Raw genomic sequence first — 56,479 nt, forward strand, 5'->3', positions numbered from 1 at the left:
TCGACGCCGACCACTTCGGTTTCGGGAGCCGCCTCGTCGGCGAGGACGCGCGTGAGTTCGCCGGTGCCGGAGCCGACGTCGACGACGCGCTCCCTGTTCGCGAGGTCGAGGTCGGCGAGAGCTTCGCGGGAGTCCGCCCACATCCCCTCGCGGGTGCGTTCGAGGTAGTCCGCCGAGAAGCGTCGCACTACTCGGTGATTGGAGTGGTCGGCGTGAAAACGGCTTCGGGTGCAGTACGGTTCGGGCTTGACGAGGGTTCGTCTCGAGTCCGAATCCGTCGCCGCGGCCGACCCCTCTACAGCTCCGGGAACCCGCGCGCGTACTGCACCGGCGGCTCGACGGCGTCCTCGCGGCCGAGCTTCTTCGCCGCGTTCAGCGTGAAGTAGGGGTCGCGCAGGTGTTTTCGGCCGAGGATGGCGAGGTCGGCCCGACCGTTTCGAACGAGTGCGTCGGCCTGCTCGGCGGTCTCGATGCCGCCGACTGCCCCGACCTTCATCTCCACGTCGGCCTCGCGGGTGATGGTCTCGGCGAGGGGCACCTGGTAGCCCGGGCCGGCCTGCTCGGGGGCGCTGTCGGGACGGATGCCGCCGGCGCTCACGTCCAGTAGGTCGACGCCGAGGTCGTCCAGTTCCTCGGCGAGGCGGACCGACTGTTCCACGTCCCACGATTCCTCGTCGTCGAGCCAGTCGGTCGCCGAGATACGGACGAAGACGGGGTCGCCGTCGGGCCACACCTCGCGCACGTCCGAGACGATTTCTCGGACGAGTCGAGTTCGGTTCTCGAAGCTCCCGCCGTACTCGTCGTCGCGGTCGTTCGTGACCGGCGAGAGGAACTCGTGGAGCAGGTAGCCGTGAGCGGCGTGCACCTCCGCGACCCGGAACCCGGCGTCGCGGGCGCGCTCGGCGGCGGCGACGAACGACTGGCGTACGTCCGCCACGTCGTCGTTGTCCATCCGCCGGGTGGCCGGCGCCTCGCCGTCGTCCTCGTCGTACGGCCACGGCTCGGCGCTCGGGGCGACGGTCTCCCAGCCGCCGTCCTCGCGAGCGACGGGGACCGAGCCGTCCCACGGGCGGGTCTTCGAGGCCTTCCGGCCCGCGTGGGCCAACTGGATGGCGGGGACGCCCCCCTGCTCCGAGACGAACTCGGCGACCGGCGCCAACGCCTCGCCGTGCTCGTCCGACCAGATGCCGAGGTCCTCCGGGGTGATGCGTCCTCGAGCCTCGACGGCCGTCGCCTCGGTCATCACGATTCCGGCGCCGCCGACGGCCCGGGAGCCGAGGTGGACGCGGTGCCACTCGGTCGCCATCCCGTCGCGGTCCTCACAGGAGTACTGACACATCGGCGACAGCATCACGCGGTTCGGCACCTCGAGGTCTCGAAGCTGGAGTGTGGAGAACAGGTCGTCGGTCATCACTCGCCGGTTCGAGACGAGGCCAAAAGCGACTGCCGGAGTCGGCGCGGGTTGCCGGTCGGTTCGGACGGCGGCAAGGCGGGCCGGCGCCGGCGCTGGATTCAGACGTCCGCCCGAACCCCGACCCGCCGGGCCACGTTCGCCGGGGGCGCCTCGAAGTGCTCCGGATGCAACACCCCGGCGAGGTGCTCCAGCGTGTCGACGAGCCGCGGCCCCGGTCGGTTGACGTAGGCGTTCCCGTCCATGGCGTGCATGCGACCCTCACGAACGGCGGTCAGGTCGTCCCAGCCGTCGCGCTCCGCCAACCTCGACGCCGACTCGACCGCCCGGTCGAGTTCGTACCCGCAGGGGGCGACGACCAGCGCCTCGGGGTCGAACTCGCACACGTCGTCCCAATCGTGGCGGCGGGTCGGGTCGCCTCCGGGAGTGAGGCCGTACTCGCCCCCTGCGGTCTCGACCATCCCGGGCACCCAGTGGCCGCCGACCATGGTCGGGTCGGTCCAGTCGAAGACGAGCGCACGGGGTCGCCCCTCGTCGGCGGCGGCGTCGGCGGCCCGGCGCTCCACCGTCTCGACGCGCTCGCGGAGGTCGGCGACGAGGTCGGTCGCCCGGTCCTCACGGTCGAGCGCGCGGCCCACGCGCTCGATATCGTCGAGCACGTCGCCGAGGGTGTGCGGGTCGGTCGTCAGCACCTCACAGTCGAGGCCGGTCGCCTCGACGGCCTCGGTGACGAGCGCGGAGTCGACGGCACACACGTCACAGACGCCCTGCGAGACGACGAGGTCCGGGTCGGCGGCGCGGAGTGCCTCGCGGTCGAGGTCGTAGACGCCGTCGCCGGCGGCGGCCGCGCCGACCTGTTCGTTCAGGTCCGCGGGGTCGGCGTCGGGGTCCACGTTCGAGTGAACGACCGTCGACAACTCCGTCGCGGCCGGCGGGTAGTCACACTCGTGTGAGACGGCGACGGGTTCGACGCCGAGGGCGTACAGCGTCTCGGTTGCCGAGGGGAGGAGGGAGACGACGCGCATGGTCCGCGTAGGGACGCCGGAGAGAAAAGTGGAGTCCATCCGGCGAGCAGCGGGGCTTCGAGGGTCGAGGAGTGAACGTTGGCGAGGGACTCGACGCTCGGCTGTCGCGGGCCGACTCCGTCCGAGGGCGCTCAGTCGTCACCGCGCCGCCGGAGTGCCGCCGCGAGCGCCGTTCCGAGGGCCACGAGGGCCGCCGTCACGCCGAAGCCGGGGACCGAGACCGTCGTGTCGCGGCCGTCGTTCGTGGCCCCGCCGTCGGTCCCGGTCGTCGCCGAGCCGGCGGTCGGCGTGGACGTCGAGGCGTCCGTCGCGGACTCTGTCGGCGTGTTCGTCGGCGCGGCGGTCGTCGTGGACTCGGCCTCGACCCGCAGCGTCGCGACGACGCCGGCGTGGTCGGAGGGCCACACCGTCCCGTCGGGGGTGTCGACGCGGTCCGACCCGTCCTCCCCCGTCAGCGTCACCGCGGTCGGCACCAGCGGCCCGCGGACGAACACGTGGTCGAGGCGGGTGGAGAGCCGCGACCGTCGGTTCCGGAGGTTCGCGTTCTGACAGCATGTCGGCCCCGGGTCGCCGGCGACGGCCGCGGCGTCCTCGAACGTCCGAGCCAACTGCTGGTATGCGCCGGCGGCGTCGTCCGGACCGTCGTTCACGTCGCCGGCGACGACGACCGACTCGCGGTCTTCGAACGCCCCTACGAGCTCTCGAGCCTGCGCCCGCCGGACCGCGGCGTCGGCCGCCTCCAGATGGGTCGTCACGAACGTCGTCTCCCGGCCGGCGGCCGTCGCGTCCACCGCCGCCCACCCGCGCGGGACCGTCACGGTTCGTCCGTCACGCTTCACTTCGAGCGCCGCGTCGAACCGGCCGGACCGGGCGTTCTCGGTCGCCACGTCCCCCCGGACGAGCACGGCGTCGCGGTCGACGACCGTGAGCACGGAGAGCAGGCCGTCGACCGCCGCGGGGAGCGTCACGTCGGCGTTGGTCGCGCGTGCGACCACCTCGTAGTCAAGCCCGCGCTCGCGGAGCGCCCGTCGGAGGACGTTCAGGTAGTCGAAGCGAACCTCGCTGTCGACTTCGACGCGCACCGCTTCCTGGAGGCCGACGAGCGCCGGCCCGGTCGCCTCGATTTCGGCGGCGATGGCCGCCGCCCGGTGGTCGAACCGGCTCTCCTCCGCGGTGGCCACGAGGTCGCCCGCGACCCGGTCGAGTTCGTCGTCCTCGGCGTCGTACAGCCGGGTGAGGTCGGCGCCGAGCGCGAGGTTGCGCGTCATCACGCGCGTCTCGGCGGTGGCGGCAGTCGCAGCAGTCGTGTCGGTCGCGGCTGCGGGAGCACCACTCGTCCCGACGGCCCTCGCGTCGTCGCCCGCCGCGGCGGCGCGTCGCGACCCCGTCCGCGCCCCGAGAGCGCCGGCGCCAGCGAGTCCGACGGCGCCGGCCCCGAGGTCACGGAGGAGGCGACGCCGGGAAGGGTGTCGGGACGATGTCACGAGTTCCCGTGAGCGACGGACGGTGAAAAACTCGTCGGGGTCGTCGGCGTCGCTCCCCGGCGACCACGACCCGGCTCAGACCGTCGCCTGCTCCTCGCGGAACTCCTTCACGCGCTCGACGTTCCACGCGAAGCTCTTGCCGTCCTCCGTCGGCGTCTCCAGTACGAACGGCACGTCTTCGAGGTCGGGGTGGGTGACGAGGGCGCGCATTCCCTCCTCGCCGATGTGGCCCTCGCCGACGTGGGCGTGTTCGTCCTTGTTGGTGCCACACTCGTGTTTCGAGTCGTTGAGGTGGATGCACTGCAGGTGCTCGAGCCCCACCACGTCGTCGAACTCGCGGAGCGTGTTCTCGACGCCGACCGTCGAGGAGAGGTCGTACCCCGCCGCGAAGGCGTGGGCCGTATCGATGCAGACGTCGAGGTCCTGCTCGCTCATGTCGAGCACGCGTGCGAGATGCTCGAAGTCGCCACCGAGTTTCGTCCCGGCGCCGGCGTCCGATTCGAGGAGCACCGTGACGCCCTCGGGAATCTCGAGTTCGTCCAGCGCGCTCGCCGCGTTCTCCAGTCCGCCGTCGACGCCCGCGCCGGTGTGGGCGCCGAGGTGGACGTTCACGTACTCGACGCCGAGTTTCTCGGCGGCGTCGACCTCCTTCTGCATCGAGTCGACCGACTTCTCGCGCAGGTCGTCCTTCGGGGTGCAGAGGTTCACGAGATAGGAGGAGTGGATGACCCACGGGCCGTCGAGGTTCTCCTCGGTCTCCCGCCGGAACAGTTCGGCCTCCTCGTCGTCGAAGCTCGGGTCCTGCCACACCTGCGGGGAGTGGGTGAAGATTTGGCCGCAGTTGCCGTCGATTTCGACCTGTCGATGGACGGCGTTTCGGATGTCGTCGTACGGCGGGGACGACGAATCGCTCCCGGTCTTCGAACGAGAGATGGAGACGTGCGCACCGATTCTGAGCATGTCGGAGGGCAAGGAATCGGGGAGTATAGGGGTGTCGATGGGAGGCCGTTGGGAGAATCGAGCAGGGCCTCTGGCGCGCGCTGGCGGCTCTCTGTGAGCCGCCCCAGTCGTGCGAGGGACGAGCGAACGAGGGAGCGGAGTCGTTCGAGAGGCGCTTCGCGCCTTTCGTGATGGCGAGAGACACCAGAGGTGTCTCTCGAACCACGACCGTGTGAGCGAATCGGCTGGGGAGGGTGTGGCGATGCGGTCAGGTAGGGCTCCGAAAGAGGCCGCGTCACCGAAAGCTTCGCTTCCGGTTGCTCGCGAGACCGAAGGTCTCGTGAGGCAGCACCGCCGAGCGTGCGGGGGTTTCGAGAGCGCTGTATTCCGACTTCATTCCAACCGCGTGACGCCTGACTCAGCTTCTAGAGACGTGCCGCGTGTCCTGACAAAGTTCGACCAAAGTCGATCAATCTGTAGATGGTGCGAGACCGCCTCTGGCCCTCCAACCTCGTGCAACGTATGCAGAGGGGACGACACAGAGGCGTGCACCGACCGTGAACTCAGGATAGGCCCACAGTAAGTGTGCCTGCACCCGAGGATTGACATTCCAGTTACCCATGGATTACCCACGGGCAAGTACTCTGTGTGTTACATAAATATAGCTATGCGTGGGTGAAATGATAGCATAGCTATTGGGAAGGAGAAGGCCTGCGGTTGTGTCCGAATGAGGAAGACACGCTCTATCTCTAGGAGCTGAGTCAGACGACACCACCGTGAAACAAAGAAGGTCGCCACCGAGTTTATCCCCCCGGACGACCAACCCCGACCCATGACAGAGGACGAAATCGACCCCGACGACCCCGGCGACTCGTACGACCCGGAGGGTGAGCCCATCGACGTGACCGTCGTCGACAGCGGCGACGACGACCTCGACGCCGAGTTCGAGGACCTCGATTTCGACCTCCCGGAGACGGTCGACCGCGAGGCGGTCGAGCGGATGCGCACCGTCGCCCGCCTGATGGACAGCGCCGTCGACGTCCCCGGCACCAACACGAGCGTCGGGCTCGACCCGGTGCTCGGCGCGATTCCGGTCGTCGGCGACGTGGTGAGCGCGGGCTTCTCGCTGTACATCGTCCTCGAATCGGCCCGCCTCGGCGTCGGCTTCTCGACGCTGCTGAAGATGCTCGCGAACGTCACCGTCGACGTGGCCGGCGGCTCGGTCCCATACGTCGGACCGCTGTTCGACGCCGTCTGGAAGGCCAACGAGTGGAACCTCGAGATGGCGCTGGAGGAGCTGGCCGAGGCCGACGCCGACGAGGACCTCGACCCGAAGCCCGAGGCCGTCACCATCGACATCGACGGTCCCGACGAGTAATCGTCTCTGCGGAGCCGCCCGCCGAGACGCCCGACGACGGGCCGACGGACGGAGCCGTCTCGACAGACCGAACGACCCCCGCGTCTCCCGCCGCCGTCGAAAACCCCTTGTCCCCGCTCTCCCTGGCCGTCTCGTATGAGCAAGGGCACGGGTGGGTCCGGGAGCGACAGAGAGGAGAACGAGCGAGGGGGGCACGGACTGGCGGTCGGTGACCGGGTACCGGACTTCACCGCACCGCTGGTCCGCCCGAGCGGGGGGACCGAGGACGTCGCGCTGTCGACGCTGCTCGAGGAGGGGCCGGTGCTTCTCTCCTTCTACACGATGGACTTTAGCCCCGACTGCGTCAGCGAGTGGTGTTCGTTCCGGGACTTCGATTGGTTCGCAAGCGGGGACGACGTGCAGGTGGTCGGCATCAGCAAGTCGGGCCCGCGGCTCCACCGGCAGTTCATCGACCGTCTCGGCCTCACCTTCCCCCTGTACACCGACCCGAACCTCGACGTCGGCGAGGCGTTCGACGTTGCCTACCGCGCGTTCGGGCTGTTCAGACGCCCTCGGCGGTCGTGTTTTCTCGTAGATACGGACCGCGAGGTCCGGTACAAGTGGGTCGGCGAACACTGGCTCGACCCGACGCGCGACACGCCGCCGATGGGCGAGTTGTACGACGCGATTCAGGCCGAGTTGGACGGGGACGAGAGCGGCGACGGCGGCGACGGCGGGTTCGGCTTCGGCGAGTTCTGAGTCCGACCGATTCGACCCGGCCGGCTACCTGTCGTCCGCCGTTCGTCGCACCCACTCCTCGCTCGCGTACTTCTCCGCGGCCAACTCCTCGGCCCGGTTCAGTTCGGCGTCCGTCCACGACCCCGCTTCGGCGTCTGCCCAGTCGCCCAGCGCGTCCTCGACGCTCCCGACGGTGTCCGCGCGGGAGGCGTCCGTGTGCTCCTCGATGCCGGTGACGCGCTCACGGAAGCGTTCGGGGGAGACACCCGGCTCCGAGAAGACGCCGAGGTGTGGCTCCGCCCGGACGGAGTAGGTGAGCGACCCGTGCTGGATGACGGCGCCTCTCGTCCGGTACTGGGCGTTGCCGGCGACCTTCCGGCCGCCCGCGACGAGGTCGTGGGCCGGGTGGAGCGCCCGGAGGTAGCAGGCCGGGTGGTAGACCGCCTCGCGCTCCTCGGGGACGAAGTCGGCGCCCACACCGAGCCTGTCGAAGGCGTCCAGCACGGGTTCGAGCAGGAGTCGGTAGCAGTCCATCAGTTTGCCCGGGAGCTCCGATTTGGGGGCGACTATCGAGTACGACACGTCGCCGAACGCGTCGTGGTAGATGCCGCCGCCGCCGGTCTGACGCCGAGTGACGTCGATTCCTTCGCGCTCGCAGAAGCGCCAGTCGACGGTGTCGGGGTCCTGTCGGTACCCCATCGACAGACAGGACGGCTCCCAGCGGTAGACGCGGAGGGTTCGGGGACCGCCGGCGGCGGCGGTCTCGGCGGCGACCTCGTCGAGGGCCATCTGCATCGGGCCGGGTCGGGACTCCTCTCGAATCAGGCGCCACTCGCGTCCCCGAAGCCCGTCCGGGGCGGTCGGGCCGTCCCGGGCCTCGGCTGACTCGGTGTCGCCGTCGCCGTCGTCGTCGGTGTCGCGCATAGGTCGGGCTACGGGAGACCCCCGCAAATCGGTTGCGACGCGGCGGTCGGCCGGAGTGCGGCGGCGCCTGCAGACGGCGTCTGCGGGGCCAGTACGGTTTTGTGCGCTCCGACCGGATTCACGGACGAAGAACCCGGGCGCCCGACGATGGGCGTCCGTCGTCGGCCGCTGTGTCTCCGTCCCGCGAACCCGCGAGCCAGCGAGCCGTGCAGCGACTCACCTACCATGTCAGAACACGACCACGAACTCGGCGTCATCGGTCTCGGACAGATGGGCGGCAACATCGCGAAGCAGGCCGACGAGAAGGGCATCCGCGTCGTCGGCAACGCCCCCTCGGAGCACGAGGAGATTCAGGAGCGGGGTATCCCCGTCTACGACCCCGACGAAATGGAGGAGATGGTCGCGGAGCTGTCGACCCCGCGCGCGTTCTACCTCTCGGTCCCCGCCGGCGAACTCGTCGACGAGACGGTCGAGAAGCTCGTCGAACACTGTGACGAGGGCGACGTCATCATGGACGGCGGCAACTCCTTCTGGCGCGACTCGATGCGCAGGGCGGAGTACGTCCACGACCACGGCATGTACTTCATGGACACCGGCTCCTCCGGTGGACTCCCCGGCGCTCGCGACGGCGGCTGCTTCATGGTCGGCGGCCCCGAGGAGGGGTTCGAAATCGTCGAGCCCATCCTCGACGCGCTCTCCGTCGAGGGCGGGCTGGTTCACACCGGCCGCTCCGGCTCGGGCCACTTCGTGAAGCTCGTCCACAACGGCATCGAGTTCGGGATGCTCCAGTCCATCGCGGAGGGGGTCGAGCTACTCGAGGCCGGCGAGTTCGACCTCGACCAGCAGGCCGTCTTCGAGAACTGGAACTCCGGCTCCGTCATCCGGAGCTGGCTCGTCGAGCTGATGGCGAAGGGGCTGGCCGGCGAGTTCGACGAGACCATCGACGAGCCGCCGGAGAGCCTCGACGACGTGCCGCCGCACATCGAGGACACCGGCGAGGTAAACTGGCTCGTCCAAGAGGCGTTCAAGGGCGAGACGCCCATCCCCGTCATCAGCCAGTCGGTCATCGAGCTGTTCAAATCGCGCGGCAACCAGGAGCACGCCCCGCGTGCCGTCTCGCTGATGCGCCGCGGCTTCGGCAACCACCCGATGGGCGAGGACGAGTACATCGCCGAGGAGCGCCTGACCGGCCGGCAGGAGAACGAAGCCCGGAGCACGCTCCACGAACAGGACGACGACCGCGAGGTCGTGAATCCGACTGACCGGGACGTGTTCGAGGACGACGAGGACTGAGCGCCACGACGCCGGGCAAGCTTGTCCGCCCGGCACTCGCCGACGCGGTGGTGTGACGAGAACCGAGCCCCAGGACGGCCGCGTGTTCGGGGCGTCGGATGACCACCCATCGCCCGAGGCGAGGCGGATTGGCCGCGGTGAACCTGTCGAATATAGCTCGTCTTTCACCACTGAACACCTTTTTACCTCTGTACGGCTTATCGGCGTAAGCCTAGCCGGAATGCCATCGGAACAGGAACCGGGTGGAGGGAGCGACGTGGTCGACGCGGTCGACGCCACCGAATCGACGGCGTCGGCGGAGTCACCAACCGGCCCGAGGGCGGAGGAGCCCTCGTTCGTGCAGGTCGGTCTCGACGCACTCCCCACCCAGACGGCGATACTGGACGACGACGGCACGATCGTCTACACCAACGAGGCGTGGAAGGAGTTCGCCCTCGACAACGGGTACGAGGACGAGCCGTCCATGCTCGGGGTCAACTACCTCTCGGTGTGTGACGGGGGCGCGGACGACGAACCCGACGGGGACTCGACGTTCGCCGCCACCGGCATCCGGTCGGTCATCGCGGGCGAACGCGGGGAGTTCTCCTTCGAGTACCCCTGTCACAGCCCGACCGAGCGACGGTGGTTCACGATGCGAGCCATCCGCTTCCGCCACGCCGACGAGCCCTACGTGCTCGTCATCCACCTGAACATCACCGACCGGAAGCTCTCGGAGCTTCGCGTCGAGGAGCGAAACGGTCAGCTCGACACCCTCAACCGTATCAGCGTCCTCGTCCGGGACATCGTCGGCTCGCTGTTCGACGTGGAGTCCCGCGACGAGCTCGAGTCGCTGGTCTGTCACCGGCTCGCTGACTCGGAGTTCTTCGAAGCCGCCTGGATGACCGACCTCGGCGAGCGCGACGACCACCTCCCGGTCCGCTACACGGCCGGCGCCGACGGCTGGCCGGCGGGCGCCATCGACGACGTGACGCCGGCATCGACGGCGGTCGCCCGCGCCCGGGAGACGGGCGAGACGGTAGCCGCCCACGCCGGCGACGCCAGCGCTGCCGACGACGTCGAGACGGACGGCCTGCTCGAAGCCGCCCGGGAGCGTGGCTTCGAGTCCTACCTCGCCGTCCCCGTCGTCTACCGGGGGGCGACCCACGGGGTCCTGGTCGTTCACGCCCCGGCGACCGAGGCGTTCAGCGACTGGGAGCGCGCCGCCTTCGAGGTGCTCGGAGAGACCGTCGGCTACGCCATCAGCGCCGTCGAGAACCGTAAACTGCTGTACGCGGACTACGTCACCGAGTTGGAGTTCGGCATCGACGGGGCGGCGACGGTGTTCGCCCCGCTGACCGCCGAGGCCGACTGCGAGGTGGAACTCACCGGGTTCGTCCCGCTGTCGGCCGGCGCCGTCATCGAGTACCTCACCGTCCACGGCGCGACCGCCGAGGAGGTCGAAACCGTCCTCGGCGACAGCGAGTTCGTCGAAGCGGTGACCGTCATCGGCGAGTTCGAGGACGGCTGCCGTATCGAGTGTAGCGTCGCCGAGGACTCGGTCGTGAACGTTCTCTCGGACCAGGGCGTGAAGGTCCGCTCCGCCCGCGCCGCCGACGGCGAGCTTCGGGTCGTCGCCGAGGCGCCCGCCGACGCCGACATCGGCACCGTCGTCGAGGCGGTCCGCCGGGTGTACCCCGAGGCGGACCTGCTCGCAAAGCGCGAGCGCGAGCGCGAGACCCGAACCATCGAGGAGTACTGGGAGGAACTCGAAGCGGACCTCACCGACCGACAGCTGTCGATGCTCCGGGCGGCGTACCACGCTGGCTTCTTCGAGTGGCCCCGAGAGTCCTCCGGGGAGGACGTCGCGGCGTCGTTCGACATCGCCCCCGCGACCTTCCACCAGCACATGCGCGTCGGCCTCGGGAAGCTCCTCTCGCGACTGTTCGAGTCGCGGGACTGACCCGGGTCGGGTCCGGGCCACCGATTCTCTCCTTGCTCCCGGTCCGCGAGCGACGGTGCACCCGCATCGACGGTCGGTCCCTCGCCGAGGCCGCCGCCGAATTCGTATCTCCGCATACGGTGTACGGTCGGAGCATCCGACACGCGCCCCTTTTACCCGCCGCGCCCGTCGCTTGGGGCATGGTTCGGAACGTCGCGGGCGTCATGGCCGAACTCGAGCCCGAGGACTTCTATCTCCTCTCGGGCGTCGAGCAGGGGATGCGCTTCAGCCGGTGGGTGAACCGGGAGAAGCTCCCCGACTACGCCAACCTGACTGCAGAGGAGGTCGACTACCGGCTGGACCGCTGTATGCAGCGCGACCTCGTGAAACGGAAGACCATCCAGTACGAGGGGTTCCAACTCGCCGTCGAGGGGTACGACGCGCTCGCCCTGCGTGCGTTCGCCGAGCGCGACACGATCCAGGGCGTCGGCGCCCCGCTCGGCGTCGGCAAGGAGAGCGACGTGTTGGAGGTGCAGTCGTACAAACCCCTCGCGATGAAGTTCCACCGCGAGGGGTACACGAACTTCCGCGAGGTACGACGCGAGCGCGACTACACGTCCGACCACCACCACGTCTCGTGGCTCTACACGGCGAGGAAGGCCGCCGAACGCGAGTACGAGGCGCTGGAGACGTTGTACCCCGACGTGTCGGTCCCCCGCCCGGTCGACCAGAACCGCCACGCCATCGTGATGGAGCAGTTCGACGGCGTCGAACTCTCGCGAGCGAAGCTCGAATCGGAGCAGGTCGTCGGCGTCCTCGGCCTCATCCTCCGTGAGGTCGCCCTGGCCTACCGCGTGGGGTTCGTCCACGCCGACATGAGCGCCCACAACGTCGCGGTCGGCGAGGGCGGCGTGACGATCTTCGACTGGCCGCAGGCCGTCCCGACCGACCACGAGAACAGCGAGGAGCTGCTCGAACGCGACGTGGAGAACCTCGTCGACTACTTTCACCGGAAGTATCCCCACGAGACGCCCGATTCCATCGATTCGGAGGCGGTCGCGGCCGACATCGTCGCCGGCGAGTTCGAGTCGATAAGCGCGTACGTCGAAGCGTAAACCCGAGGGCGCGATACGAAACGGCCTCTGCACCGACGCCACGCCCACTTCGACGTGCGGTCACGGGGCCGACTCGGTCGTCGTTCGAGCGCCGTCCCCGGGCCGAAGGAGTAGCCGGAAATCGATACCCACGACCGAAGAAAGGTTTATGTCCCGGTTCCCATAGGCAGATACATGACCCACAGCCCGATCGTAGGGCTCGTCGAGGAGGTGGTCGTCGGCGGCGAACGGGCGGCGACCACGGTCCTCGCGAAGTGTGATACGGGTGCCAAGCGCACCTCCATCGACCTCGCGCTCGCACGCGACCTCGGGCTGGGCGAGGGGGAGAAACAGGTGCGCGTCCGGTCGAGCAACGGTGTCGAGAAGCGTTCGGTGTACGCCTTCGAGGTCGACATTCAGGGAACGACCCACGAAGTGCTGGCCTCGGTGACCGACCGGAGTGCGATGCGCTACGACGCCATCGTCGGCCGGGACGTGCTCCAGTCGTACCTCGTCGACTCCTCGCTGAAAAAGGGGGAGTAGCGGGACGCGACGCCGGTCGGGGCTACCAGGTCAGCCCCTCGTAGACGATTCCCTCGCGGTTCTCGATGATTCGCCGCCCGTCGACGACGACGGGCGTCGCCATCGACTCGAACTCCTCATCGAGCGCGGCGAACTCCGGCCAGTCGGTGACGACGAGCGCGCCGACCGCACTCTCCAGGGCCGCGGCAGCGCTGTCGACGTACTCCACCTCGGGGAACTCCTCGCGCATGTTCGCGGCGGCCTGCGGGTCGTAGGCGACGGGGTGGGCGCCGCGCTCCGCGAGACCCCGCAGGACGGGCTTGGCGCGCGAACCCCGCACGTCGTCGGTGTCGGGTTTGAACGCCAACCCGAGGACGGCGACGCGCTCGTCTTCGACGTCGACGTGGCGGTCGAGCAGTTCGAGCAAGCGGAGCGGTTGGCGGTCGTTGACGCCGACGACGGCGTCCAGCAGTTCGGGCTCGTACCCCTTCTCGCGGGCGCCGGCCCGGAGGGCGTCGGTGTCCTTCGGGAAGCAGGAGCCGCCCCAGCCGACCCCCGAGCGCAGGAACTCCGAGCCGATGCGCTCGTCGAGCCCGATAGCGTCGGCCACCTCGTAGGAGTCGACGCCGTACTCCTTGCAGACGTTGCCGAGTTCGTTGATGAGCGAAATCTTCGAGGCGAGGAACACGTTGTTCGCGTACTTCACCATCGCGGCCTCGCGCCGCCCGGTCTCGACGACGGGCACGTCGCCGTCGGCGGCCTCGACGACGGGTGCGTACAACTCGTGGAGGCGGGCGAGCGCACGGTCCGCCGTGGGTTCGGCGTCGGCGTCCGGGTCAGGGACGGCGTCCGAGTTGGGGTCGGCGCTTCGGCTGGGGCCGGCGTCCGACTGGGCGTCGAAGCCGGCGGTGCCGAACACCAGTTTGTCGGGGTTCAGGAAGTCCGCCACGGCCGACCCCTGCGCCTGGAACTCGGGGTTGACGGCGACGTCGAAGTCGACGCCCTCGCGCTTGCCGGAGGCCTCCTCCAGAGCCGGGACGAGGCGCTCTTCGACCATCCCGGGGAGCACGGTGCTCTTGACGACGACGAGGTGGTAGTCGTCCTTGTCGGCGAGCACCTCGCCCACGTCACGGGTGGCGGCCTCGACGGCCGAGAGGTCGATGCTCCCGTCCTCGCGGGAGGGGGTCTGAATGGCGACGACGGTCACGTCCGTATCCCGAAGCTCCGCGTGGTCGGTGGTGGCGTGGAGACGACCGTCCGCGCCGACGGTCCGGTCGACCCGTTCCTGCAGACCCGGCTCGTGGATGGGTGCCTCGCCCGCGTTCAGCCGGTCGACGAGTTCGGGGTCGATGTCGACGGCGACGACCTCGTGGCCGAGGTCGGCGAGACAGGCGCCGACGACGGTGCCGACGTAGCCGCTCCCGATGACGCTAACGTGCATTACCAGCAACACGACGTGACGGACCTTGAAGCTTCAGGAGCCGTGAGCGGAGCCGTCACCGGGGGCAGACCGGCCGCTACCAGCCCGTCCCCTCGTCGTAGCCACCGAGGAGCGTCGACTGGACGCTGGCGCCGGCGCGCCGAGCGAGGGCGGCCGTCTGCAACCCCGTCGGGCCGGTGAGCGCGATGACGAAGCGAATCGCCGCGTTCGCGCTCGGCTGGTGGTGGAGCGCCTTGGCGGCGGAGCGGACGCCTTCCCGGTAGTTCCGGTCGTGTCGGAGTTCGATGCGGGACTTCGCGAGGTACCAACTCGCGAGGAAGGCGTGAGCGACGTCGGGGTACTCCACCATCTCCTCGCGGTACTTCTTCCACATGTAGCGACCCACGTCGAGCTGTTCGGGCTCGTCGGAGATGTTCGAACCGTGGAAGGTGCGCCGGACGAGCACCTCGGGCAGGTAGTCGAACTTACAGCGCTTCGCGAGTCGGACGGTCATCTCCCAGTCCACGCCGCGCGGGAAGTCGGGGTCGAAGCCGCCGACCGCGTCGTAGTCGCGGGCGCGAATCATGTGACTCGAGTGGGGGTGGAGGTGGAAGCCGCGGAAGATGTCGGGGTAGAGGTCGCCGCGCTGGTCCGGTCGATACCGCCGGGTCACCCGTCCCTCCTCGGTGGCGAGCACCCCGCCGGTGTAGACGACGCCGAAGTCGTCGGGGAGCGAGGCGAATTTCTCGAGTTGGCGCTCGACCTTCTCCGGGTGCCAGCGGTCGTCGTCGCCGAGGATACAGTAGAACTCGCCGTCCGCGACCGCCGCGGCACGGTTGAAGCTGTAGGAGATGCCGCGGTTCTCCTCGTTGACGCGGACGCGGACGCGGTCGTCGTCGGCGTACGCTGCCAACACCGACTCCGTGTCGTCGGTGGAGCCGTCGACGACGACGACGGCTTCGACGTCGTCGTGGGTCTGGTTCAGCACCGTCTCGACCGCCCCGCCGACGCGTTCGGCGCGGTTATACGTCGGGATGAGGGCGCTCACGAGGGGCATCGACGGCCCTTCTCCGCCGGGTATGAAGAAGCTGTCCCATCCTCGCGGCGGGAGTCGACGGGCCGGCACCCGCGCTCTCGGCGGTCGCGTGAGGTACGCTTATCCCCCGCCTGGGCGAACGCCGGACGACTCGAATGCACGTCTGTATGGTCCTCCCGGACCCCTACCCCCCTGACATCCGCGTGACGAAGGAGGCACGCGCCCTGCTCGACGCCGGCCACGAGGTGTCGCTGCTCTGTCGCGGCCAGCCGGAGGCGGCCGACCGCGAGACCGTCGACGGAATCGACGTGGTCCGGCTCGGGGAGTCGGCGCCACGCGACCGGGCGGCCCGACTCGGGAGCGCCGCCTGCAACCTCGCGACCGGCGCCCACCCGCGCTGGGCGCTCGCGATTCGACGCCTCGTCCGCGAACGCGACGCCGACGTGGTCCACGTCCACGACCTCCCGCTCGTCCGGACGGCGCTGTGGGCGCTCCGGGGCTCGGACCCGGCGCTCGACGTGCCAGTCGTCGCCGACCTCCACGAGAACTTCCCCGAGGCCGTCCGCCAGTGGCGCCGACCCCACTTCGAGGGCGAAGGAACCGGCGACCTCGGCGTCCGCGTCGACGCCCTCTTCAACCCCATCTCGCGCTGGAAGCGCATCGAACGCGCCGTCCTCCCGCAGGTCGACCGGGTGCTCACCGTCTGCGAGGAGGCGGCCCGTCACTACCACCGCGACTGCCGGGTGTTGCCCGCGCGGACGACGGTCGTCGGCAACACGGTCGACTTGAAGGGGTTCGACGCCGAGGCGGACCCGGCCGACGAGTATGCCGACGCCGACGAGTTCCTCGTCACCTACGTCGGCGGGTTCGGCCCACATCGCGGGCTAGAGACCGCCATCGAGGGAATCGCCGCGGCCGACGCGGAGGGCAAGAGCGAGGGCGGTCCCGAGCCGCACCTGCTGCTCGTCGGCGCCGGCGCCGACCGCCATCGCGAACAACTGGAGGCGCTGATTTCGGAGTTGGGCGTCGACGACCGCGTGACGTTTACCGGCTGGGTCGACTTCGAGGACGTGCCGAGGTACATGGCCGCCAGCGACGCCTGTCTGGTGCCCCACGCGAGCACCCCACACACCGACACGACTGTGCCGCACAAGCTGTTCCAGTACATGGCCGTCGGCGCGCCCGTAATCGTCAGCGACGTACCGCCCCTGAAGCGCATCGTCGAGGAGACGGAGTCGGGGCTGGTGGTGCCGGCGGACGACGGGGAGGCGATGGGTGAGGCGATTTCGACGCTGGCTTCCGATTCCGAGGAAGCGTCGCGGCTGGGCGAGAACGGCCGCGAGGCGGTTCGGACGAAGTATAATTGGGGGGCCGACGCCGAGCGGTTGGTGGCGACGTACGAGGACCTGGTCGGCGAGTGAGCGTTCTGCGGTGGGGTCGGGTTCCGCGGCTACGGTTCCGGCGACCACTCCGGCACGACCGGAAGGGACGGCTCCGACTCAGTTCGACCCGTCACCCAGCACGACCACCTCGAACCCCGCGGCCTCCCACCGACTGCGGTCGACGACCGCCCGCGCGTCGACGACGGTGGGCGAGCGCATCCGGGTCGCCAGCGACTCGGAGTCCAGGTTCGCGAACGCGGAGTGGTCGGTCACGACGACGAGACAGTCGCTTCCCGCCGTCGCCGTCTCGAGCGAGTCCAGTTCGACCGGCAGGTCCGCGTCCGACTCGACGTGGGGGTCGTACGCACGGACGTCGAAGCCGACGTTCCGCGCCAGCCGAGCGATGGGGCGGGCCGGCGTCTCGCGGGTGTCGCCCACGTCGCCCTTGTAGGCCACGCCGAGGAGCGTCACTCGGGGGTCGCGGTCGGGTACCTCTCCGACGGCACCCTGCACCAGCCCGAGGACGTGCTTCGCCATGGAGTCGTTGATGGCGCGGGCCTGCGAGATGAGCCGGTCGTGGGTCGAGCTCTGTGCGAGGAACTGCGGGTCGATGGTGATGCAGTGACCGCCGACGCCGGGGCCGGGACGGTGGACGTCCACCCGCGGATGCTCGTTCGCGAGGTCGACGCTCCGGTGGACGTCGACGCCGAGCTCCTCGGCTATCTTCGCGAACTCGTTGGCCAGCGCGATGTTGACGTCGCGGTAGGTGTTCTCCATCAGCTTCACGAACTCCGCGCCGCGCGGGGTGGTGCGGTGGAGGTCGCCCTCGACGAACGAGTAGAGGTCGGCCGCGCGCTCGGCCGAGCGGTCGTCGATGGCGCCGAGCAGGCGCGCGTTCCCGACCATCTCGTTGAGCGTGTCGCCGGGGATGGCCCGCTCCGGACAGTGCGCGAGCGAGAACGCGCCGCGTTCGAGCCCGGAGCGTTCGAGGATGCGCCCGACGAGGCGTTCGGTGGTGCCCGGCGGAACGGTGGACTCGACGACGACGAGGTCGTCGCGCGTGAGTACCGGTTCGACCGCTTCGGCGGCGGCGCGGACGGCCGCGAGGTCCGCCACTTCGGTGTCCGCGTCCAGCGGTGTCGGCGTCACGATGACGAAGGCGTCGGCCGGGACCACGTCGGTTCGGGCCTCGAAGCGGCCCTCCACCTCGTGGAACAGGTCGACGAGCGCGGGCTCCTCGAGCGGCGGCTCGCCGCGGTCGAGGGCGTCGACCTTCGACTCGTCGACGTCGACGCCGACGACCTCGTGGTTCCGGGCGGCGAGCAGGGCCGTCGGGAGTCCGACGTAGCCGAGGCCGATGACGCAAACCTTCATGTCTTCTTACCGGTCGGGCGAGGGCGGGAAGTAGTTTGTGTCGTGTGCTGGCCGGGTGTCTTCGGGTGAACTGTGGAGTACGTAATGACCGTGTCCCTCCTTGGAAGGGCGATGTGTAGTTGAGAGGGGTTGAGTCGGTAGAAGTGCTGTGTCGGTAGTTCACGGAAGCCCCCGCGCTCGCGACTCGGGCGGCTCGCTGCGCTCCTCGGCTCGCTCACTGCGTTCGCTCGCCTGCGGTGCTTACGTCGCCGGCCTTCGCCGCGAGCGCGGCCCCTTCCGAAGTCCCTCCCAACACCGACTGTTCGGCCGGTTGTTGCCCGTCTTTGCTCGGTGAGCCGCTCAACTGAACACGACCCTTGGAAGTCCACCCCGACGTGGCGGCTGTTCGGATTCGTCGTCGGTGGGGCTGACGGACGGGCGTAGGTCTCGGTCCGGAGAGAAACGGGGGACCGAACGTCGACGTGGGTGGTCAGCCGGCCGAAGCGGTCGTCAGTTCCGGAACGGCCCTTCCGGGTCCAGCAGGTGGGTGAGGGCCTCGACGTACGAGCCGACCTCGTAGGCGCCCTTGAAGTTCTGGTCCGGAACGGAGAGCCGGCCGCCGGTCGTCACGAAGCGCATCGGGACGCCGATGCCCGAGCGCTCGACGAGGTCGGCGTCGAGGTCGTTGTTGCCGTACATCCACGACATCGCCCGGAGGACGGCGGTGGAGAAGTCGCGCGCCCCGCCCGCCCGCGTGTAGTGGGCGACGGCGTTGACGAAGAACGTCTGGTGGCACTCGAAGAGGAGTTTCCAGTACGACGGGCGCGAGGCGCCGAGGCGCTCCCGTAGCTCACCCCACGCTCCGCGCTTCGCTCCCACGTCCGTCCAGAGAAAGGCGCCGTCGGGGCGCATCCGCCGCTCCACGGTGCGTTCGAGCACGTCGCCGGCGAGGGGGACGAACGCCGGCGCGTCCGTCACGTCGGCGGCGCGGCACAACCCCCACAGCGCGTACATCTGGTTCTGGTGACGCTCGGTCGTCCCGTTGTCGAACCGGAACAGCCCCGACTCCCAGTCGTGCCGGTCGGCGATGGCGTCGAGCGCGGCGTCGAGCGCCTCGCCGACGTCCCCGTCGCCCGTCCGCTCGTACAGTTCGGCCCAGCCGCAGGCGAGCAGACTGTCCTCGGCGTGCGAGAAGTCGAAGTCGTCGCGGTCGCGGGTGTGTTCGAACAGGGCGCGGGCGGTCGCGAGGTGGTCGTCGCCGACGGCGGCGTCGTCCCCCCCGAGCGCGTCGCTCGCCAGTGTGAACGCCCCCACGAGCGGCCCGAGCGCGTAGCTCGGCATCCCGTCGAGCCGGTCGTCCTCGACGCGGGCGGCGAACCCGGCGAGCGCCGACCGGAGCTTCGCGTCGAAGCGGTCGTCGCCGAGGGGAGAGGCTCGCCAGCGCGCGATGCCGAGGAGGGCGAACGGCGCGTATCGGTGGAGTACGCGGTCGTCGCGGGTCCACTCGCACGGGCGACCGTCGTCGCCGAGGTCGTAGTCGAGCGCCCGAATCAGCCCGCCCTCGCTGCCGCCGTCGGCAGCGCCCGCGTCCCAGAACCCGTTCTCCGCCACGGGACGGAAGAGGCAGTCGAGCGCGTCGTCGAGGTAGCCGGCGTAGTCGACGGGTTCGGCGCCGAACAGGAGGTAGGAGGCGTCGTCCCAGTCACCCCACGACTCGAAGTGGTCCGTGAGCGCGCGCTCGGCCGCGACGACGGGGCGCTGCAGGTCGTCGGGAAGGGAGTTGACGACGAGGTTCGCCTTGTAGGGGAGCTGGTAGATGAGGTCCTGGTCGGCGAGCGTCCAGTCGGTGTCAGCGGGGGTCTCCGAGCCGGTGGGAGTCAGCAGCGAGAGCGCCTCGTCCGGCGAGTAGTAGCGGTACTTCCCCTTCCCGGTGACGGCGTAGGGCGAGCGGTGCGTCGGCGTCGAGAAGACGAACCGGCCGTCGTCGGCGAGCACCCGGCGGACCTCTTCCGTCAGGGTCGCTACGTCGAGAAACGGCCAGTCGTAGGGACCGATGGAGACGGCGCCGTCGAAGGCGTCGTCCGCGAACGGGAGGGCGGGCGCCTCGGGGTCGACGACGACCGAGTCGTCCACGTCGTCGCCGGCGACCTCACGGGCGTAGGCCGCCGCCCCGTCGGCGAAGTCGACGCGCGTCACGCGCTCCGCGTCGAGACCCATCGTGACGTTCGCCTCCGACGCGAGGTCCAGGACGCGCTCGCGGTGGCCGAGTTGGTCCCACGCCGCGAGGCGTTCGGCGTCCCGGAGATACTGGAGGTTGGGGCCGGCGGGCGGCTGTTTCACCCAGCGCTTCAGCGTCTCGCTTCGGGTGTCGTCCATTTTTCGGGCGTTCTCGGGGCTGTGGGATAGGTGTTTGTGGTTCGGGTGGTCGTGTCAGTGGGTCTCGGCGTACCAGCGGTCGGGTAGGTGTGGGCACTCTCGAAAGCCCCCGGCCTCTCGGAATCCCACCCCGCCGGTTGGCCGGCCGAGCGTCGAGGTGTCTCTGAACGGTGTGTACGGCCCGAAAAGTCGGTTCTGCCGGGCGTCCGCCTATGCCGGCATCTCGACGCCGAGCTGTTCGAACAGCGACGCCATCGTGGTGAAGTCCTTCATCTCGGCGACGCGGCCGCCCTCGATTCGTCGGAAGCTGAACCCGTCGGTCTCGACCGTCCTCCCGGTCGGTTCGATGCCGCGGAAGGTCGCCTCGTGGGTCCCGCGGAACGTCCACCAGACCATCGCGGTGTCGCCGTCGACGAGCATCTCGTTGACGAGCGTGACGGCGTCGGGGAACGCGGCGTCCCACTCGCGGTGGAGCTCTTTCGTCGCCTCCCGGCCGACGAGCGGCGCGTCGTCACCCGTCCGGTGGGTGCCGACGACCACGTCCTCGGCGTAGAGGTCGTCGATGGCGTCGATTCGCTCGCCGCTCCACACCTCGTCGATTTCGCGCTGTACGACCGCTCGCGTCTGCTCGGTTCTCGTTCCTGTCGACATGGTCCCTCCCGTGTGGTGTCCGGCCGTCGGACCGTCCGCCCCGTCGGCGGCGACGCCCGAGACGCGGGTGGAGACACGCCGAGCGATATCTTAACGGTTTGTAACGACGGGCCGAACAGTCGGAGAATCGGAACGAGTCGGGCGGTCGGAGAATCGGGACGGGCCGGACGGTCGGAGAACTGGTGCGGGTCGGGCGGTAGCCGGGGCCGGACACCGACCTACCAGGGAGCGATTCGCGTAACGCTCCGGCGGATGGTTCCGTTGGTGACGACACCGAGGCCGTAGACGACGATGCCGGTGCCGACCAGTGCGACGAATCCGGGTATCGACTCGCCGTCGACGACCGACCCCAGGGCGTAGACGATGCCGCCCATGGTGGCGGCGGCGCCGACCTGCCAGGCGAGCGACCGGGCGTCGATGGTGAGGTCGATGTACCGCCGGAGGTAGTACACCTGCGTGATGGCGGCGATGGTGGCCGTCGACACCGTCGCCGCGGCGGCGCCGAACATCCCGTACTGCGGGACGAGCAGGAGGTTGAGCCCGACGTTCGAGGTGAGGGTGACGGCGTTCGTCCAGAACACGTGCTCCGGGCGGTCGATACCGAGGAGGGTGTTCTGCGTGATCTGTTTCACCGCCTGAGCGATCTGTCCGCCGAGCAGGAGCACGAGCACCGTCGCCCCGGCGGCGGCGTACTCGTCGATACCGTAGACGACCCGGAACACCTCCTCGCCGACGACGAGGGCGCCGACGAGCGTCGGGATGACGAGCACGAGCGCGAACGTCAGCGACGTGCGGAACGCCTGCTCGATGCGTCCGAGGTTGCCGTTCTCGTGCCAGCGGGTCATCGCCGGCATCATCGTGGTGCCGATGACCTGTGCGGCCATCAGCGTCACCAGACTCAACTGCCACGCCACCTCGTAGGTGCCGACGATGGCCTTCGACGCCAACGCGGCGAGGATGAGCGTATCCGCCCAACTGTAGGCGAGTTCGCTCACGTTCATCCCGATGGTGAACTTCGAGAAGCCGAAGAGGCTCTCCACGGAGTCGCGACTCGGCACGGTCAGTCGGATGCCGGTGTTCAACAGCACGTAGCCGGCGAGGACGCTCGCGACGACGCCGACGAGGTAGCCGTACACGAGCCCGATGGCGTCGAATCCCACCAGGAGGAACCCGACGCTGGCGCCGACGCGGACCAGCTGGGCGACGAGTTCGACGACCGCGGTCGCGGCGATGCGGCCCTCCCCGCGGAGGCCGGCGATAAACAGCCGGTTGGCGATAGCCAACGCGATGGCGACCACCGCGAGAGAGGCCGTGATGGCCCCGAGTTCGACGTACGCGCCGAGTTGTGGGGCGATGGCGTAGATGACCGCCGAGGTTATCGCGAAGGGGACGACCGAGAGCGCGAGGGCGGCCGTCAGAACCCGTCCGCGACCGTGGACGTCCTCGGCCTGACTCACCCGTTTGGTCACGGCCTCGGGGACGCCGAACTGGGAGGCGACGCCGGCGACCATCACGACCGTCTGGAACGTGATGTATATCCCGAATCCGGCGGCGCCGACCTTCCACGTGAAGTACGCGACGCTGGCGAAGCCGACGACCCGCGCGATTACGCGGGACGCGAAGAGCGCCGCACTGTCCCTGTCTACGTCCATCTTGCGGTGACACCCGGTCGACGGGCGAACGGCCCGGTCTGTCGGCACCTCGCTTTCCCGACGGAATAGCGTTGCCTTCCGCTCTCGCCGCGTCAGGGGGCCGCATGGTGGAACTCGGACAGGTCACGGCCGGGTCGGCGGAGCCGTGGCCGAGGAACGATGGGCCGGTAAGCAAGACATAAACGCTTCGGATGAGAGCATCTTCAGGATGACCGAACCGGTGCCGTTCACGGACGTGTACGTCGACGACGACATCGTCGAACGCGTGGGAGACGTGCTCGAAGGGAAGCGCTGGGTCAAGGGCCCGGAGACCGAGGCGTTCGAAGACGAGTTCGCCGCCGAGTGCGGCGTCGACCACGCAGTCGGCGTCAACAGCGGGACCGCCGCGCTGTTGCTCGCGATGAAGGCCGTCGGCGTCGGCGAGGGCGACACCGTCCTCGTGCCGGCACACACCTTCTTCGCGACGGTGAGCCCCGCGCTCGAACTCGGCGCCGAACCGGTGTTCGTCGACGCCGACCCCGACACCTACGGGATGGACCCCGACGACCTCGCGCGGAAGGCCGAGGGCCGCGACGTGACGGCCGTCGTCCCCGTCCACCTTTACGGCCAGCCCACGGCGATGGGCGAGATTCGGGCCGTCGCCGACGAGCACGATGCCGCCGTCGTCGAGGACGCCTGCCAGGCGCACTTCGCGACGTACGACGGGGACGCCGCCGGCAGTCTCGGCGACGTGGGCTGTTTCTCCTTCTACCCCTCGAAGAACATGACCGTCGGCGGCGACGGCGGGATGCTCGTCACCGACGACGACGACCTCGCCGCGGCCGCCCGCGAACTCCGCAACCACGGCCGGAACCCGGAGGGCGAGCACGTCCGCCTCGGCCTGAACTGGCGCCTCGACGAGATCAAGGCCGCCGTCGGCCGCGAACAGTTGGGCCACATCCACGAGTGGAACGCGGGCCGACGCGAGGCCGCCGGGTGGTACGAAGCGCGCCTCGCCGACGTGGACGAGGTCGAGACGCCGGTCGTCCGCGACGACGCCGAACACGTCTACCACCTCTACGTCGTGCAGGTGCCCGACCGCGACGCGCTCCGTGAGAAGTTGGAGTCGAAGGACATCGGGACGGGTATTCACTACGCGACGCCGGCCCACCGCCACGAGGCCGTCGCGCCGTACGTCGACGAGGCGAACGCCGACGCCCCCGAGGCCGAACGGCTCGTCGACCGCATCCTCTCGCTCCCGATGCATCCGCGCATCACCGAGGCGGAGGTCGAGCGCGTCTGTGACGTCGTCGAGGCCCACTACGCGGACGCCGAAGGAACCGAACCGACGGAGCCGGTCCCGGACGGAGGCGAGCGGTGAAGTACGCCGTCGTCGGCGCCGGCTACTGGGGCGAGAACCACGTCCGCGTCGGTGCCGAACTGCGCGACGCCGGGGCGATAGACGAACTCGTCGTCTGCGACGTGGACGAGCGCCGGGCGGGCGAACTCGCGAGCACCTACGGCGCCGAACTGGAGACCGACCCCGGGGCGCTCCCCGACCGCGGCGTCGACGCCGCGACGGTGGCGACGCCGTCGACGACCCACCGCGAGGTGGCGACGGACCTGCTCTCGCGCGAGGTCGACCTGCTCGTCGAGAAGCCCCTCGCGCTCGACGCCGAGAACGCGTGGGCCATCGTCGACAGCGCGAACGAACACGACCGCGTGCTCGGCGTCGGGCACATCTTCAGACACCACCCGGCGCTCTGTGAACTGAAGCGACGCATCGACCGCGGCGAACTGGGCGATCTGAAGTACCTCAACACGAGTCGGTTCTCCTTCCGGGTGCCCCGCCAGACCACCGGCGCGCTCCACTCGCTCGCGGTCCACGACGTCGACGTGTTCGGCTGGCTGGTTGGTCACCGGCCGGCGCAGGTGTACTGCCAGCTCGACCGCATCATCCGCGACGACATCGACGAGACCGCGACGCTCCTCCTCGAGTACGACGGCGACGGCGGCGGCGACCACGTCGACCCGGAGGGCGTGACCGGCGTCATCAACTCCTCCTGGCAGGTGCCGACGTTCGGGAAGTCCCGGCACCTCTCGGTCGTCGGGAGCGAGCGGGCCGCCTACCTCGACTACCTCGAGCCGAGCAAACTCGAACTGTACGACGCCCGCGTCGTCACCGAACGCGACGGGGCGCTCCGCGCCCGCGACGAGGGCCACACCGTCCACGAGGTCGAGAACTACGAGCCGCTGAAGCGCGAGGTGGAGGACTTCCTGACCGCCGTCGCCGAACGCGGCACCCCCGTCGCCGACGGGCGCGTCGGCGCCAGGGCGGTCGAACTGCTGGACCGGGCGGTCGCCTCCAACAGGCGCGGCGAGGCGGTGCCGGTCGACGCGCGCGACGAGGCGGTCCCGCTGGACGACTGATACCGCCGGTCGGCTCCCGTCGCCGTTCGGCTACGGATTCGGCTCCTCGTACCCGCTCGTCGTGAGGTACACCGTCCGGCCGCCGAGTTCGGTGTGCGCCGGCTCGTGGGGCGGGAAGTCGAGCGAGCGGACCCTGTCGTACAGTTCGAGTTCCGCCTCGGGGTCGTCCTCGGCGGCCGCCAACTCGGCGGCGGGAATCAGCTTCTCGCCGTCGAGGCTGGCCTTGGAGTAGTAGTACCGTTCGCCGTCGAACTCGTCCTGTGGCGTCCCCATCCCGTGGACCGCTCCGGAGACGATGGCGGGCAGGAGCTCCTCGAACAGTTCGACGGAGACGGTCTCGGTGCGATCGTACAGCGTGCGGGCGGTGTCGGTCTCCCGGATGTCGAGGAACTTCCGGGCGACGATGTCGCCGGCGTCGACCTTCTCGACCATGAAGTGCATCGTGGTGCCGTACTGCCAGTGGTCGTCCGGTCGCGCGTTCCGGATGGCGTGGGTGAACATGTTCGCACCCCGATAGCGGGGGAGTTCGGCCTGGTGGAGGTTGAGCGCCCCCTCCGCGGGGTGGTCGAGCAGGTCGCCGTCGAGGACGTTCGGGTAGTGCACCGAGAGGAGCCAGTCCACCTCGACGTCGAGCAGGTCGCGTTCGTCCTCGACCGGGCGCACGTCCAAGCCGTGGTCGGTGGCGCGGTCCCACAGGGAGCCGTCCCACCAGCCGTCGTAGTCGGCGGGGTAGGTGACGACGAGGTCGACGGACACCTCCGGATGGTCGACGAGGCGGTCGAGACAGCGCTCGCCGAGCGGGTGGCTGCCGAAGAACGCGACGCTGGTTGGCATGTGGGGGTCGACGGGGGGCCGGAGCAAAACCGTTTGGAGCGGAGTTCAGTCGTCCGTCGCGTCCGTCGCGTCCGTCGCGTCCGTCGCGTCCGTCGCGTCCGTCGCGTCCGTCGCGTCCGTGGCGCCCGCGTCGTCCGCCTCGACCGCCGGGACGGCGAAGTCGGCGTCCGCGGCCCGGTCGAGCGTCACCTCGTCGGCCTCGAAGTCCTCGACGAACGCCCCTTTGCCGCCGACGGTGAAGCGGCCCTCGTCGGTCTCGACGACGAGCGCGTTCTCGACCGGGAAGTGGTTGTTGACCGGCTCGACGAGCCCCTGTCGCACCTCGACGACGCGGCCGTGGAGCGTCGAGGGCTCGCCGTCGCCGACGACGTGGCCGCGGACGGTCGCGACGAGGTCGCGGTCGGCCCGGAGACAGCGCGTCGCCTGGAAGACGGCGTGACGGAAGTCGCGGTAGGTTCCGGGGAGCGGGCGGGGGTCGGCGACGGCGACCTCCTCGGCGGTCGGCCAGTAGTTACCGAAGAAGGAGCCGACCATCACGGGGGCGAGTTGGGCTTGCGTGAAGGAGATGGCCTGTTTCCCGCTGTTGGAGCGGGCGACCATCGCCGTCGGCGCGAGCAGGCTCCGGGTCCGGTCGGCGGTAATCATCGTCGGCGTCGGCGCCCGCCACACCCTGACGACGCTCCCGAGTCCGGCCAGTTCGTCGGCTACGCCGCCCGCCTCGGGGTCGACGCCGGTGACGACGAGGAGAACGAGGACGCCGCGGTCGACGGCGGCTCGGAGCTCCTCGGCGACCTCGGGGAGCTGGGCGAACGGCAGGGAGAGGACGACCTCCTCCTCGGCCTCGGCGACGAGTTGGGAGGCCCGCTTCAGCACCGTCACTCGGGACTTGATGACCTCGAACTCCTCGGTCGGCTGGGGGGCCTGCGAGTACCGCGCCTCCAGGGCGGGCCGCATCCGCTCGACGCTCTCGGTCAGGGTGGCGATGACCTCCTCGGGCGGGTTGGCGCGGATGGTCGTCGGCACGACGTGGTCGTTGACGGAGACGAAGCCGCGCTCCTCCAGCTTCTCGCTGATACTGTAGACGTAGCGCTTCGAGACGCCGGCGTCCTCCGCGACCGTGCTGGCCTTCGCCTCGCCGTGCTCTAAGAGGACGAGGTAAGTGTCTACCTCCTTCTCCGAGAGGCCGAACTGTCGCAGCAGGTCGCCGAGCGCCGGGTCGTCCATACTCGCCTCCGAGTCGGCGGCCTCCACACTTAAATTCCCCCGTGTAGTGCGCGAGCGGGCGGTTCTCGACCGCCGACCGTCGCTCGGTCGTCCGGCCGTCGGTTCCCTCCGAGCGTCGTACCGTTGAAACTGTGAACGACGATTACACCAAAAGTTCTTAACGGCGGCTCGCATCCGCACGAGCATGCAACTGCGCGACGCCCTCGACGACGTGAAGCGGACGGAGGGCCACGAGACGCTGTTCCCGGGCGAGCGGCGGACGACCGCCGGGCTGTTCTCCGGGCTGACGGCGTCACGGGCCGACCGGTCCGCGGAGACGCGGCTGGTGCACGTGACCCCCGGCGGCGAGACCACGGACTTCGGCTACCCGCTCTCCGGGCTCCACGGGGTCGACCGCGCCCGGTTCGGGCTTCGGTTCGAGGGCGAACCGGCGGTCGAGAACGGGGTAAACAGCGGTTCCGACGACCGCGGTGCCGGCGGTGCTGACGCCGACGGTACTGGCGCCGACGACATCGACGCCGACGGGGGCCGCCGACGGGCCGGGGGCGACGCCGAGTCGGTCGTCTGGTTCGACGACTGCGAGACGGCCGAGCAGTCCTACCACGGCGACACTGCGCTGGTGGTCACCGAGCACGTCCTCCCCGACGACCGCGGGACGGCGACCCAGTACGACCTGACGCTCGGGGACGCCCACGTCACCCACGTCGCGGTCGACCTCTCGGCGAGAGTCGACGCCGACGCCGAGGTCGAACTCGTCGCGTTCTACGGCTTCTCGCCGGACGGTCGGGACACACGTATCGGTCAGCTCACCCACGAGTCGGGGGTCGAACTGTTCCACACCGACGAGCACGACTTCGTCGGGAGCGCCACCGGGTTCGCAGAGGCCGAGGGTCGCGTCCCGACGAAGTTCGCGGAGCTGCTCGACCCCGAGCCGGTCGACCTCCCGCGCGGGGTCGACACCGACCGCTACGAGGAGGGGAAGCTGAGCGGCAACCTCGTCTGTCGCATCCCCCTGACGGACGACGGCGCCTCGGTCGCGACGCTCCTCACCGACGCGACGGAGACCCCTCGTGACGCCGCGCTCGCCCGGCTCGCCGACCTGACGGCGGAGTACGACGACGCGGCGTCGCTCGCGGCGGCCGCCGAGGCACAGGTCGAGACGGACGGGGCGGGCCCACGACCCGAGACCGCCGCGGCCGACCTCCGGGTGCTGGCCCTGCTGTCGGCCGCGACCGGGCTTCGCATCGCCGGTCCCGACTTCGACCCCTACTACGCTCACTCGGGGGGCTACGGCTACACCTGGTTCCGCGACGACGCGGAGATATCCCTCTTCCTGCTCCAGGCCGACCGGCGCTTCGACCTCGGGCTGGCGGACTGGCACGTCCGGAGCGCCCAGTCGTACTGCGATGCCCAGCGGGAGGACGGCTCCTGGCCTCACCGCGTCTGGCCGTTCGCCAACCGGCTCGCGCCGGGGTGGGCGAACGGGCGCCTGGAAGCCGGCCCCGACACCGACTATCAGGCCGACCAGACCGCGAGCGTCGTCACCTTCCTCGCCGAGGCGCTGGACGGCGACGACACGCTCCGAGGGACCGACGCCGAGGCGGACGTTCGGCGGACCCTCGCGGCCGCCCTGGACGGGTTGGACGAGACGCTCGCCGACGACGGCCTCCCGGTCCCCTGTCAGAACGCCTGGGAGGACGCGACCGGGCGGTTCTCCCACACGACGGCGACGTTCCTCGAGGCGTACGCGACGGCCGCCGATGCGACCGGCGCGCTCGACGACGACCGCCTCGCCTCGGCCGCCGAGAACGCGACTCGGGTGTACGACGCGCTCGACGACCTGTGGGTCGAGGAACGCGGCGCCTACGCGTTCCGTCTCGTGAGCGAGGCCGAACTCGACGCCGAGGGCGACGTGGTGTTCGAGGCCGGCGACGTGGACGACACCCTCGACTCGGCGTCGCTCGCGCTCGCCGCCGCCCACCGCGAGTACGACGCGGTCCACGGCGTCGACGACGAGCGCCTCGACCGCCTCGTCTCGCACGTCGAGTCGGTGTTCGACGCGCTGTACCGCGACCCCGACGGGAGCCCGGTCGAGGGGCTGGCGCGTTACGAGGGCGACCCGTGGCGCCAGCGCTCGCAGGACGAGCCGAAGGTGTGGACCGTCTCGACGGCGTGGGGCGCCAACGCCGCGGCCCACCTCGCCGCCCTGCTCGACGACCACGACGACCCCCGCGCCGAGGCGTTTACCGAGCGCGCCCGCGACCTGCTCGCGCTAGTCATGCCCGACGGCCCGCTGTCGACCGCCGGCGGCTACCTCCCCGAGCAGTTCTTCGACGACGGAACGGCCGACAGCGCGACGCCGCTCGGCTGGCCGCACGCGCTCCGACTCGCGACGGTCGCGCTGTTGGACGAGCGTGAGATGCTGGAGGAGGAAGAGCGGGTAGTGGCGAAGGCGGGAGACGATTAGCCCGGAGCGACCGCACGGGAGCGCGTCGTATCGCGCTCCGACGCGCCGTCGCGGAGGTGCGACTGAGCGCCACGACGACCGACGGCTCGTGGGAACGAGAGTGTACGACCATCGTAGATTGCCTCTCTTCGCCTCCAGTTCGGTCGGAACACCACCGTTCGTCGGCCGCTTCTCACGGAATCGGAGCGAACGTCACACATATGTATCGACCGGGTCCTACCCCCGGCCGCCCGACGCCGAGTCGCCTGTCTGAGGCACCGCCGGATGCCTCCGGCATTCGGTCCCGTGTCGGTAGACGACGACTCACTCGGCGCGCGGGCGGTTTCACGGTCGTGAGCGGCGGCACCGTCCCGGCCGCGACCCCCGGCGTCGTCGCGGTCAGTCGGGACTCGGGCTCGTCGACGAGCGACAGGGATAGAGAGTGAAGAACGAAGCGTGTCGAGAAACAGCGCGAATGAGCGACGGGAGACCACGCTCGCACGTCCCGTCCCCGACCGCTCGCTCGGCGGCCGTCCCGCGACGGGTGTCGGCTCTGAGCCGTGTCGGCGTCTACGCGGTCGGTGCCTCGGCGCGCCGCTCGAGTGTGAGCGACTCGCCGGAGGTCGCATCGAAGACGTGGACGTCCGAGGCGTCGAAGGTGACGTGAACGCGGTCGCCCACGTCCGGCTCGATGTCGGAGTCGACGCGGGCGATGAAGTCATCGGCCACGTCGAGGTGGAGGTAGTTGTCGGCGCCGACCGGTTCGACGACCTCGACGGTCGTCTCGACGGTGTCCTCGCCCGGTGCGTCGGCGACGTAGACGTCCTCGGGGCGGATGCCGAGGGTGACCGCGTCGCGACCGGAGACGGCACCGGTCAGGCGCTCGTCGGTCGTCGTGTAGTCGAAACGACCGGACTCGTCGGCGAACGTCGCGCTCGAACGGGTGGCCTCGACGCCGGTCTCGACGAAGTTCATCGACGGGGAGCCGACGAAGCCGCCGACGAAGGCGTTCGCGGGGTTGCGGTACACCTCCGTCGGGGCGCCGGTCTGCTGGAGTTGCCCGTCTTTCAGGATGACGATGCGGTCGCCCATCGTCATGGCCTCCTCCTGGTCGTGGGTGACGTAGATGGCGGTGGTGCCGATTTCCTCCTGCAGGCGCTGAATCTCGGTGCGCATCGTGGTTCGGAGCTTCGCGTCCAGATTCGACAGCGGCTCGTCGAAGAGGAACACGTCGGGTTCGCGGACGATGGCGCGGCCGAGCGCGACGCGCTGTTTCTGCCCGCCGGAGAGCTCGCCGGGTTTCTGGTCGAGCAGGTCCTCGATGCCCATCATCTCGGCGGTCTCGCGGACGCGCTCGTGGCGCCGCTCCTTCGAGAGGTCCGTCGACATCCGGAGGCCGAACCCCATGTTCTGTTGGACCGTCTTGTGGGGGTACAGCGCGTAGTTCTGGAACACCATCGCCACGTCGCGCTTCCGGGCGTGGACGCCCGTCACGTCCTCCTCGCCGATGTAGATGTGTCCCGAGGTGGGCTGTTCGAGGCCCGCAATCATCCGGAGCGTCGTCGACTTCCCGCAGCCGGACGGGCCGACGACGGTGACGAACTCGCCGTCGCCGACGTCGAGCGACACGTCGTCGACGGCGACGATCTGCCCGCTGTCGAACTCCTTTCTGAGGGTATCGAGCGTGACGGTCGCCATTGATACTGTGAGTTACCGTCCCACGGTTTAATTCTTCCCCTCTTCTTCGAACGTGTGAAGTGGTGTTTCGTATCACTTTTTGCCGGCGACGACGCGGCCGAGAGTCACGAAGGACCGTGTAGAATCCGAAGGTTTAAGTTGTGAACTACTTATTCAACACATATTCATCCATGACAATGGAACGCAGGTCGGTACTCAAGAAGCTCGGCGTCGCGGGTGCGTTCGGCGGACTCGCGGGCTGTGTCGGTGTACAGGAGCAGGGCGAGTCGGGCGGTAGCTCGGAGGGCGGCTCCGGCTCCTCGGGGTCGGCCGGCAACGGCTCCGGCTCGGGCAACGAGTCCGGTTCCGGTTCCTCGGAGGAGTCGGGTCCGGCCGGGGAGGCGCTCGCGTGGTACGCGCTCCCGGACACGGAGCTCCCCGCCCGGAAGGAGACTCTCGAGCAGTTCAACGACAACTCCAAGCACACCATCGAGGGTGCGGACATCTCGGACATGCGCAAGAAGACGACGAGCGCCATCCCCGCCGGCCAGGGACCCGAGACGTTCGAGTGGGCACACGACCTCGCTGGCGACTACCTCGACCGTGGGTTCATCGTCGGCCAGGGAGACCAGCTGAGCGTCAGCATGGACACCTTCACCGACGCCGCCGCACAGGCCTCCCAGTACGACGACAAGACGATCGGCCTCCCGCACGCTGCGGAGACCGTCGCGCTCGTCTACAACAAGGAGTACGTCGACGAGGCGCCCGAGACGGTCGCCGACATGAAGAAGACGATGGAGGAGGTCCACGACCCCGGTAACAACATGTACGGGATGGGGATGCCGTACGCGGACCCGTACTTCCTCAGCGCCTGGGCGCACGCCTTCGGCGGCTACTACTTCGACCGCTCGAAGGACGAGGAACTCGGCGTCGGCAAGTCCGAGACGGTGAAAGGCATCCAGTTCACGGTGGACAACTTCGTCCCCTACATGCCGAACGACCCCGCCTACGAGCCGCAGGCGTCCGCGTTCGCCGAGGGCAACGCCGCGTTCGCCATCAACGGCCCGTGGTACCTCAGCACGCTCAACGAGAAGGGCGTCGACTACGGTATCGCGAAGCTCCCGAAGCCGGAGGGTGGCGATCCTCAGCCGTTCACGGGCATCTCGCTGTGGTACTTCTCGAAGGCGATGGGCGAGGGCGGCGCCAACGCGGCGGCCGCGCGCTCGTTCATCGAGTGGTTCGTCACCAACGAGGACCTGGCGCTGCAGGCCGCAGAGGAGACCGGGAGCATTCCGGTCCTCGAGAGCCTCGCCGGGAGCGACGACCTCCCCGAGAACGTCAGAGGCTTCTCCGAGGCCGTCCAGCAGGGGCGCCCGATGCCCGCCGACCCGAAGATGAACAAGGTGTGGGACCCGGTGAAGGCCGCGCTCACGAAGGCGTTCAACGGCAAGGACGTGCAGCAGGCGATGGAGACGGCCGCGAAGGAAATCCGCAGCAACTGGGAGTAAGGCTCCACCAATGAGTACTGCTTCACGCGTCGCCGGTCGGGTCGAGGAGATTCCCTTCCTCGACAAGCGGGACGCGTCGCTCCTCCTCGTGCTGCCGGGGCTGTTCGTGTTCTCGGCGTTCATGCTGTTCCCGGTGCTGTACCTGGTAGCGATTTCGTTCACCAACGCCGCACCGTCGAACCTGTTCGCCGGGGAGGGCGCGCTGTCGGTCCTGCTGCTCGGGGAGGCGGAGTTCGTCGGCCTGGAGAACTACGCCGACGTGCTCACCGACCCGCTGTTCTGGAACTCCTTCGGGGTCACGTGGCTGTTCGTCGCCACGAGCGTGGCGCTGAAGATCGCACTGAGCCTCGGCATCGCCCTCGTCGTCACGGGCAAACGGGTGCGGGGCAAGCGCTTCATGCGCTCGCTCATCATCCTGCCGATGGGGCTGCCCGCCATCTTCACCATCACCGTGTGGCGCGGCATCTTCAGTTCGGCGCAGTTCGGGCTCGCGAACCAGATTCTGAGTTCGCTCGGCCTCGGAACCGTCGCCTGGCTGAGCGACCGCTGGATGGCCTTCCTCGCGTACAACGTGACGGAGGCGTGGCTCGCGTACCCGTTCATGGTCATCATCACCGTGAGCGCCCTGCAGGACGTACCGAAGGAACTGCACGAGGCGGCGATGGTCGACGGCGCCGGCTACGCCTCCCGGTTTCTCCACGTGACGCTCCCGTCCATCAAGCGTCCCGTGCTGTTCGCGTCCATCCTCACCGCCGCGGCGTCGTTCCAGCAGTTCCTCATCCCGTACGTGTTCAACGACGGGGGACCGGCGCGGCAGAACGAACTCATCGTCGTGTACGGCTACCGCGAGGCGCTGGCGTTCTCCGAGTACGGTCGCGGGGCCGCCATCTCGCTCATCGCGGTGCTGTTCATCGGCGCGTTCATGTGGCTGAACGTCAAGCGCGGGAAGCTCGCCGACGGGGTGAGCGACTCGTGAGCCTCCTCGACGGCATCGCCCGGAAGCTGAAGGAGGACACGCGCAACGTCGCGATGACGCCGGTCGAGGCCGGGCGCGAAGCGGCCTACACCGTCCGGCAGGTCCAGCGCGGCGAGCTGTCGCCGACGAAGCCTCTGAAGTCCGCGGGTGCGACCGTCGGCGCGCTGCTGCTCGTGATGGCGCTGCTCTTTCCCATCTACTGGATTCTCATCGCCGCGCTGTCGGGAACCGGCGGCTCCATCTACTCCTCGGGCGGGCTGTCGCTGATTCCACAGCGCCCGTCGCTTGTCCCGTTCCTCTGGGTCGTCGGCGACCTCATCGTCCCGGCGTACGCGATCAGCCTGAACATCCCCTTCAGCGGCCTCGCAGTCGTGTTCAACACGCCCGAAATCGTGTTCCTCGACGTGAGCGCGCTGCGGGAGGGGACCGTCGGCCGAGTCGCGCTCGGTGGCGTCGAACTCTTCCCCGGATTCTCGGTCGAACCCGTCGAGAACGCCTCGGCGTTCAAGGGATTCCTCTGGAACAGCCTCACCGTCGCCATCCCGACGGTCATCATCTCGATGAGTCTCGTCGTGCCGGCCTCGTACGCGCTGTCGCGCCGGAAGTTCATCCTCCGCCGGAAGGTGCTGTTCCTCTACGTCCTGCTGACGCAGGTCGGCGGCGGTCTCGGCGTCGCGCTGCTCATCGGGCTGTACGCCGTCTACGTCCAACTCGGCATCAACGACAGCAAGCTGGCGCTCTCGGTGTACTACGCGGCGACCGCCGTGCCGTTCAACACGTGGCTGCTGAAGACGTACATGGACGGCATCCCCGTCTCCTACGAGGAGGCGGCCGTCATCGACGGCGCGCCGCCGTGGCGGGTCGTCTGGGAGGTCATCATCCCCCTGTCGGCCGCGGGGCTGGCGACGGTGTTCATCTTCACCTTCCTGACGGGGTGGACGGAGTTCGTCGTCGCACAGACGCTACTCGGCACTGACAACTACACCCTGCCCGTGGGGCTGTTCTCGCTCATCACCGAGTACTCCATCCCGTGGGCGCGGTTCTCGGCGTTCGCGTTGACGTTCGCGACGCCCATCATGCTCGTCTACCTGTTCGCCCAGCGGTACATCGAGGGCGGCCTCTCCTTCAGCGGGATGGAAGGGTAGTCGGGACCTACGGCTCCGTTTCTTTCGGCTCAGTCGGTCGGGAGCGACCGCTATCGCCGCCTCACCCGCGCCGTCTCGACGACCGACCCCGCCTCGTCGACGGTCACGCGGAGCGTCTCGTCGTCCCGAGCGATAGGGACGACGACGCGGAACGGCTTCTCGGAGGCGACCGCCACGTCGCCGTCGTCGATACAGAACTCGAACTCCCAGAACGGTCGGTCGTCGACCGACTCCCCGTGGTCCGCGAGAAAGGCGACGACCGCGGGGTCGGCGAGCAGACGGAGGCCGACCGCCGTCGCCACCTCGGCGCCGCAGTCCCGACACCGGCTCACCGCCGGGAAGTGGAGGTGGTGGTCGGAGCCGCGTTCGACGCGCGTCTCGGTTCGGCCGCTGCAGGCGGGACAGACGCCACGGTGGGCGAGCGTGAAGTCCCGCCACAGCCGCTTCCCGTAGGCTTCGAAGAGGGCCTCGACGTCCCGTCCACGTCGGGCGCGGGGTGGGAGGTAGCCGTAGTGGACGAGCGTCGAGCAGTCGATACAGGCGACCTCGACGTTCTCTTCGGCGTAGCGAGCCCGGAGCCGAGCACCACAGCTCGGGCAGTCGGCGTCGAGGTCGAGCGTGACCGGCTCCGGCGGCTCCCCGAATCGTTCGTCGGTGACGAGATCGACCGCCTTCGCCCCCGCCGCACGGAGGCGGTACCCCCCGTCGGTTTTGGCGACGAACCGGCCGAGCAACCGGTCGAGGTGGTAGTTGAATCGGCCGCTGTCCTCGAACCCCGCCGCCGACTGGAGGTCGGCGAAGCGTCGCGTCCGCCCGTTCCGGAGCGCGAGGAGGATGGCGATGCGGTCGGCGTCCGCGAGCGACCCCATGGCGTCGGCGGCCGACTCCCGGTCGACGTCGGCAGTCTCGGCTTCGTCCCCCGTCACACCGTCCATAGGGGGAGGAGGCGGAGCGGACTGAAGAACACTTCACCTCCCGGTCGAGCCGTGGCGAGCAGGCGACACTCCGCGTGGACGCGAGAGGGCGTGTCGCACAGCCGCCTCGACCGCTCCCGCGCCGTTCTCAGCGCACGTCGGCGGTGGTCCCGGCCTCGGGTATGAAGCTTCGCGTGGGACGTGGCGAGTCCGACGCCGCGAATCGGCGCGCCCGAGAGCAGAAGATTCCTTCAGAACAGGTTTATCGGGCGTCCGAACGCCCGGACGAGTGATGCACCATCCCGGGCCCCCGCGGTTCACGAGCGTCGGCGAGTCGGTCGAGTTGGCACCACGGAACCCCGACCGTATCTGCGACGACGGCGGCGCAGAGGGAGGCGTCGAGGACCAAGACGACGCCCCGGTCGGCGCGGGCGACGGCTCGTTCCGGTGGCGACTCGCCGACCGCCCCGTCGACAGCGACGCCGCGGTCGACCCCGGACAGGGCAGTGGCGCCGTATCGCACCTCACTCCCGACGAGCCGGGCGTCTACGTCGCCGAACTGGAGGCTCCCGAGGGCGTCCACGAACAGGTCGTCCGCGCGTTCCCGGACGTGCGCCACGAGGCGACGTTCCGCGTCGCCGACGAGGACGTGGAGGGCGACGTGAGCGACGCCGACCGCGTCTCCGTGCTCGGCGCGTTCAACGACTTCACGATGGGCACCCACCGCGCCCGACGAGAGAACGGCGCGTGGGTGCTCGACGCCTCACTCCCGCCAGGCGACCACGACGCCATCTTCGCTTTCGACGACTCGTTCGACCCCTACGCCCGTGCCGAGGTGACGGTGGAGGGGCCGGAACGGCCCCGAGTCCGGCTGGACGCTCGCCGGGCGGGCGACGACCGAGAGGACGACGAGGTCGTCGTGACCGCGACCGCGCGGGCGGCACCCGACGGCGACGAAGCCCCCCGCGTCGAGTTCCACCTCGACGGCCGAGACGGCCTCTCGTGGGACGACGTGACCGTCGACGGCGACGAACTGCGGTTTCCGGGCTCCTCAATGGCGGACGGCGGCGTCGCCCGAATCCACGCCGTGCCCGTGGCCGAACGTCACGGCATCGCCGACACGCTCTCGCTCACCGTCGACGGCGAGGACGGCGGCGGGACGCTCGGCGTCGACCGCCCCGCCGACGCGCCCGGCTGGGTCCGCGACGCGACCATCTACCAGATATTCGTCCGCGAGTTCGCCGGCGAGACCGTCGACACGACGTTCCGGGAGATAGCGCGCCGCGTCGAGTACGTCGCCTCCCTCGGCGTCGACACGGTGTGGCTCACGCCCGTCGTCGCCTCGCCGACCCGCCACGGCTACCACGCCACCGACCTGTTCGACACCGCCGCCGACCTCGGCACGCGCGCGGAGTTCGAGTCGATGGTCGAGCGGTTCCACGAGTTCGACATCAGAGTCGTCTTCGACCTCGTCGTCAACCACACCTCCCGGGACCACCCCGCCTTCCAGCTGCACCGCGCGGGCGTCCCCGGCTACGAGGACCACTACGAGCGCGTCCCGGTCGAGGAGAACGCGACCGACGTCGACTGGGCCGGCGACGACGCCCCCGGCGTCTACTTCAACTGGACGCAGATTCCGAACCTGAACTACGACTCCCTCGCGGTCCGGCGCTGGATGCTCGACGTAATCGACGAGTGGGCGCCCGTCGTCGACGGGTTCCGCTGCGACGTGGCGTGGGGCGTCCCCCACGGCTTCTGGAAGGAGGTTCGCGAGCGCCTGAAGGCCGCGAGTCCGGAGTTCCTCCTGCTCGACGAGACCGTTCCCCGGCGGGTGGGGTTCCGCGAGAACGAGTTCGACCTCCACTACGACACGGACCTCTACTACGCCCTCCGGGACGTGGGCACCGGTGACGCGCCGGCGACGGCGCTGCTCGACGCGCTCGGCGCATCGGCACAGCGAGGGTACCCCGACGAGGCGGTCCACATGCGCTACGTCGAGAACCACGACGAGGAACGCTACGCCACAGAGTGCGACGAGGGGACCCTGCGGCCCGCGGCGGCCGCGACGTTCACTCTCCCCGGCGCGCCGCTGATTTACTACGGCCAGGAGCGCGGCGTCCCCGAGCAACGCGGGACGATGCGCTGGCACGACGGCGACGCCGCGCTGACCGACTACCACCGTCGGCTCGTCGCGCTCCGCACCGAGGAGCCTGCCCTGCGCGCCGACGGCGTCGAACCGGTCGGCGTCGAGGTCGTCGAAGGAGGAGCCGATGGCGACGGAGTCGGCGCCGGCGGAGCCGGGACCGACCCCGCGACCGACCGAGTCGTCGCCTACGAGCGTTCCGGTGCGGGCGAGTCGGCGTCGGTCGACGCGGTGACCGACCCGCTGGTCGTCGTCCTGCACTTCGACTCGGGGTCGGTGACGGTACGCCTCGACTACGCGGTCGACACGACGGACCTGCTGACGGGGACGGACGTGGCGGCGGGGGACGACGGGGCCCTCCGCGTCGAGGACGCCGTCGTCCTCCGCGGGCGACCGTCGACCGGGAACTGACCGGCGCGGGGCCGACCGGTGCGATTCGCCCGTGCCGACCGGAACGGCCCTCGTGCGACCACTCGGCTGGCCTGCAGAAATCTGGCCGGCAGGTAATTACCGAGTCCGGTCGGAGGTGTGTCAATGACCGAGCGACAGCGCTGGGAGTACGAGACGCTCCAGCCCTCGAAGGGGCCGACCCACAAGGAGTTGGAGGACCCGAAGCCGGAGCTGAACGAGCTCGGCGACGAGGGGTGGGAGTTGGTCGACACCGTGGAGTACGTCGGCGGCGGGACGAAGTTCCTGATTCTGAAGCGGCCGGCGTCCGGCGGCGACCACGGGAGCGCCGAGAGCCGCGGAAGCGATGACGGCGACGAGAACGATAGCGACGACGAGACCGGCGAGGGGACGGGAAGCGGTGAGCGGCGATGAACGGGACGAGCAGCGATGAGTAGCGAGGACATCAGCACCGCGGACACGATGCGCGAGCGGACCGACGAGAGCCGCATCAAACTCTGGATTCTGCTACAGGCTTCGCGCATCTACATGAGTCTCGCGCTCGCCGTCGTCCTCTTCGTCGTGTTCGTGCTCGCCGGGACGTTCATGGACCCGCCGTTCGCCGTCCTCGTCAGGGGGAGCGACACAATCGAGACGGCGTTCTCCTCGATGCTCGGCGCGGTCATCACCGCGGTCACGCTCGTCGTCTCCGTCAGCCAGTTGGTCATCTCCCAGGAGAACGGCCCGCTGGGCGACCAGCACCAGCGCATGAGCGACGCGATGGACTTCCGCTCGTTCACCGAGGAGATCATCGGACAGGAGCCGCCGGCGGACCCCTCACACTTCCTCAGAGTGTTCGTCGACGAGAGCGAGCGCCGGGCGAAGGCGCTCCAGCGGCTGGTCGAGGAGACCGACGACGAGGAGTTCAAACGGGAGGTGGACACGCTCGTCGACAGCCTCCACGGGAACGGAGAGGCCGTCCGCGACCAACTGGAGGGGTCGACGTTCGGCACCTTCGAGGTGGTGTTCGCCGCGCTCAACTACAACTACTCCTCGAAAATCTACCACGTCGAGCGGATGCGACACGAGTACGAGGACACCGTCGACGACGGGATGTCGGCCGCGATGTCGGACCTCCGGACCGCCCTCTCCATGTTCGGTCCCGCCCGCGAGCACGTCAAGACCCTCTACTTCCAGTGGAGTCTGATGGACCTCTCGCAGGTCATCCTCTACGCGGCCGTACCGGCGCTCATCGTCGCCGGCGCGATGCTCGGGTTCGTCGGTCCGAACTCCTTCCAGGGGAGCCTGCTCGGGGTCAACACCATCCTCTGGGTGTTCGCGGCCGCCTTCACCGTCACCGCCTTTCCCTTCCTCGCGTTCATCGTCTACATCGTCCGCATCGCGACGGTGGCGAAGCGTACGCTCGCCATCGACCCGCTCATCCTCCGGGACTCACAGCGCTGAGTCGGACTCCCGATTTCGGGTTCCACGTTCACACGGCCCAATCCGTTTTGACGTCCGGGTCCGACACGTCCCCATGTCGATTCTCCAGCGGCTCAGGTCGATGCTCACCCCGGACACAGACCGAGGAGTCAAGTTCGAGTGTTCGGCGTGTGGCGAGACGTTCGAGTCCGACCACGCGACCTGCCCGAACTGTGGTTCGGACAACGTGGTCGAGCGGGAGAGCTTCGAGATGCGGCCCGAGTGACGCCGGCGACGGTCACCGCCCCGGTGGGGCGTAGGTGTCGCTGACGGCGACGACGGGTGTGAGTGCGGTCTCGGCCGTCCCGACAGCCGCGCGGCCGTCCCTCCCCCCGTCCGTCCGGTTTCTCTCTACTCCTTCGCGAGCGACGCTGCCGGCTACGAACACCGTCGTTGTCGAGTCGGCGGCGAGCGCGACGCGGAGTGTCCGGCGGGTCGGATCGTCGCCGACGCCTCTCGGCGTCGAGAGGACGAGCTCGTGGGTCCCCGGTCGGCAGTCGCGGTGACCCGCGGCGGCACCGTAGCCGAGGCCGGTCGCCAGGTCGGCGCCGTCGGCGAGCCACGCGTCGAGCGTCGGCGCCTCGGGGGCGACGTTGACGACGCGAACTCGGGCGGTGTCGGGGTGGAGCACGCCGAGCTTGTCGCGGAGCAGGCGCACCCGGAGGTCGGCGTCGGCGGCAGCGCCGAAGACGACCAGCGTGTACGGGACCGCACCGAGCCGGAGCGACCGGCGGGCGAGGCGCCGTCCGCTCCCGTCGTCGGCGACCGTCACGTCGTACGTGCCGGTGGGGACGACGAGCGGGTCGACGACGTTCGTGGGGACGCCCTCGGCGTCGAACCGGAAGCCGAGTTCGCCGGTGACGGTCCCCGCCGGAAGCCGGAACGACGGTATCGGCGACGTGGACGGGGCGTCGGCGTCGTAGTCCGTCTTCGTCGGCGTCAGAGTGACCCGCAGGTCGTCGACGCCGGTGGCGAGGTGTGTGACGCGGAGTTTGGCGGCGCCCCGGCGGTCGAGGACGCGACGCTCCGTGGGTGGGGTGCGGGAGTGGAGGCGGACGCCGGTGTTCACGGGTGAGTGGAGGCGTGGAACGGGCATAAGCCCCGAACCGTACTGGTATGGTAGTCGGTCGGAGCGGGCGAAGCGGTGGTCGGCCCCGGGTCGCCGTCGGCCGTGTGAACCCGCCACAGAGCCGCAGCCATCCGAAGTGCTTAACCGGCGGAGCGGGGAACGTTCGACAACTCGCTGGACGACGGGCCGCCAGTGGGCACCCGGTTCGCCGGGACGAAATGTGGTTTCGGCCGACCCGTGTGGGTCGACCGGAGCTGAATCGCAAGCGCCCGAAGGCACATACAATGGCACGAAGCTTCTACTCCCACATCCGGGACGCGTGGAAGGACCCGGACGAGGGCAAGCTCGCGGAACTGCAGTGGCAGCGAAAGCAGGAGTGGCGCCGCCAGGGCGCCATCGAGCGCATCGAGCGCCCGACCCGCCTCGACAAGGCGCGCTCGCTCGGCTACAAAGCGAAGCAGGGCGTCGTCCTGACGCGCGTCGCCGTGCGCAAGGGGACCGCCCGCAAGCAGCGCCACAAGGCCGGCCGCCGGACGAAGCGCCAGGGCGTCAACCGCATCTCGCGGCGCAAGTCCATCCAGCGCATCGCCGAGGAGCGCGTCTCCCGAAAGTACCCCAACCTGCGCGTGCTCGCCTCCTACTGGGTCGGCGAGGACGGCTCGCAGAAGTGGTTCGAGACGATTCTCCTCGACCCCGAGCACCCCGCGATTCAGAACGACGACGACCTCGGCTGGATCTGTGACGACTCCCACAAGGGTCGCGCGTTCCGCGGCCTGACGAACGCCGGGAAGGACAACCGCGGCCTCACCACGCGCGGGAAGGGCGCCGAGCACACCCGCCCGAGCGTGAACAAGGGCTCCCACCGCGGGACGTAGGCGGTCGCTACTCGCGGTTCGGTCGGTTCGGATTTTCTTTTGTGTGGTCGATTCGGTGGGGAGCGGTCGCTATTCTGTGGCGAGTCAGTCTCGTTTGTTGTCTCGGTGTCGTCCGGAAGCCCCCGCACGCTCGGCGGTTCTGTCTCGCTGCGCTCCTCACCTCGCTACGCTCGGCTGCGGTGCTTGTGTCGGCAGAACCGCCGACCGCACGGCCCCTTCCGAAGTCCCGCCCACCGCAACCACACCCTCCCCAGCCGACTGCGATGCTCGGCCTTCGGCCTGTGCTTCTCCCCCCTCGCACGACGCACCGCGGACGGAGCCGCGGTGGCGCGCGCCGTGAGGCCTCTCGTGGTCGAACGGCGTCGTGCGAGGGATGACTGAGCGAGCGACCAGAGGGAGCGAGTGAGGGAATCGGCTGGGGAGGGTGTGGCTGTCGTGCTGTGGGTGGGACCCCTCTCGGGAGGACGTGTACGCCCCGACCAGAGCCGGTGTCGTTTTGTGAGACACCGGACGATACGACGACGTGAACCGGTACTATTCGGCGTACCTCCTCCTCTCGGCGGGTTTCGGCGCGGTCATCCTCGTCTTCGAGGGGGGCTGGACCAACCCGCTGATGCTCGTCAGCGCGTTCGTCACCGGGATGCTGTTCGCTACACTCTCCGGAATCGCGCTCAACGTCGCGCTGAGGTTCCGAACGGGGGTGCGTGAGGGAAGGAGCGAGTAGGGCTGTTCGACCCGACGGAGATACGACGGCAACTCACTCCGAATCGGCCGTCTCCCGAATCAACCCCGCCAGCCTGTCGAAGAACCCGTCGTCGTACTTCGTCGCCGAATCGACGGTCGGCCGGGCGTTCGTCTCGTTCACGACCAACCGTCCGTCGGTCTCCAGCAAGTCGACCCCGAGATAGCGTATCCCGAGCACCGCGGCCGTCCGCTCGGCCAGTTCCCGGTGCGCCGACGGCAAGTCCACCCCCGTCGCCTCGGCCCCGCGATGCACGTTGTGCTTCCACTTGCCTGCCGCGCGGTCCTCGTCAGAGAGCCGCCGTTCTACCCCGCCCACGCACTCGCCGTCGACGACCATCGCCCGGTAGTCGCGGGCGTCGGGGAGGTACTCCTGCAGGAGATAGGAGCGGTCGCCGGTCGCCTTGTAGTCGTGGACGAGGTCGAGGTAGTCGGTCACCCCGAGCGCGGAGTCCACGTCGCCGACGCGGACGACGCCGATTCCCCGCGTCGTGGAGTTGGGCTTGACGACGACGTCGGTGTCGCCGTCCGCGCCGAACGCCGCAACCGCCTCCGCGACCGCCGACTCACCTACCGGGTTCGAGACGAGCGTCGTCCGCGGCGTCGGAACGCCGGCCCGGGAGAGCGCCGCGACGACCCCCGCCTTGTTGCGCGATGTGAGAATCGCCTCGCGGTCGTTCACCCACGGCACGTCGAGCAGCGCGTCAACGACGCCGCCCTCCATCGGGCGGGTCGGGTAGACGAAGCCGGCGTCGAACCCGTCGAACTCGTCGCCGGGCGCGGAGAGGTCGAGCGTGCGCTCCTTGGCGCGGACGTGGTCGACCCGGATGTCGCGCTCGGCGAGGGGGTCGCGCAAGCGCTCGAACGTCTCCTCACGGGTGGCGACCGCGAGCCTGAGCATGGGCTACGTGCGGAGCGTCGGGAGAAAAACCGGGGGGTTCTGGAACGCGCGTGTCGTCTTGCGAAACGAGCAGTTCCCCGCCCTTCTCGGCGAGAAGCGCGACGAACGGTGCCCGTTCACCCCGTCTACGAGACGAGCAGTTCCTCGCCCTTCTCGACGTCGATGCGGCAGGGCGGGGAAATCTTGTTGTAGGCGCGGCGGAAGGCGTCCTTCACGATGGGCGCGTCCTCGGGCTTGCAGTAGGCCGTGAAGACGGCGTCGCCCTTCTTCACGCGGGCGGCGGTGCCGACCGGCTTCCCGAACGCCTGGCGCATCCCGTCGGAGACACGGTCCGCACCCGCACCGGTCGCCTGCTTGTTCTCGCGCAGGACGTGGTGGGGGAACTTCCGGAGCACCATCTTGTAGTTCGGCTGGCCGACCTCCTTCAGGAGACGGCGGTTCGCCGACAGGCGCGAGGCTTCGAGCGCGCCGTGGCGAATCTGGCAGTCCTCCTCCAGGCGGAGGGTGATGTGGACCGGGTAGTCGTCCGGGTCCGACTGCAGGTTGCCCATGTTGTGCTGTGCGATCTTCGAACCCGGGATACCCGTGATGTACTCACGCCGCGTGTACGGCTGGGTGTCGATCTCCCGGTACATGGAGGCCGGTTTGTCTGACATGGTTACTTGTCTCGAAAGTGCCGCCCCGCGCCGAATAAAGCCTTCGATGCCGATTCGGCGTCGTCGGGTGTGACGCCGTGACGAACCGGATTTCGGCGTGTCGACCGCACCGGCCGCCGGAGCCGGCGGCGACGCCACGGCGACCGGCGCGTTACTTGTATCGGGGCGTCCAATCGCCGGGCGATGCTGCTCGTCGTCGACAACGAGGTCGACCCCGCCTACGACTACCTGCCGGCCGCGCTCCGGGCGATGCTCCCGGCGCACGGGGTTCGGCGGGTCGGCCGACGGGGTACCGACGCAGTCGACGACGACACGGACGGCGACGACACGGTCGACGCCGGGACCGGCCTCGACGATATCGTCGTTGGCGACCTCGACGCCGTCGTGCTCACCGGGAGCACCGCCGGCGTCTACGATGCGGACGACCACCCGTGGATGGCCGAGGAGCGCCGCTTCGTCCGTCGACTCGTCGACGCCGGCGTGCCGACGCTCGGCGTCTGCTTCGGCCACCAACTCGTGAACGACGCCCTCGGCGGAACCGTCGAACACCGCGGACTCACCGCCGAACTCGTCGCGGTCGACTTCACCGACGACCCGCTGTTCGACGGCGTGGCCGCCACGGTTCCGATGGTCCACGGCGACCACGTCGTCGACCCCGGCGAAGCGATGGAGTCGGTCGCCAGCGCCGACTACTATCCGCATCTCGCGACACGCCACCGCGACGCGCCGGTGTGGACGGTGCAGTACCACCCGGAGTTCGGCGCCGACCTCCGGGAGCGCGTCGCCGCCGACTTCGAGTGGCACGAGACGGGGCGCTCGTTCGCGGACGCGACTCACGACCGGACGGTACGGAACTTCCTGCGGCTCGCCGGGGCGAGACACCTGGACCGGGACGGCTGACGCCGGCCGATACACTCACGCCGGTGCCCGGTGCGACGATTCGGAGGGCGATTCCACGGCCCGGCAGACCTTTACCGTGAGGTGAACGTTCGACGGCTGCATGAACCTCAGAGACGCGCTCCTGACCGGGATGCTGTATCTGAGCCTCCTCGCGGCCGTTTCGTTCGGGCTGACCGCGGTGTGGTACCTCTACCGGACGGCCATCGGCGACCCGGTCCCGGTCGTCGTGCTCTTTTACTGCCTCGCCGTGAGCCTCGGCTCCCTGTTCGTCGCGGCGATGGTTCGGACGGCCGTCGGCCGGCCGGTGTACCCGAGCACGGACTACGTCCCGAAGCTCTGGAAGTAGCAGTCGCGGACCACGGCGGAGCATGGCGAAGCGAGGGGACCGAAGCCGGCGTCCAGCGTCGCGACGACGACGGCGATTCGGAGCGGCAGTAGTCGGAACGGCGGTAGTCGGAGCGCTCCCCGTCAGAGCCGCGCGCGAACCGCACGGAACGCGAGGCGAGGGAGCGTGACCAGCGCCGCCGGGAACGCGAGTCCGAGTTGGCGCCGGAGCTCCGCGGTGTCGAAGAACGCCCGGTCCTCGACGATGCGACCGTCGGCGTACCGGACGACGGCCGTTCCCTCGATTTCGACCCACCGTCCGGTCGGCGGGAGCGGGCCCAACGGGCCGTCCTGTCTCCCGGACGCGGTGTAGTGAGTCAGCACGCGGTCCCCGTCGCCGACGACGGCGTGTTGTTCGAGGTGGAAGTCGGGAAACGCCGTCAGCGTGTCGCGGACGTACGCCGCGTAGCCTTCGACTCCCCGTATCGGCGTCGGGTAGGACGGGTCCTCGACGACGCAGTCCTCCGCGAAGAACTCGGGAATCGCCTCGACGTTTCTGCCGTTCCACACCTCGGCGACGAGCCGTCGCTGCGTGTCGACGTTCGTTAGGACGGTCCGGTCGGTGGTGCTCATCCCGCTCGAATAGGCGCCGAGCGGACCTAAGCGTGTCAGTCGTCCGACTCGGCCGAGGAGGGTGACGGGTCGGACGACTCCCCCGAGTCGGACGAACTGTCCGACTCCGCCGACTCCGCCGACTCCTCCGACACCGGCGGCGCCATCGCCACGAACTCCAGCCCGTCGTGTTCGAGCATCGCCCGCGCTCGGTCGGTGACGGAGGGTGCGACGAGCAACCCTCGTACGCTCCGGTCGTCGGCGCGCTCTCGGCTCACGGCCTCGACGTAGCGTTTCAACTGGCCGACGGCGTCCGGGCCGACGCGCTTTCGTTTCAGCTCGACGACCACCGGGGTTCCCTCGGCGTCCTCGCCGTACACGTCGATGGGGCCGGCGGCGCTCTCGCGCTCGGTCGCGAGCGGGGTGAAGCCGGCTTCGACGAGGTCCGGCCGCTCCAGCACGCGGCGCTTGAGGTCGGCTTCGCTCCCGGTGACCTCCAGACTGCGCCCGCCCGTGACGGGAAGTCCGGAGAACTGGTGGACGCGCTCGAAGCGCACGTCCAGCCGCTCGTCGGGGTTCTCACGAGTCGACCGCACTCGCAGTCTGCCGTCGCGGACGGCCGCGCGGTGTTCGCTCCCGGGCGGCTGCCAGTTGACGGGCGACTGGTTCTCGTCCGTGTGGACCAGCGCCGACCCGTCCGGTTTGAGGATGAGCAGTCGGTCGCCGGGACCGAGGCTGCTCGCCGCCCGGCCCTCGTACTCGACCGTACAGCGTCCGAAGACGGTGACGAGCGCTCCCTCCCCGAACGCCTCCTCCAGCGCCCACAGCGTCTCGCGGTGGGTCGGGGCGTGGAGCGTGGTCGGGCCGGGCGTCGGCGGGTCGGCGTCGGTTCCGCGGTCCATTCGAGTGCCCGAAGTTGGGTGCGAACGGATAAAAACGGCGCGGCGGTGGAGTCAGGGTCGAAGTCCGGCCCGAGTCGGCGCGGCCTACCCGGTTCGAGGGAGAACCCGCCGGGCCAGGGTCGGCCGCGAAGCGCCGCCGTCGAGCGCTGTAGACGGCGACACGCGCCCCGAGACGCGTTCGGAGCGACTCGTTGTTAACGCTCGAGATAGAGGTAGCAAGACCTATTAACTTTGAACTTCGAGTTAACAATATATGCAACGGACCCGACGAGGGTTGCTCCTCGGTGCGGCGGCGGTCGCGACGAGCGCGGTCGCCGGCTGTCTCGGCACGTCGAGTACGAACTCCGGGTCGGACGACGGCGACGACACGATACAGGCGTCGTTCTTCGTCGTGTCCGACTTCACGAGCCACGTCGCCGCCGGACGGACCGTCCGGAACCTCGTCCCGTTCGGCCAGCACGGCCACGGTTGGGAACCCGGACCGGACGTTCAGCGGGACGTGCTCGACGCCGACGCCTTCGTCTACGTTGGCGAGGGGTTCCAGCCGTGGGCGGACAAAATCGTCCGGAACGTCCGGAACGACGACGCCGACGTGAGGGTCATCGAAGCGTGGGAGGGAATCGACCTGTTGGGCGCCACGGAACACGATGACGGTCACGACGGCCACGAGGAGGACCACAGCGACGAGGGGAGTCACGACGGGAGCGAGAATCACGAGGAGGGCCACGACGACGGCGAGAACCACGACGGCTCCGCGAACGAGAGTCACGGCGACCACGACGGTCACGAGAACTCCACGGCCGAGAGCCACGAAGGGAGTCAGGAGGAGAGCCACGACCACGGGTCGAAAGACCCGCACTTCTGGCTGGACCCGGACCGGGCCAAGCAGTCGGTCGACAACATCGCCGACGGTCTGGCCGAGATGGACCCCGCGAACGAATCGACGTACACGGAGAACGCTGACGGGTTCAAGCAACGACTCACCGAACTCGACGAGACGTACGAGGAACGCCTGTCCGGGCGGGCGAAGGACACCGTCCTCGTCGCCGGGCACAACTCGTTCAGGTACCTGGGTGAGCGCTACGACTTCCACGTCGAGGCGCTGACCGGCCTCGCACCCGACGCCGAACCGACGCCGAAGGACGTCAGACGGGCGCAGTCGGTCATCGACGAGCACGACATCGAGTACATCCTCGCGCCGGTGTTCGAGTCGGACCGCGCCGCGACACAACTCGTCCGGGAGACGGACGCGACGGAGGCCCTCCCGCTGACGCCGGTTCCGAGCCTCACCGAGGAGTGGCGGGCGGAAGGATGGGGGTACGTCGACGTGATGGAGAACGTGAACCTGCCGTCGCTGGCGAGAGCGCTCGGGGCCGAATGAGCGTCCTCGAACTCGACGACGTGACGTACGCTTACGGGGAGCAGACGGTCGTAGAAGACGTGTCTATGGACGTCGAGCCCGGGGAGTTCCTGGGACTCGTCGGCCCGAACGGCTCCGGAAAGACGACGCTCCTGAAGCTCATGCTGGGCTTACTGCGCCCCGACCGGGGGTCGGTCACGCTGTTCGGTCGCCCGGCACACGAGTTTGCCGACGGAACTCGCGTCGGTTACGTGTCGCAGGGGGCGACGGGGGGGACGGCCGGGATGCCCGTCACCGTCCGCGAGGTCGTCACGATGGGTCGCTACCCACACGTCGGCCTCGGACGGTTCGGGAAGCGGGACACCGACCGGGTCGACGAGGCGCTCGCGACCGTCGGCGTCGCGGACCTCGCCGGGCGACGGTTCTCGACCCTGTCGGGAGGCCAGCAGCAGCGCGTCGTCATCGCGCGTGCGCTCGCCGCGGACGCGGAGTTGCTGGCCCTCGACGAGCCGACGGTCGGCGTCGACGCCGAGTCGCGGGAGGCGTTCTACGACCTGCTCCGGGAGTTGAACCGGGACGGTCTGACGGTACTGCTCGTCGAACACGACATCGGCGTCGTGACGGCGTTCGCCTCGCGGGTCGCCTGTATCAACCGACGGCTGTTCTTCCACGGGGACGCGCTCGACTTCTCCGAGAGCGACGCGCTCCGACGGGCGTACGGGGCGAACCAGCAACTCCTCGACCACCACCACCACTGACCATGCTCCCCTTCGCTCAACTCGGCGGGTTCGTGACGGAGATGCTCGGCTACCCGTTCATGCAGCGGGCGTTCGTCGCGGGCGTCTGTATCGCCGTTGTCGCGCCGCTCGTCGGGTCGTTTCTGGTCCACCGACAGCTCGCGATGATCGGCGACACGCTCGCACACACCGCCTTCGCGGGCGTCGCCGTCGGAATCTTCCTGAGTAGCCTGCTCGCGACCGAGGTCTCCCCGAACCTCACGGCGCTGGTCGTCGCGGTGGCGGCGGCACTGCTCATCCAAGTGCTGTCCGAGCACACGGACGTCTACAACGACGTGTCGATGGCGGTCGTTCTCACCGGCGGGTTCGCCGTCGGAACCGTCCTGATAAGTCTCACCAGCGGCGGCATCGCGGTCAGCATCAACCAGTATCTCTTCGGGAGCCTCTCGACGCTGACCCGCGGCGACGTGGAGATTCTGGCCGTGCTCAGCGTCATCGTCGTCGCGTCGGTGCTGGTCACCTACCGGAAGCTGGTGTACGTGACGTTCGACGAGTCGGCCGCGCGAATCGCCGGGTTCGACGTTCGCCTGCTGAACCGCCTGCTCGTCGTGCTGACCGCGATGGTCGTGGTCGGTGCGATGCAGATGATGGGCGTCATCCTCGTCGCGGCGATGCTGGTCGTCCCCGTCGCGGCCGCGACGCAGCTCGCGCGGAGTTTCAAACAGTCCGTCGTGCTCGCCATCGTCGCCGGCCAGGTCGCCGTGCTCCTGGGGACGACGCTCTCCTACACCTACGGCGTCGCCGCCGGCGGCACCATCGTCCTCGTCGCCATCGGCGTGTACCTCGGCGCCGCCGTCGTGAGCCGCCTCGGCGTCGCCCGGATGGGGTGAGTCGGCGGGTCCGGGGTAGCGACCGCGACGGCTACCGCCCGAGTTATCCCGGGTCCGGCCGTCGGCATCGACGATGAAGGAGGGTGGCGGGAGCGGCGAGACCGGCGATGTGGTCGGCAGCGAGCCGACCGAGTCGGCGCCGACGACGACCGCCGACGGCCGCTGGCGCGCGCTCGCCCTGCTCTCGGTCGCCGAGCTGTTCGCCATGTCGCTGTGGTTCAGCGCCTCGGCGGTCGCCCCGGAGCTGGCCGCCCGCTGGGGGCTGAGCGGCGCCGAGACCGCCTGGCTCACCACCGCGGTCCAACTCGGCTTCGTCGCCGGCGCGCTCGCGTCCGCCGCGTTCACCCTCTCCGATACGGTCCAGCCCCGCATCCTGTTCGCCGCCTCGTCGGTCGTCGGCGCGGCCGCGACGGTCGGCGTCGCCGCCGTCGACGCGTTTCTCCCCGCCGTCGCCCTGCGCTTTCTCACCGGCGTCGCCCTCGCCGGGGTGTACCCGCCGGGGATGAAGGTCGTCGCCGGCTGGTTCCGCTCGGGCCGAGGGCTCGCCATCGGCACCCTCGTCGGGGCCCTCACCGTCGGCTCCGCCCTGCCACACCTGCTGCGGGCGCTCGGGGCCGTGAACGGGGAGTCGACCGCGACCGCGGCGACCGGAGTCGCCGACCCGCGACTCGTCCTGCTCGGCGCCGCCGCGCTGGCCCTCGTCGGCGCCGGCGTCGCCCTCCTCGTACGGCCGGGGCCGTACCAGTCGCCCGCGGCGCCGTTCGACCCGCGGGCGGTGGGTCGAATCCTCCGGGACCGCCCGACGATGCTCGCCAACGTCGGCTACTTCGGCCACATGTGGGAGCTCTACGCCGTGTGGACCTGGCTCCCCGTCTACCTGCTCGCGAGCGCCGAGGCGACCGCCGACCCGCTGGCGACGCCGCCCGTCCTCGCCCTGCTCGCGTTCGGGGCCATCGCGACGGGTGCGGTCGGCGCCGTGGCGGCCGGCCGCCTGGCGGACCGCTGGGGTCGCACGACGGTGACGAGCGCCAGCATGGTCGCGAGCGGGGCGGCGTGTCTCGGCGCCGGCGCCGCCTTCGGTGCTCCCGTCCTCGTGCTCGCACCGTTCGTCCTCGGCTGGGGGCTGGTCGTCGTCGCCGACTCCGCGCAGTTCTCCGCCTGCGTCACCGAGTTGGCCGACGGCGAGTACGTCGGCACGGCGCTCACCCTCCAGACGGCCTTCGGCTTCCTGCTGACCGTCGTCGCCATCCAGTCGGTGCCGGTCGTCGCCGGCGTCGTCGGCTGGCGCTTCGCGTTCGCCCCGCTCGCGGTCGGCCCCGCCGTCGGCACCGCCGCGATGCTCCGCCTCCGGCGCCGGCCGGAGGCCGTTCGGTTGGCGGGCGGCCGGGGATGAGTCGACTGCCGCGTCCACCGCGCCCAACAGCGGCCGCGTCGCGACCTGCGAGTGGCAACAAGGTTTTCGAAGGGTGGGAGTGATGGTGGAACCGGCATGAACGACCGACTGAAGAAGCAGGCACGCGATCAACTCGCAGACACCGTCGGCACGGCCGCCAAGCAGGCCGTGAAAGAGGTCGTCAAGGAGGCGGTACTCGAAGCGGACGCGGAGTCGGAGGCCGGAAAGAAGAGCAAGGGCGGCGGCGGCAGCAGCAGTCTCGTCCTGTTCGGCGCCGGCGTGGCGACCGGCTACGTCCTCTCCGGGCGCCGCGAGGAGCTGATGGAGGCCATCGAGGAGGCCGTCGCGGAGGTCGACGCCGACCTGCCCGAGGGGCTCCCGGACGACCTCGGGAACGCCACGACCATCGAGGTCGGCGACGGCGACGCGGACGAGGACGCGGACGCGTCGACGGACGACGGGGCCGCGGCGGACGAGACCGACGACGTGAGCGGCGACGAGAGCGGCGGGCGCTCGAAGTCCCCGCTCGCACTGCTGCTCGTCCTCATCGCCGTCGGGGCGATGTACATGCTGAAGAAGCGCGGTAACGACGACGACCTGCCGGACCTGGAGAGCGACTTCGGCAGCGACGACGAGGTCTCCGCGCCGTCGCCCGACGCCGGCGTCGACAGCGACGAGAGCGGGACGGCCGAGACGGACGCCGACGAGGGTGACGACGAGGACGACGAAGAGGAAGCGGAGGAGTAAGCCGTTCGACCGGGTGGAACCGCCGCCCGACCACCGTTTTCGGGTCCCGGACCAGAACCCACTTCCCCGGCCGTTCCCTAGCGACGGCGATGGGACTGCCACGCGCCTACGACGCCGACGAGGGGGACGAGTCGGCAACGGGGAGCGCCAGCGACGGTGGCCTCGGCCGGCGTGAGTTCGTGAAGGCCGCCGTCGCCATCGGCGGCGCGAGCGCCCTCTCCGCGTGTCTCGACCGCTTCGGGAGTCCGAGCGTGGCGACCGGCGTCGAGAACCCCGGGAGCCTCCCCGAGCGGCAGCACGCCTGGGACGACGTGCTCTCGCGCGACGACCACGGCAACGTCGTCCCGCCGCGCCACCACCTGCTCCTCCTGCTCGACTACCCGAGCGACGGCACCCCGGCCGCGTCCGACCGCGAGACGGTCGCGGGCGCCCTCGACGACCTCGAGCGCGCCTACGCCCGCGGCAACGACGGGTTGGTGTTCACGGTCGGCTACTCCCCCGCGTACTTCGAGCGGTTCGACGAGTCGCTGCCCGACTCGGTCGACCTCCCGGCCCCGCGGGCCCTCTCGTCGTTCGAGGACCCCGACCTCGACACGCCGGACGCGCTCGTCCACCTCGCGAGCGACCACGGGTCGGTCGTCCTCGCCGCCGAGGAGGCGCTGTTCGGCGCCGGGGAAGCCAACGGCGTGTCGGTTCGGAGCGTCGCCGACGTGTTCGAGCGGGTCGACCGACGAACCGGCTTCATCGGCGAGGGACTCCCGGCGAAAAATCAGGACGTGGACGGGATTCCCGACTCGAAGCCCGTCCCCGAGGAGGCGCCGATGTTCATGGGGTATAAGACGGGCTTCGAGAAGAATCAGGCGACGGAGGACCGCGTGACCATCGACTCCGGGCCGTTCGCCGGCGGGACGACCCAACACGCCTCGAAGCTCCACCTCCGCCTCGAGGACTGGTACGGCGAACAGGACGAGGACGACCGCGTCGCCGAGATATTCTGTCCGGTCCACGCCGCCGAGGGGAGGGTCGAGGGCGTCGGCGAGAATCTCGGAGACGACAACGGCGTCGGCGAGGACTGCGTCGAGAACGTCGAGGCCCACGCCCGCGAGTACGGCCGTGTCGGCCACGCACAGAAGGCCGCCCGCACACGGGAGGACGGCCGACCGGTCATCCTCCGCCGGGACTTCGACTCGACCGACGGCGGGCGAGCGGGCGTCCACTTCGTCTCCCTCCAGCGAGGAATCGGCGACTTCGTGAAGACCCGCGAGGCGATGAACGGGAGCGACCTCACCGACGCCCCCGCGGTCAGCCAACGGGTGAACAACGGTATCCTCGAGTACATCTTCGTGAAGCACCGCGGGAACTACCTCCTCCCGCCGCGGCCGCTCCGGGCGCTCCCGCCGGCGGACCCGAGCGCGTGACGGGGTCCGCTCCGACTCTTATGCCGAATCCGACTCCCGTCCGCCCCAGACCCGTTTCTCCGGGATACGGACGGTGAGGTCGCGGTCACAGGTCAACTGACAGGAGAGTCGCGGGTAGCCGAACCGGTCCGCGAGGCGGTCGTGCCAGTGGTCGGCCTGGGGTGGGTCGGGGTCGTCGCCGTCGCTCGCCGCCTCGAATCGCACCCCACAAGTCGCACACAGCCCCCGACCGCCGCAGTTCGCCCGCTCGGCGACCGGGGCGTACGGCGAGTAGCCGGCCGCGAGCAGCGCCTCGCGGAGGTTCGCGCCGCGTGGGACCCGGAGGTCGACCGGCCCCCGACCGCGGAGGTCGTCGACGACCGTGAGTCGGACGGTGTCCTCGTCCGCTCCCCCGTCCCCGGATTGGGGGTCGGGCGAAGCCTCCTCCGACATCAGTCCTCGCCCCACCCGTCGACCGCGTCGGGGTCGACCATCGGTTCGGGGTACGTCTCGCCGAGCGTCACGCCGGCGTCGGCGAGCGTCGCTTCGTCGGCGGCCCACGGCTCGTGGGCGGCGTCGGGGTCGGCCGCGGCGAGACTGGCGAGTTCGGGCACCCAGTGGGCGACGTACTCGGCGTCGGCGTCGTAGTTGTGTGCCTGCCACAGCACGTCGAACGACCGGTCGCGAGAGTCGTTGCCGACGCCGGCGACGTACGCCCAGTTGCCGTAGTTACTCCCCGGGTCGTGGTCGGCGAGCCGCGTCTCGAAGTACGCCGCCCCCCAGCGCCAGTCGACGCCGAGGTCGTTCGCGAGAAAGGAGGCGACGTTCTGGCGCCCCCGGTTCGACATGTACCCCGTCGCGTTCAGTTCGCGCACGTTGGCGTCGACGAACGGGATGCCGGTCTCGCCGCGCGCCCACGCCCGGAAGTCGGCCTCGGCGCCCTCGTTTCGGCGCCACTGGAGGTCGTCGCGCCCGCGGATGCCGCCCGGCCGGAACAGCGTCGCGCCGTGCTTCGCGGTCTGGAAGGCGAAGAAGTCCCGCCATCGGAGTTCGAACACGAGCCAGTACGTCGAATCGTTGGCGACGCGCTCGGCCTCGTAGCGTTCTACCTCCTCGTACACCCGCCGCGGCGAGAGACAGCCGGCGGCCAGCCACGGAGAGAGCTTCGAGGAGTAGTCGGCCCCGAGCAATCCGTTTCGGGTCTCTTTGTACTCCCGCAAGCGGTCGCGCTCCCAGACGTACTCCGCCAGTCGCTCCAGCGCGCGGGTCTCCCCGCCGACGAAGAGGAGGACGGCCCGGTCGTCGGCCGTCTCGTCGTCGGTCGTCTCGGCTTCGACGCGGTCCGCGCCGTCCGGTTCGGGCCACCGGTCGAGACGTTCGCGTTCGTCCCCGTCGGCGGCGCCGAGCAGGTCCGTAATCGTCGGGAGGTCGCCGACGTCGACCGGCCCCGGAAGCGATGGCGGCGACGGCTCGGCGACCGTCTCGCGCACCCGGGAATCGTTCTCGACCGACTGCTTGAACGGCGTGAACGTGTCGTCGACTCCTTCGACGCCCGAGGGGAGGTCGTCGACGTGGTGGAGGGTGTGCGTCCAGTGGGTCTCGACCGCGACGCCGTCGTCGGCGAGGGCGTCGCGGACGCGGCGTTCGATGGCCCGCTCCTCCGGCGCGGGGTGAGTAGCGAGGTGGACGGTGTCGGCGCCGACGGCGTCGGCGAGGGTGGAGAGCGCCGTCGCGGCGTCGCCGTCGCGGACGACGAGGTCGCTCCCGCGCTCGCGGAGCGACGCACGCAGGTCCGCGACCGATTCGCGGAGGAACCGGGCTCGGTGTGTGCCGCACTTGCGGTACGTGAACGACGCCGGCCCGCCGTAGTCGGCCGCCCCGAACCAGTAAGGGTCGAAGACGTAGACGGGGAGGAGTTCGTCGGCGTCGGCCGCGGCCGCGAGCGTCGGGTTGTCGTGGAGTCGAAGGTCCGTCCGGAACCAGCAGATGGCGGTGTCGGTCATGGGGAGAGCGGCGGACGCGAGTCCGTCGTCGACAACGCTTAGGACCGAGCCGGCTTGGCCGCTGTGGCTCGGCGGCCGGGCAGAGGTAACCCCGGGGCCGGGAGACCCGAGACCCTCGAATTCGGACGGTAATGGGCGCATAACCATACCGATAGGAGCCGTCGAACCGAGTGCAGGCGTCGCCCGGGTGGGGGAGTCCCAAGGACTCTTTCCGGTCGACGCCACGTATTCCCTCGTCTCCACGGGGTGGTCCGCTGGGTTGTGTGGGACCGCCTCCCGAGACGTTCTCCGAACCGTCCGAGCCGCGGCTCGGAGTCGGTCGCCTCCGCGAGCGACGAAGCGGTGCGACTGTACTGACCGTTCGTGAGCGTGTCCACGTGAGACGACGGCCGACGACTGACCCGCCGCGAGCGACTGCGTTACCGGACGTGGCAGTCGGAAGACTCCGGGAACACAGAGGGAAGAAAGAGAGAGACGAAGGGAGGAGGAAACGAAAAGAGGAGACGACGGACAGAGAGGGAGCGAAAAGAGAAGACGAAGGAGAAGGGAAACCGACCGCTCGAGCGCGCTCAGTTCTTCACCGGCGAGCGGCGCCGACCCGTCCGGAGCGCGCGTAGCTGTCGGCGGACCAACCCACGCGCCGTCTTGAGCAGGTAGGTGGCGACGGGGCGGCCCTTGGGCAGGGTGTAGAGGTCACCCAGCTCGTCCGGTTCGAGCGGCGACACCGACGGGTCCTCGACGTTTCGGACGGCCTGTGCGAGCATCCCTTCGGAGCGCTCGAAGAGGCGGCGGCGCACCTCCGGCCAGGTGTCGGCGTCGTCGATGGCGACCTGTTCGAGGACGACTATCTCCCCGCCGTCGAGCGTCTCGTTGAGCCGCTGGACGGTGACGCCGGCGGTGTCCTCGCCGCGGACGTACTCCCAGAACCCCATCGGCTGGCCGCGATACTTCGTCAGGTCGCCGTGGTGGTAGCTGAGCACGCCGTGTGTCGGCGCCGACAGCGCGTCACCGAGCAGGATGCCGAAACCGAAGCGAATCGCGATGTCGGCCTCGCGTAGCTCCTCGACGGCGAACTCGGGGAGGTCGTTGCCGAAGGACTCGCGAGGCACCGGCTCGCAGTAGGTCCGCGTCGCCCCCGCGAGCGCCGGAATCTCGTCGACGTGGACCGAGCCACCCGAGCGGTCCTCGTCGAGGACGCTGTGGGCCGCCGCGACCGGCGCCCACTCGCGGAGCTTCTTCACGCGACGGAGCG

49 protein-coding genes and 2 pseudogenes (1 of these 51 only partly in view) are annotated in these 56,479 nt (G+C 69.7%); 27 read left to right on the plus strand and 24 right to left on the minus strand.

Annotated features, from left to right (window positions below):
• The 5 genes and pseudogenes from N5095_RS14980 to N5095_RS15000 form a co-directional block, all read right to left on the minus strand.
• Nucleotides 1-188, minus strand: a pseudogene (locus N5095_RS14980) (class I SAM-dependent methyltransferase); the annotation flags it as partial.
• Nucleotides 189-295: 107 nt separating this feature from the next.
• Entirely contained in the window at nt 296-1,411 is a 1,116-nt protein-coding gene (locus N5095_RS14985; protein WP_267623778.1) for an NADH:flavin oxidoreductase/NADH oxidase, read from the minus strand.
• Nucleotides 1,412-1,512: 101 nt separating this feature from the next.
• Nucleotides 1,513-2,436, minus strand: a complete 924-nt coding sequence (locus tag N5095_RS14990; protein ID WP_267623779.1) for an ABC transporter substrate-binding protein — start codon at nt 2,434-2,436, stop codon at nt 1,513-1,515.
• 131 nt (nt 2,437-2,567) lie between these two features.
• Nucleotides 2,568-3,920, minus strand: coding sequence for an endonuclease/exonuclease/phosphatase family protein (locus N5095_RS14995; RefSeq protein ID WP_267623780.1), 1,353 nt, complete (start codon nt 3,918-3,920; stop codon nt 2,568-2,570).
• A gap of 75 nt (nt 3,921-3,995) precedes the next feature.
• Nucleotides 3,996-4,880, minus strand: a complete 885-nt coding sequence (locus N5095_RS15000) for a deoxyribonuclease IV (protein WP_267623781.1) — start codon at nt 4,878-4,880, stop codon at nt 3,996-3,998.
• 811 nt (nt 4,881-5,691) lie between these two features.
• Between N5095_RS15000 and N5095_RS15005 the strand changes: the two genes are divergently transcribed.
• Both N5095_RS15005 and N5095_RS15010 read left to right on the plus strand, forming a co-directional pair.
• Nucleotides 5,692-6,237: a DUF4112 domain-containing protein gene (locus tag N5095_RS15005; protein ID WP_267623782.1), complete on the plus strand. Its 546-nt coding sequence runs from the start codon at nt 5,692-5,694 to the stop codon at nt 6,235-6,237.
• Between the two features lie 135 nt (nt 6,238-6,372).
• A complete protein-coding gene (locus tag N5095_RS15010) occupies nt 6,373-6,975 on the plus strand; it encodes a redoxin domain-containing protein (RefSeq protein WP_267623783.1) in 603 nt (200 codons plus the stop codon).
• Between the two features lie 24 nt (nt 6,976-6,999).
• Here the strand turns inward: N5095_RS15010 and N5095_RS15015 are convergent, their stop codons facing one another.
• Nucleotides 7,000-7,749 carry a lipoate--protein ligase family protein gene (locus tag N5095_RS15015; protein WP_267624491.1) on the minus strand — a complete coding sequence of 250 codons (750 nt, stop codon included), beginning with the start codon at nt 7,747-7,749 and terminating at the stop codon, nt 7,000-7,002.
• Nucleotides 7,750-8,103: 354 nt separating this feature from the next.
• Between N5095_RS15015 and N5095_RS15020 the strand changes: the two genes are divergently transcribed.
• From N5095_RS15020 to N5095_RS15035, 4 genes are all read left to right on the plus strand, one after another.
• Nucleotides 8,104-9,171, plus strand: coding sequence for an NADP-dependent phosphogluconate dehydrogenase (locus N5095_RS15020; RefSeq protein ID WP_267623784.1), 1,068 nt, complete (start codon nt 8,104-8,106; stop codon nt 9,169-9,171).
• Nucleotides 9,172-9,391: 220 nt separating this feature from the next.
• Nucleotides 9,392-11,110 carry a bacterio-opsin activator domain-containing protein gene (locus tag N5095_RS15025; RefSeq protein WP_267623785.1) on the plus strand — a complete coding sequence of 573 codons (1,719 nt, stop codon included), beginning with the start codon at nt 9,392-9,394 and terminating at the stop codon, nt 11,108-11,110.
• 179 nt (nt 11,111-11,289) lie between these two features.
• On the plus strand, nt 11,290-12,204 hold the full coding sequence (locus tag N5095_RS15030; protein WP_267623786.1) for a serine/threonine-protein kinase RIO2: 915 nt from the start codon (nt 11,290-11,292) through the stop codon (nt 12,202-12,204).
• 174 nt (nt 12,205-12,378) lie between these two features.
• Nucleotides 12,379-12,726 (plus strand): aspartyl protease family protein, encoded by a 348-nt coding sequence (locus N5095_RS15035; RefSeq protein WP_267623788.1) that lies wholly within the window; start codon nt 12,379-12,381, stop codon nt 12,724-12,726.
• A gap of 22 nt (nt 12,727-12,748) precedes the next feature.
• Here N5095_RS15035 and N5095_RS15040 read toward each other — a convergent pair whose 3' ends face one another.
• Together N5095_RS15040 and N5095_RS15045 are read right to left on the minus strand one after the other, a co-directional pair.
• Entirely contained in the window at nt 12,749-14,146 is a 1,398-nt protein-coding gene (locus N5095_RS15040) for a UDP-glucose dehydrogenase family protein (protein WP_267623789.1), read from the minus strand.
• Between the two features lie 76 nt (nt 14,147-14,222).
• Nucleotides 14,223-15,182, minus strand: a complete 960-nt coding sequence (locus N5095_RS15045; protein WP_267623790.1) for a glycosyltransferase family 2 protein — start codon at nt 15,180-15,182, stop codon at nt 14,223-14,225.
• A 134-nt stretch (nt 15,183-15,316) separates the two neighbouring features.
• Here N5095_RS15045 and N5095_RS15050 point away from each other — a divergent pair, with 134 nt between their 5' ends.
• Complete coding sequence (locus tag N5095_RS15050) at nt 15,317-16,582, plus strand: glycosyltransferase family 4 protein (protein WP_267623792.1); 1,266 nt, start codon at nt 15,317-15,319, stop codon at nt 16,580-16,582.
• 78 nt (nt 16,583-16,660) lie between these two features.
• Here the strand turns inward: N5095_RS15050 and N5095_RS15055 are convergent, their stop codons facing one another.
• From N5095_RS15055 to N5095_RS15070, 4 genes are all read right to left on the minus strand, one after another.
• Nucleotides 16,661-17,917: a nucleotide sugar dehydrogenase gene (locus tag N5095_RS15055; protein WP_267623793.1), complete on the minus strand. Its 1,257-nt coding sequence runs from the start codon at nt 17,915-17,917 to the stop codon at nt 16,661-16,663.
• Nucleotides 17,918-18,406: 489 nt separating this feature from the next.
• A complete protein-coding gene (locus N5095_RS15060) occupies nt 18,407-20,272 on the minus strand; it encodes a class I SAM-dependent methyltransferase (protein WP_267623795.1) in 1,866 nt (621 codons plus the stop codon).
• A 210-nt stretch (nt 20,273-20,482) separates the two neighbouring features.
• On the minus strand, nt 20,483-20,923 hold the full coding sequence (locus tag N5095_RS15065; RefSeq protein ID WP_267623797.1) for an ester cyclase: 441 nt from the start codon (nt 20,921-20,923) through the stop codon (nt 20,483-20,485).
• Between the two features lie 218 nt (nt 20,924-21,141).
• Entirely contained in the window at nt 21,142-22,575 is a 1,434-nt protein-coding gene (locus N5095_RS15070) for an oligosaccharide flippase family protein (protein ID WP_267623799.1), read from the minus strand.
• A 208-nt stretch (nt 22,576-22,783) separates the two neighbouring features.
• On the opposite strand from N5095_RS15070, the gene N5095_RS15075 reads away from it, so the two are divergent.
• Nucleotides 22,784-23,935: a DegT/DnrJ/EryC1/StrS family aminotransferase gene (locus N5095_RS15075; RefSeq protein WP_267623801.1), complete on the plus strand. Its 1,152-nt coding sequence runs from the start codon at nt 22,784-22,786 to the stop codon at nt 23,933-23,935.
• A complete protein-coding gene (locus tag N5095_RS22390; RefSeq protein WP_267623802.1) occupies nt 23,932-24,984 on the plus strand; it encodes a Gfo/Idh/MocA family protein in 1,053 nt (350 codons plus the stop codon). The genes N5095_RS15075 and N5095_RS22390 overlap by 4 nt, the downstream gene beginning before the upstream one ends.
• 30 nt (nt 24,985-25,014) lie before the next feature.
• On the opposite strand, the gene N5095_RS15085 is transcribed toward N5095_RS22390, so the two are convergent.
• Together N5095_RS15085 and N5095_RS15090 are read right to left on the minus strand one after the other, a co-directional pair.
• A complete protein-coding gene (locus N5095_RS15085) occupies nt 25,015-25,818 on the minus strand; it encodes a formyl transferase (RefSeq protein WP_267623803.1) in 804 nt (267 codons plus the stop codon).
• A gap of 45 nt (nt 25,819-25,863) precedes the next feature.
• The gene (locus N5095_RS15090) at nt 25,864-27,042 is read right to left on the minus strand and encodes a TrmB family transcriptional regulator (RefSeq protein WP_267623804.1); all 1,179 of its coding nucleotides are present in this window, start codon (nt 27,040-27,042) and stop codon (nt 25,864-25,866) included.
• Nucleotides 27,043-27,226: 184 nt separating this feature from the next.
• On the opposite strand from N5095_RS15090, the gene N5095_RS15095 reads away from it, so the two are divergent.
• Nucleotides 27,227-29,509: a DUF7997 domain-containing protein gene (locus tag N5095_RS15095; protein ID WP_267623805.1), complete on the plus strand. Its 2,283-nt coding sequence runs from the start codon at nt 27,227-27,229 to the stop codon at nt 29,507-29,509.
• A gap of 549 nt (nt 29,510-30,058) precedes the next feature.
• On the opposite strand, the gene N5095_RS15100 is transcribed toward N5095_RS15095, so the two are convergent.
• A complete protein-coding gene (locus tag N5095_RS15100; protein WP_267623807.1) occupies nt 30,059-31,186 on the minus strand; it encodes an ABC transporter ATP-binding protein in 1,128 nt (375 codons plus the stop codon).
• 170 nt (nt 31,187-31,356) lie between these two features.
• On the opposite strand from N5095_RS15100, the gene N5095_RS15105 reads away from it, so the two are divergent.
• Genes N5095_RS15105 through N5095_RS15115 form a run of 3 tightly spaced genes read left to right on the plus strand, consistent with a single transcriptional unit; the run spans nt 31,357 to nt 34,794 of the window.
• Nucleotides 31,357-32,673 carry an extracellular solute-binding protein gene (locus tag N5095_RS15105; RefSeq protein WP_267623808.1) on the plus strand — a complete coding sequence of 439 codons (1,317 nt, stop codon included), beginning with the start codon at nt 31,357-31,359 and terminating at the stop codon, nt 32,671-32,673.
• Nucleotides 32,674-32,683: 10 nt separating this feature from the next.
• On the plus strand, nt 32,684-33,649 hold the full coding sequence (locus N5095_RS15110) for a carbohydrate ABC transporter permease (protein ID WP_267623809.1): 966 nt from the start codon (nt 32,684-32,686) through the stop codon (nt 33,647-33,649).
• A 53-nt stretch (nt 33,650-33,702) separates the two neighbouring features.
• Nucleotides 33,703-34,794 (plus strand): sugar ABC transporter permease, encoded by a 1,092-nt coding sequence (locus tag N5095_RS15115; protein WP_303651701.1) that lies wholly within the window; start codon nt 33,703-33,705, stop codon nt 34,792-34,794.
• A 50-nt stretch (nt 34,795-34,844) separates the two neighbouring features.
• Here the strand turns inward: N5095_RS15115 and N5095_RS15120 are convergent, their stop codons facing one another.
• Nucleotides 34,845-35,729 carry a DUF7351 domain-containing protein gene (locus N5095_RS15120; protein ID WP_267623813.1) on the minus strand — a complete coding sequence of 295 codons (885 nt, stop codon included), beginning with the start codon at nt 35,727-35,729 and terminating at the stop codon, nt 34,845-34,847.
• Between the two features lie 271 nt (nt 35,730-36,000).
• On the opposite strand from N5095_RS15120, the gene N5095_RS15125 reads away from it, so the two are divergent.
• The 4 genes and pseudogenes from N5095_RS15125 (at nt 36,001) to N5095_RS15140 (ending at nt 39,946) form a co-directional block, all read left to right on the plus strand.
• The gene (locus N5095_RS15125; protein ID WP_267623814.1) at nt 36,001-38,262 is read left to right on the plus strand and encodes an alpha-amylase family glycosyl hydrolase; all 2,262 of its coding nucleotides are present in this window, start codon (nt 36,001-36,003) and stop codon (nt 38,260-38,262) included.
• Between the two features lie 123 nt (nt 38,263-38,385).
• A pseudogene (sp36, locus tag N5095_RS15130) lies at nt 38,386-38,577 on the plus strand (Sp36 family protein); the annotation flags it as partial.
• A gap of 111 nt (nt 38,578-38,688) precedes the next feature.
• Entirely contained in the window at nt 38,689-39,702 is a 1,014-nt protein-coding gene (locus N5095_RS15135; protein WP_267623816.1) for a DUF7972 family membrane protein, read from the plus strand.
• 73 nt (nt 39,703-39,775) lie between these two features.
• Nucleotides 39,776-39,946, plus strand: coding sequence for a zinc ribbon domain-containing protein (locus N5095_RS15140; RefSeq protein WP_267623817.1), 171 nt, complete (start codon nt 39,776-39,778; stop codon nt 39,944-39,946).
• Between the two features lie 12 nt (nt 39,947-39,958).
• On the opposite strand, the gene N5095_RS15145 is transcribed toward N5095_RS15140, so the two are convergent.
• Entirely contained in the window at nt 39,959-40,789 is an 831-nt protein-coding gene (locus N5095_RS15145; protein ID WP_267623818.1) for a DUF4397 domain-containing protein, read from the minus strand.
• Nucleotides 40,790-41,073: 284 nt separating this feature from the next.
• Here N5095_RS15145 and N5095_RS15150 point away from each other — a divergent pair, with 284 nt between their 5' ends.
• On the plus strand, nt 41,074-41,664 hold the full coding sequence (locus tag N5095_RS15150; RefSeq protein ID WP_267623819.1) for a 50S ribosomal protein L15e: 591 nt from the start codon (nt 41,074-41,076) through the stop codon (nt 41,662-41,664).
• Between the two features lie 523 nt (nt 41,665-42,187).
• Entirely contained in the window at nt 42,188-42,388 is a 201-nt protein-coding gene (locus N5095_RS15155; RefSeq protein WP_267623821.1) for a hypothetical protein, read from the plus strand.
• Nucleotides 42,389-42,421: 33 nt separating this feature from the next.
• Here N5095_RS15155 and N5095_RS15160 read toward each other — a convergent pair whose 3' ends face one another.
• Together N5095_RS15160 and N5095_RS15165 are read right to left on the minus strand one after the other, a co-directional pair.
• The gene (locus N5095_RS15160; RefSeq protein ID WP_267623822.1) at nt 42,422-43,306 is read right to left on the minus strand and encodes an ATP-grasp domain-containing protein; all 885 of its coding nucleotides are present in this window, start codon (nt 43,304-43,306) and stop codon (nt 42,422-42,424) included.
• Nucleotides 43,307-43,431: 125 nt separating this feature from the next.
• On the minus strand, nt 43,432-43,962 hold the full coding sequence (locus tag N5095_RS15165; protein WP_267623824.1) for a 50S ribosomal protein L16: 531 nt from the start codon (nt 43,960-43,962) through the stop codon (nt 43,432-43,434).
• Between the two features lie 183 nt (nt 43,963-44,145).
• On the opposite strand from N5095_RS15165, the gene N5095_RS15170 reads away from it, so the two are divergent.
• Both N5095_RS15170 and N5095_RS15175 read left to right on the plus strand, forming a co-directional pair.
• Nucleotides 44,146-44,862 (plus strand): type 1 glutamine amidotransferase, encoded by a 717-nt coding sequence (locus N5095_RS15170; RefSeq protein ID WP_267623825.1) that lies wholly within the window; start codon nt 44,146-44,148, stop codon nt 44,860-44,862.
• A 100-nt stretch (nt 44,863-44,962) separates the two neighbouring features.
• On the plus strand, nt 44,963-45,208 hold the full coding sequence (locus tag N5095_RS15175; protein ID WP_267623826.1) for a hypothetical protein: 246 nt from the start codon (nt 44,963-44,965) through the stop codon (nt 45,206-45,208).
• A 122-nt stretch (nt 45,209-45,330) separates the two neighbouring features.
• On the opposite strand, the gene N5095_RS15180 is transcribed toward N5095_RS15175, so the two are convergent.
• The gene (locus N5095_RS15180) at nt 45,331-45,819 is read right to left on the minus strand and encodes an ester cyclase (RefSeq protein WP_267623827.1); all 489 of its coding nucleotides are present in this window, start codon (nt 45,817-45,819) and stop codon (nt 45,331-45,333) included.
• A gap of 35 nt (nt 45,820-45,854) precedes the next feature.
• The gene (gene nucS / locus N5095_RS15185) at nt 45,855-46,700 is read right to left on the minus strand and encodes an endonuclease NucS (protein ID WP_267623828.1); all 846 of its coding nucleotides are present in this window, start codon (nt 46,698-46,700) and stop codon (nt 45,855-45,857) included.
• Nucleotides 46,701-46,953: 253 nt separating this feature from the next.
• Between nucS and N5095_RS15190 the strand changes: the two genes are divergently transcribed.
• The 6 genes from N5095_RS15190 to N5095_RS15215 all read left to right on the plus strand — a co-directional run bounded on the left by N5095_RS15190 (nt 46,954) and on the right by N5095_RS15215 (nt 53,245).
• Nucleotides 46,954-48,081 (plus strand): metal ABC transporter substrate-binding protein, encoded by a 1,128-nt coding sequence (locus tag N5095_RS15190; protein ID WP_267623829.1) that lies wholly within the window; start codon nt 46,954-46,956, stop codon nt 48,079-48,081.
• The gene (locus N5095_RS15195) at nt 48,078-48,818 is read left to right on the plus strand and encodes a metal ABC transporter ATP-binding protein (RefSeq protein WP_267623830.1); all 741 of its coding nucleotides are present in this window, start codon (nt 48,078-48,080) and stop codon (nt 48,816-48,818) included. The genes N5095_RS15190 and N5095_RS15195 overlap by 4 nt, the downstream gene beginning before the upstream one ends.
• Nucleotides 48,819-48,820: 2 nt before the next feature.
• Entirely contained in the window at nt 48,821-49,687 is an 867-nt protein-coding gene (locus tag N5095_RS15200) for a metal ABC transporter permease (protein WP_267623831.1), read from the plus strand.
• Nucleotides 49,688-49,760: 73 nt separating this feature from the next.
• Complete coding sequence (locus N5095_RS15205) at nt 49,761-51,080, plus strand: MFS transporter (RefSeq protein WP_308203543.1); 1,320 nt, start codon at nt 49,761-49,763, stop codon at nt 51,078-51,080.
• Nucleotides 51,081-51,176: 96 nt separating this feature from the next.
• A complete protein-coding gene (locus tag N5095_RS15210) occupies nt 51,177-51,827 on the plus strand; it encodes a hypothetical protein (protein WP_267623832.1) in 651 nt (216 codons plus the stop codon).
• An 89-nt stretch (nt 51,828-51,916) separates the two neighbouring features.
• A complete protein-coding gene (locus N5095_RS15215; RefSeq protein ID WP_267623833.1) occupies nt 51,917-53,245 on the plus strand; it encodes a DUF7405 family protein in 1,329 nt (442 codons plus the stop codon).
• An 18-nt stretch (nt 53,246-53,263) separates the two neighbouring features.
• On the opposite strand, the gene N5095_RS15220 is transcribed toward N5095_RS15215, so the two are convergent.
• The 3 genes from N5095_RS15220 to N5095_RS15230 form a co-directional block, all read right to left on the minus strand.
• Nucleotides 53,264-53,677 carry a 2Fe-2S iron-sulfur cluster-binding protein gene (locus N5095_RS15220; RefSeq protein WP_267623834.1) on the minus strand — a complete coding sequence of 138 codons (414 nt, stop codon included), beginning with the start codon at nt 53,675-53,677 and terminating at the stop codon, nt 53,264-53,266.
• On the minus strand, nt 53,677-55,227 hold the full coding sequence (locus N5095_RS15225; protein WP_267623836.1) for a DASH family cryptochrome: 1,551 nt from the start codon (nt 55,225-55,227) through the stop codon (nt 53,677-53,679). Before N5095_RS15225 ends, N5095_RS15220 begins: the two co-directional genes overlap by 1 nt.
• 569 nt (nt 55,228-55,796) lie before the next feature.
• Nucleotides 55,797-56,479, minus strand: partial view of a formyltransferase family protein gene (locus tag N5095_RS15230; RefSeq protein WP_267623837.1) — the 3' portion only. 199 nt of this gene lie beyond the right edge of the window; the window shows 683 of its 882 coding nt (coding positions 200-882); the start codon falls outside the window, past its right edge; its stop codon occupies nt 55,797-55,799.

Source organism: Halobium salinum (assembly GCF_026586625.1).
GTDB lineage: Archaea > Halobacteriota > Halobacteria > Halobacteriales > Haloferacaceae > Halobium > Halobium salinum.

Bases quoted from the DNA above. Each gene is read 5' to 3' on its own strand.
- N5095_RS15205 (WP_308203543.1), top strand. From the start codon at position 49,761: ATGAAGGAGGGTGGCGGGAGCGGCGAGACCGGCGATGTGGTCGGCAGC.
- N5095_RS15175 (WP_267623826.1), top strand. From the start codon at position 44,963: ATGAACCTCAGAGACGCGCTCCTGACCGGGATGCTGTATCTGAGCCTC.
- N5095_RS15105 (WP_267623808.1), top strand. From the start codon at position 31,357: ATGACAATGGAACGCAGGTCGGTACTCAAGAAGCTCGGCGTCGCGGGT.
- N5095_RS15000 (WP_267623781.1), bottom strand. From the start codon at position 4,880: ATGCTCAGAATCGGTGCGCACGTCTCCATCTCTCGTTCGAAGACCGGG.
- N5095_RS15115 (WP_303651701.1), top strand. From the start codon at position 33,703: ATGACGCCGGTCGAGGCCGGGCGCGAAGCGGCCTACACCGTCCGGCAG.
- N5095_RS15010 (WP_267623783.1), top strand. From the start codon at position 6,373: ATGAGCAAGGGCACGGGTGGGTCCGGGAGCGACAGAGAGGAGAACGAG.
- N5095_RS15170 (WP_267623825.1), top strand. From the start codon at position 44,146: ATGCTGCTCGTCGTCGACAACGAGGTCGACCCCGCCTACGACTACCTG.
- N5095_RS15140 (WP_267623817.1), top strand. From the start codon at position 39,776: ATGTCGATTCTCCAGCGGCTCAGGTCGATGCTCACCCCGGACACAGAC.
- N5095_RS15085 (WP_267623803.1), bottom strand. From the start codon at position 25,818: ATGCCAACCAGCGTCGCGTTCTTCGGCAGCCACCCGCTCGGCGAGCGC.
- N5095_RS15040 (WP_267623789.1), bottom strand. From the start codon at position 14,146: ATGCACGTTAGCGTCATCGGGAGCGGCTACGTCGGCACCGTCGTCGGC.
- N5095_RS15005 (WP_267623782.1), top strand. From the start codon at position 5,692: ATGACAGAGGACGAAATCGACCCCGACGACCCCGGCGACTCGTACGAC.
- N5095_RS15025 (WP_267623785.1), top strand. From the start codon at position 9,392: ATGCCATCGGAACAGGAACCGGGTGGAGGGAGCGACGTGGTCGACGCG.
- N5095_RS15125 (WP_267623814.1), top strand. From the start codon at position 36,001: ATGCACCATCCCGGGCCCCCGCGGTTCACGAGCGTCGGCGAGTCGGTC.
- N5095_RS15075 (WP_267623801.1), top strand. From the start codon at position 22,784: ATGACCGAACCGGTGCCGTTCACGGACGTGTACGTCGACGACGACATC.
- N5095_RS15135 (WP_267623816.1), top strand. From the start codon at position 38,689: ATGAGTAGCGAGGACATCAGCACCGCGGACACGATGCGCGAGCGGACC.
- N5095_RS15020 (WP_267623784.1), top strand. From the start codon at position 8,104: ATGTCAGAACACGACCACGAACTCGGCGTCATCGGTCTCGGACAGATG.
- N5095_RS15210 (WP_267623832.1), top strand. From the start codon at position 51,177: ATGAACGACCGACTGAAGAAGCAGGCACGCGATCAACTCGCAGACACC.
- N5095_RS15225 (WP_267623836.1), bottom strand. From the start codon at position 55,227: ATGACCGACACCGCCATCTGCTGGTTCCGGACGGACCTTCGACTCCAC.
- N5095_RS15150 (WP_267623819.1), top strand. From the start codon at position 41,074: ATGGCACGAAGCTTCTACTCCCACATCCGGGACGCGTGGAAGGACCCG.
- N5095_RS15110 (WP_267623809.1), top strand. From the start codon at position 32,684: ATGAGTACTGCTTCACGCGTCGCCGGTCGGGTCGAGGAGATTCCCTTC.
- N5095_RS15030 (WP_267623786.1), top strand. From the start codon at position 11,290: ATGGTTCGGAACGTCGCGGGCGTCATGGCCGAACTCGAGCCCGAGGAC.
- N5095_RS15050 (WP_267623792.1), top strand. From the start codon at position 15,317: ATGCACGTCTGTATGGTCCTCCCGGACCCCTACCCCCCTGACATCCGC.
- N5095_RS15215 (WP_267623833.1), top strand. From the start codon at position 51,917: ATGGGACTGCCACGCGCCTACGACGCCGACGAGGGGGACGAGTCGGCA.
- N5095_RS15060 (WP_267623795.1), bottom strand. From the start codon at position 20,272: ATGGACGACACCCGAAGCGAGACGCTGAAGCGCTGGGTGAAACAGCCG.
- N5095_RS14985 (WP_267623778.1), bottom strand. From the start codon at position 1,411: ATGACCGACGACCTGTTCTCCACACTCCAGCTTCGAGACCTCGAGGTG.
- N5095_RS15160 (WP_267623822.1), bottom strand. From the start codon at position 43,306: ATGCTCAGGCTCGCGGTCGCCACCCGTGAGGAGACGTTCGAGCGCTTG.
- N5095_RS15165 (WP_267623824.1), bottom strand. From the start codon at position 43,962: ATGTCAGACAAACCGGCCTCCATGTACCGGGAGATCGACACCCAGCCG.
- N5095_RS15055 (WP_267623793.1), bottom strand. From the start codon at position 17,917: ATGAAGGTTTGCGTCATCGGCCTCGGCTACGTCGGACTCCCGACGGCC.
- N5095_RS15100 (WP_267623807.1), bottom strand. From the start codon at position 31,186: ATGGCGACCGTCACGCTCGATACCCTCAGAAAGGAGTTCGACAGCGGG.
- N5095_RS15180 (WP_267623827.1), bottom strand. From the start codon at position 45,819: ATGAGCACCACCGACCGGACCGTCCTAACGAACGTCGACACGCAGCGA.
- N5095_RS15095 (WP_267623805.1), top strand. From the start codon at position 27,227: ATGCAACTGCGCGACGCCCTCGACGACGTGAAGCGGACGGAGGGCCAC.
- N5095_RS15065 (WP_267623797.1), bottom strand. From the start codon at position 20,923: ATGTCGACAGGAACGAGAACCGAGCAGACGCGAGCGGTCGTACAGCGC.
- N5095_RS14990 (WP_267623779.1), bottom strand. From the start codon at position 2,436: ATGCGCGTCGTCTCCCTCCTCCCCTCGGCAACCGAGACGCTGTACGCC.
- N5095_RS15190 (WP_267623829.1), top strand. From the start codon at position 46,954: ATGCAACGGACCCGACGAGGGTTGCTCCTCGGTGCGGCGGCGGTCGCG.
- N5095_RS15045 (WP_267623790.1), bottom strand. From the start codon at position 15,182: ATGCCCCTCGTGAGCGCCCTCATCCCGACGTATAACCGCGCCGAACGC.
- N5095_RS15220 (WP_267623834.1), bottom strand. From the start codon at position 53,677: ATGTCGGAGGAGGCTTCGCCCGACCCCCAATCCGGGGACGGGGGAGCG.
- nucS (WP_267623828.1), bottom strand. From the start codon at position 46,700: ATGGACCGCGGAACCGACGCCGACCCGCCGACGCCCGGCCCGACCACG.
- N5095_RS15015 (WP_267624491.1), bottom strand. From the start codon at position 7,749: ATGCAGATGGCCCTCGACGAGGTCGCCGCCGAGACCGCCGCCGCCGGC.
- N5095_RS15200 (WP_267623831.1), top strand. From the start codon at position 48,821: ATGCTCCCCTTCGCTCAACTCGGCGGGTTCGTGACGGAGATGCTCGGC.
- N5095_RS15090 (WP_267623804.1), bottom strand. From the start codon at position 27,042: ATGGACGACCCGGCGCTCGGCGACCTGCTGCGACAGTTCGGCCTCTCG.
- N5095_RS15195 (WP_267623830.1), top strand. From the start codon at position 48,078: ATGAGCGTCCTCGAACTCGACGACGTGACGTACGCTTACGGGGAGCAG.
- N5095_RS15035 (WP_267623788.1), top strand. From the start codon at position 12,379: ATGACCCACAGCCCGATCGTAGGGCTCGTCGAGGAGGTGGTCGTCGGC.
- N5095_RS15070 (WP_267623799.1), bottom strand. From the start codon at position 22,575: ATGGACGTAGACAGGGACAGTGCGGCGCTCTTCGCGTCCCGCGTAATC.
- N5095_RS15120 (WP_267623813.1), bottom strand. From the start codon at position 35,729: ATGGACGGTGTGACGGGGGACGAAGCCGAGACTGCCGACGTCGACCGG.